This is a genomic window from Pseudoalteromonas piscicida (assembly GCF_002744175.1).
Taxonomy (GTDB): domain Bacteria; phylum Pseudomonadota; class Gammaproteobacteria; order Enterobacterales; family Alteromonadaceae; genus Pseudoalteromonas; species Pseudoalteromonas piscicida_B.
Genome location: NZ_NKHF01000007.1, coordinates 1 through 57,671, shown reverse-complemented (window position 1 = coordinate 57,671; position 57,671 = coordinate 1). Strand labels below are relative to the sequence as shown.

Below are 57,671 nucleotides of genomic sequence, written 5' to 3'. Positions count from 1 at the left end.
ATGAGTTTGCTCATTCCTTATCTAAACCTTAGGTTAGTTAGGCGAGTTTATCGAAGCTAACTTCAATATTGGCGTTACCATCTGGAGAAGTGAAAGGCATAATTAACTTTGGACCGTCACACTTATGGGTGATCGTATGACCAGAACCTGAGACAACTACAGGCGTTGCCATATCAAACTCATAGCCCTTTTCACCGAGTAAGTTCTTGGCACCGCCAGTGACCATATTGGTTATTTCACCAACCATATCTGTCACATCTTCGTTGATAGAATCTGGACGCTCACCCAGCATACGCTCCATGATGGTTAATGCTAGGTTCTCTTCGAATGTGATAGAAAACGAACCTTTAGTTTGTGGGCCTACCATACCAATTAGGCCTGAGACATCACCCTGTGCGACTTCATCCTTCTTCACCTTAGGTTTTCCTGGCGTCAATTCGGTTTGCGCCATAGTTGCTAATACATTGATTAGAGATGATAAAAAGGGGTTGATGAATTCTACATTCATATAGACTTTCCCTTACGCATATTTGGTTAATTCGTGTTGCTGTTTGTGTTAAGTGTAGTTTCGATTTCTCTCCACTGCACTTAATCTTTACATTTTTCGCAACGGCCGTGAGCTTCTATTGTTTGCTCAGTGACTACAAATCCGGTTTCTGCAGCTAGGTTGTTTAATTCGTGTGAAATCGCATTTGAATGTAACTCTTGAACGTTTCCACAGCTGTCACAGATCAGTAGTTGTACAGGATGCATATGATCGAAATGATGGCAAAGCATAAACGCATTGGTGCTTTCAATTTTATGGATAAAGCCCAATTCAGATAGAAAGTCTAGTGCACGATAAACGGTTGCAGGTTTCGCAGCTGACTCAGTCAGTTTTAGCTCTTCGAGTAAATCGTAAGCGCCTACGCCCCCTTGTTTAGAAGCAAGTAATCGAAATACTTTTTCTCTAATTGGGGTAAAGCGTGCACCGCGGTTATCACATACTTGCTTGGCTTTGCTAACTAGTAACTCTATATTCATGATTTTTAATCCTTACACTGCCCTGCAATACTAACATATTATTTTTATTAGTCTTGCCTTTACCTAGATTAATTATATCTGATAGTGGGGAGTTGTTTTCACAGTCTGGTTTTGTGTTTGGAAAAATAACTCAAACTGCTGTGCGGAAAGAGGTTTACTGATTAAGTATCCTTGACCGAAATCACACCCTAGCTGTCGTAGTATTTGCAGTTGCTCTTGTGTTTCGACTCCTTCAGCAACAACCTTCATTGAAAGGTTATGCGCCATGGCTATTATGGTTTTTACCAGCGCTCTAGACTCTTTAGAAGGCAACATGTCTGAAATAAAGCTTTGATCAATTTTCAGCACATCAAAAGGGTAGTGACGGAGGTAGTTGAGAGAGGAATAACCGGTCCCAAAGTCGTCTAAAGACAATTTAAACCCTAGGTCATGCAGTTTATTCAAGGTCTGCTTTACTTGAATTTGGGCCGAAATTAACACACCTTCGGTGATCTCAAGCTCTATATATTGATTACTATTAGGTATCCTTTCAGCCAGTGAGGCAATTTTTTTTAACAGTGCCGGATCTTTAAATTGTCTTGGTGAAAGGTTAATGGCTATTTTAAGGTCTGGTTGTAATGTACTGTGCCAGCTATGCGCTTGTTTTATTGCACTAGATAATACAAACAGCCCAATGTCTACGATTAATCCGCTTTGCTCTGCTATGGGAATAAATTCGGCTGGAGAAACCGCACCGAGCGTTTTGCTGTGCCAGCGTAGCAGGGCTTCAGCACCAAATACTTCGCCTGTATCTGTATAAAATTGTGGTTGATAAAATACTTCAAACTCGTTGTCAGCCACAGCGACTCGCAATGCTTCTTCGACTTCAATTCGACGAGCCAATTGCAGACTCATCTTTTGATTAAACAGGCAGTAGCTATTGCGGCCGTTGTTTTTAGCGTTATACATGGCTGTGTCTGCACAGCTCAGGAGTTCTGTGGGGGTATTAGCATCCACAGGAAAAACGGCAACACCAATACTGATTGAAACATTAAATTCTTTGTCGTCTACTTCTATGGGTTGATGGAACAGCTTAACCAGCATGTCGGCAACCGCGGTGATGTCTGATATTTGCGTGAAGCCGCCCATCAAGATAATAAATTCATCTCCGCCAAGCCGTGCAATGGTATCTTGTTCGCGTACAGACAATTTAAAACGCTCTCCAGCGGCCACCAGTACTTTGTCGCCAGCCTCATGCCCCAGAGTGTCATTGATCCGTTTAAAGTCGTCTAAATCAATAAAAAATACGACGCTTAGCTCGTCTTTTCGCTCTGCATCCAAGATTTGTTGTGCTAGCCGCTCCATCGCTAAAAATCGGTTCGGCAGGTCGGTTAAAGCGTCGTAAAATGCATGATGTAAAATCACTTCTTCTTGGCGTTTTTTCTCGGTGATATCCCGTACTGCAATGACCAATTGGTCTGTTTCGGGGATTGGCGACAGTCTTGCTTCAAAAAGTTTGGCTTGTCCTGCGATGGTGAGAGGATATTCTATCTGAGTGAGTTGGTGACCTTGATTTGCTGAGTTTATCGCGTGGCTAAACTGTTTTGCTGCATGAGGAGGTAACACGTCTGCCATTTTTTTATTAATAAACTGATCTGGTGAGATATAAAGGTCGTCAGCGTTACCTGTGTGACATTCTTGAATAGTACCGTCGGTGTTAATGATAAAAAATATGTCTGGTAAGGCTTTAAATACACTGTTTATTAAGGCGTGACGACGTTTCAACTCTGTATTACTTTCTAGCTGTTGTTGCCAGTTTTTTTCAAGTATTTGCGCCATCTTATTAAGCTGGTGGGCAAGTACACCAAACTCGCCATTTCCCACAATGCTTACTCTGCTGCTGAGTGATTTAGTCGAAGTTCGCTGCCAATTTGAATCAGTCTTTGTATGGGGTTGTGGATAAAGTAATGGGTGAAGCTGAGCAGGGCAACAACAATAACGGCTAGAGAGGCTGCAAGGATAGCAGCTTTAGTGAGTAAGTGTTGCCTCAGCGACAAAAATATACTACTCACGTCATACACCGCAACTATTCTAACAAGGTTGCCAGAGTTGCCAGCTGGCAGCGTTGAAGCGACAGGAATGACAGCTACAAAGGACTGTTTTTGGGGATAAAAGGTAATCATAAGATCAACAGCATTAAATGCGGCTGTTCTTTGCTTTGCCGTTACCATGTTGTTCAATATTTGCAAGCCGGCTTGAGCATACTGATTAGCGTACACAAGCTGCTCATCTTGAACGAGAAAGAGTGCCTTGTACTTAGTGTCAGAATAATAATCTTTCAGTGTAGGCTCAATTTGGTTACTTCGCTCAGTCATCAGATCGCTGGAGATATGCTTACTTAACCGAGTTAGGCTTTGTTCTAGCTTTTGTTCATAGGTGTCGAGTAACATATCTCGCTGACTGACATAGGTGAATGAGATCACCATAGAGGAAATCAACAGCCCGCAAAACACTGTTCCCCAACTTAGCGTTTGCTTTAAATTAATAGAAATCACCCGATTAGTCATAGATACCCAATGTAATAAAGTCCTTAATATCTTTTGGTGGATTACCGCGGTGGCTCAAAAGTGTTGAACGTCTCGGTATTAGGCTGCTGAAGTGACATAAGCATGCTTCCATACTAGTGTAGTTCAGCTGTTTATTTTTGTACTAAATTTCAACAAATTAATCTTATGAGCATATGGGTATTTTCCGTCAGAATATGCGTATACCCCTTAGGTCCAATCTTATTTTCTTTCCTATTGACCGCAAACGGATTGCGGACTGTTATGAGGCTTTTTATATTGATTAAAAAGCCAACAAAATAGGTAAGGTAATGAACAAGATCATTAAGTGCACTGTGGCTGGGCTGCTATGTGCGACGGCAAGTACAGCTGCTTTAGCTTACGATAGAATTACAGGCAAAGCTTTTGCGAGCCGCTCTGAGGTGATTGCAACACAGGGAATGGCTGCGACTTCTCAGCCTCTTGCAACCCAAGTTGCACTTGATGTGTTAAAACAAGGGGGAAGTGCGATAGATGCAGCTATTGCTGCTAATGCGATGTTAGGACTGGTTGAGCCAACCGGCTGTGGCATTGGTGGGGATTTATTTGCCATCGTTTGGGATGCTAAACAGCAAAAGTTATTTGGATTAAATGCATCTGGCCGTTCGCCACAAAGCCTTACCTTAGAAACCTTAAAACAACAAGGCGATAAAATTCCCAGTTATGGTCCGCTTCCCGTTTCAGTTCCTGGTGCCGTTGATGGCTGGTTTGAGCTTCACAGTAAATTTGGCAAATTGCCGATGAAACAATTGCTCCAGCCTAGTATTGAATACGCCAGAAATGGCTTTCCTGTATCTGAGTTGATTGCGTATTACATGCAGCGTTCGGTGTCTGCTCGTAAGCAGTACCCAGGATTTAAACAAGTATTCATGCCCGATGGCGAAATGCCTAAAAAGGGGGAGATATTTAAAAACCCAGCACTTGCTAACACTTATGAGTTACTCGCAGAACAAGGTCGCGACGCCTTTTATCAAGGTGACATTGCCAGAGAAATCGACCGCTATATGAAAGCCAATGGCGGATATTTAAGTTATCAAGACTTGGTTGAGCATCGTAGCGAGTGGGTTGAGCCTGTTAGTGCGGATTATCGGGGTTATACCTTATGGGAGTTACCACCGAATGGGCAGGGAATAGCTGCTCAGCAAATTCTCAATATTCTTGAAGGCTATGACATTAAAGCGATGGGTTTTGATAGCTCTGAGTATGTACATACTTTTGTGGAGGCGAAAAAGCTGGCCTTTGCTGACAGAGCAAAGTACTACGCGGATCCAGACTTTAATGAGATCCCTGTTGAAACACTGATTTCGCAAGAATATGCAGATAAAAGGCGTGCATTGATTGACCCAAACAAAGCGGCTAAGCGTGACCATGCAGGCCCTGTTGATGGCGATACTATCTATCTCACTACAGCTGATAAAAACGGCAATATGGTGTCGCTGATCCAAAGTAACTTTCGTGGAATGGGCTCGGGGATGACACCTGCCAAGCTCGGTTTTGTATTACAAAATAGAGGTGAGCTATTTGCGTTAGATAAAAACCACTATAACGGTTACGCACCGGGTAAAAGGCCATTTCATACTATTATTCCTGCTTTTGTCACCAAAGATGGGAAACCTTGGATGAGTTATGGAGTGATGGGAGGCGCCACTCAGCCACAAATGCATGCACAAATCCTAATTAATATGATCGATTTTGGTATGAACCTGCAAGAAGCGGGCGATGCCCCAAGAATTTTACACAGTGGTTCATCACAGCCAACAGGCGAAATAATGACTGACGGCGGTTATGTGAGTCTAGAGTCAGGTTTTGCTATGGAAACTCGCAGAGAGTTAATAAAAAAAGGTCATAAATTACAACAAGCCGTGGGTCCATATGGTGGCTATCAGGCAATTATGCGAGATAGTAAAACAGGGGTTTACTATGGCGCGTCTGAAACCAGAAAAGATGGCCAAGCCGCTGGATATTGAGTTGCTGCGTTAATGTGGCATTCACATGAATTGTAACAGTTAATATACTTCGATTTTTGTTAGTGTGATGTAATATGATTTTGAAGTTATATCTATGCTGAATTGGGCAAATGGAAATTCAAGGAACAATACCATGACAAAAACAATAACAAAGCGAAGTATCTTATCAATGCTGGTGGCTGGTGTATTATCAACTCAAAGCTGGGCGGTGTTGGCGGATACTATTACTAATAATGTCTATTCGGAGAAAGGCTTAGCGGGCACGCTTACCCAAGAGCAAATCGACGATCAAAATTACAAGGCTAAAATCGAGTTTGGTTGGAATAACCGTCGTATCTTGATTGACGAGACTCTCCAGCTAAATGATCAAGGTATGCCAATTAAACTCAGTCTTCAAGGTCGTTCAGCCTTTGGCTCAACAATTGACGAGTCGTTTAGTTATAACAAGGGGATCGCCCAGTGGAAAAGTGTGAATGAGTCAGGGATCAAGGCTGATGCGACTCTCGACTTTTACATCCCCGCTAATAATCATTTCGCGCTAGACAATGCAATAATGCGTTATGTTCTGAAAAACAACAAATACGAACTAGATGTTTACCCTCAAGGTAAAATGCTGATCGAAAAAATGAAGACCATTACGCTTGGCGAGCAAACGGTTCATCTATTGGTAACCAGTGGCCTGAGCCTTACTCCTAATTTTGCCTGGTATGACGATGATGGTAACTATTTTGCGCAGAGCTGGGGGCCTATGTATGTATTGCGTGACGGCTATACCAAAACCCAATTTGAACAGCTAGAAGCGATTCAAAAACAAGCTGAGCAACAGCATTTAGAAAACCTTGCGAAAAAGTTGACACACGATGTGCCAAATCTACTTATTGAACATGTTGCGGTGTTTGACGGTGAGCAGAAAAAGCTACTGAACAATCGCGATGTACTGATCCAAAATGGCAAAATTGTTGAGATAGCCAAACACATCAACCAGCAAAATGGTGTGGTGAGTATTAATGGTAAAGGAAAAACCTTGCTCCCAGGTCTTTGGGATATGCATGGTCACTTATCAAAAGAAAACGGTATTTTGAATATTGCTAATGGCGTGACAAGTGTAAGAGACATGGGGAACGAACATGACAATATTATGGAGATCGAAGCGCTTTTTAACGCCAACCAAGTTTTAGGTTCACGTGTATATCGTGCCGGCTTTATGGATAAGTACAGTGAAAACTCTGCAGGTCTAAGTGTTAAGTCACTGGAAGAGGCGCTTGATACTGTCGACTTCTTTGCAGATAACGGCTACGTTCAAGTAAAGCTGTATTCTTCAATCGATCCAAGCTGGGTAAAGCCTATCTCTGAACGTGCCCATAGTCGTGGATTGAGGCTAAGTGGTCACGTGCCTGCATTTATGACGGCAGAGCAAGCGATTGCAAATGGATATGATGAAATTCAGCACATAAATATGTTGTTTTTGAATTTTCTTGCCGGCGAAGAAGTGGATACACGAACCCAGAAGCGCTTTTCGCTAATGGGTGAGCAAGCTTCTGGCTTGTCACTCGATAGCCCTGAAATGAATGCTTTTGTTAAGCTACTGAGCGATAAAAAAATTGTTGTGGATCCCACAGTATCCACATTTAGAAGTTTGCTCATGTCTGAAGATCAAAAGGTTAACCCAGAATTTGCAGCGATTGCAGAGCATATGCCTATTGCGTTTACTCGAGGCTTAAAAGGTGCAGAAATGCATGTTGACGAGCAGTTTAAGCTCAGTTATCAAAAGTCTGGTGAAGCGATGCAGAAAATGCTGAAGAAGCTCTATGATGCGGGAGTACCTATGGTGCCCGGTACAGATAATATTGCTGGTTTTACACTGATCCGAGAGCTAGAGCTGTATGTAGATGCAGGTATTCCAGCGGCCGATGTGCTTAATATGGCAACTTTAGATAGTGCTAAATTGATGGGCGTAGCACATCAAACGGGTTCTATTACTAAGGGCAAAGTGGCTGACTTAGTGCTAGTTGACGGTAATCCACTTAACGACATCACGGCGCTACAAAAAATGTCGCTGGTTATAAAAGGTCAACAAGCTTTTAAGCCAGCTGAAATCTACCAAGCGATCGGCGTGAAGCCATTTACCACTTCTCCTGCGTTAAAGTAATAACTGCACCTAGGTAATACCATGAGACGGATGTAGGTAAAGCGAAACTTACACCGTCTCTCTATTGCGCTATCGCTATCCAAAACAGGTAAAAAGCCAATTAATATTCGTACTTGAACAGTTTGTGCGTTTTTTGGCTACTCAACTAATAAAAAATGGTTAAAATTTACCCATGTAATCTTGTGTAATAGATAAATTTACTTTTTTGTTAATAAATAAGTTTATTTATCGAATTCTTGTGCTAGCCTTTTTTGTACAGATCACTGGTAGTTGGTGTGAAACCACAGCTTTTGTGTTTGTTTTACCTGCTGTACCAAGATCTTAATTTTTAAACTCTATTTGATTCTCTGAAGTCGTCAGTCTTTTTTATTTTGTAGTAAAAAAGTTGCCATATTAGTGCGTTAAAGTGACAGTGAGTGATTACAGCAATGTTGTTGATATGCTGCAAGCAAATAGCAAAAGGTGCTGTTGATTAACTTGGCTCGCGGTTTTAGCGGTTAGTTAACCTTTTTAGATATACCCTACAAACGTTCGTCTACTTTAATGAGTGGGTGTCGTGTTTGTTGCGGTTAAGTAATTGATTGGTTTTTTACAACGTTACTGATGGTTAACTGTCGCAAGCCAAATTGATACTGCTCGCGCTGTTGCCAAAGGAATCCCAACCAAGTTATGGGGATGGCATGAATACAAATATTGTTACTATACTCGCGGGTTTAGCGCGTACTCGATCTCAAGATATTGCTTATCAGTACTTTTATGATGAAGCATTACCAAGCAAAACTATTTCCTACCAAGCGCTGCATCAACGGGCAGCAACAATCGCTGAAACACTCAGTGAATATTTTGAACCAGGTGATAGAGCCTTACTACTTTACAACTCTGGTTTTGAGTTTATTGAGGCATTTTTTGCTTGCTTGTATGCCGGGATCATTGCTGTACCGGTTTATCCACCTAAAAAGAATCAAAATGTTGATCGTCTGCGTGCCATCATCGAAGACGCAGGCGCAAAAGGTGCACTGACCAGTGAAAAAATCAATGAAATCGCAAAACCGCTGCTAGATTCTGAACCAAGTCTTGCTCAATTAGCGTTGTTTACCACCGATAACATCGCACTTAAATCGGTGACTCAACAGTGGCCTCGAGGGGACATTCACGGTGAACAACTGGCATTTTTACAGTATACCTCAGGCTCGACGGGCACACCCAAAGGGGTGATGGTAACCCACGATAATATTCTTGATAATCAGGCACTCATGAAAGAAGCCTTTGGGCACGATAGCAACTCTGCGATTGTGAGCTGGCTGCCTCATTTTCATGATATGGGACTCATTTTTGGCATTATGCATCCGATCTACATCGGTGCTACGGCGGCGTTGATGAACCCTGCCTATTTCCTACAAAAACCGCTGCGCTGGTTAAAGTTACTGTCACAAACCAAAGGGTTGACATCAAGCGCTCCAAACTTTGCCTATGACTTGTGTGTGGATACCGTTAAAGAAGAAGATCTCAAAGACTTAGATTTATCCCACTGGCGCTCGGCATTAAACGGCGCTGAGCCGGTACGGGCCAGCACGTTAGAGCGCTTTTATCAAAAGTTTAAAGTGTGTGGCTTGCAAAGAGAGAGCATCGCACCTTGTTACGGCATGGCAGAAACCACTTTATTTGCAACCGGTGGACGTCTTCTAGAAAAACCAACGATATTACGTATTGATGCGACCAAGCTACAGCAGGGTAAAGCCGAACGAGTCGTAGATGAAGATACAGTAGATGCGTTTTATGCGTTAGATGTGGCTGATGAACAGCAGCCTTATTACGCCGTATCTTCTGGCGTGAGTTGGGGCGAGCATAACATTGCGATTGTTAACCCAGAGTCTTTTGAAGCCTGCAATGATGGTGAAACCGGAGAAATTTGGGTAACTGGCCCAAGTGTAGCAAAGGGATATTGGAATAACCAAGCGGCAACCGAGGCGACGTTTCATGCCAGAATTAAAGGTGCTGACGAGCGGGCTTATCTGCGTACTGGCGATTTAGGCTTTATCCAGCGTGGAGAGTTATTCGTTACCGGACGGGCCAAAGACGTACTGATTTTCCGCGGTAAAAACTACTACCCGCAAGATATAGAGCTAACCGTTACAGAAGCAAGCGATAGCTTAGAACAAAATGGCGGCGCAGCGTTTTCGGTCGCTGCTAATGGCGATGAAGAACGTTTGGTGATAGTACAACAAGTAAAGCGTACTGCACTAAGAAAGTTAAATGCCGAGCAGGTATTGCAGCAGATCACCGCTTCGATCGTTGAGCACCACGGCATTACGCCTTATGACATCGTATTGATAAAGCCTGGTCGCATTCATAAAACCTCGAGCGGTAAAATTCAGCGCCAAGAGAATAAGCGCAGTTATTTAGCCGATAATTTTGAAGTAATAGCGCGTGTGCGAGAAGCTACTGTGCCACAGCAAGCTGAGGCGCCATCATCCTCATCGTTACTGCAGCAAATTCAACGGTTATTACAAGATTTAGTCGCACAAGAAATAGATAAGCCCGCGCGTAGCTTGGATATCGATGCCCCATTTTTGGCATTAGGTGTGGATTCGATGAAAGCGGTGCGGATCTCAGGGGAATTAATGGAAGTACACGAGCTAGATCTTGAGCCTACGGTACTTTATGAATATCCCTCAATTCGCGAACTAGCCCAGTATTTAAGTCAGTTTAGTACGCTTACTCAAGCCCTAGGACAGACAGAGCTTAACGAGTCGAAAGGCGCCACTGAGCAAGCGAATAAGGCGCAAGCCTCTCGCCGAACTGCACATATTGCAGATACAGATGTTGCCGTGATTGGCATGGCCTGTCGTTATCCTTCAGCAAATGGACTCGATGCATTCTGGCAGCTGTTATGTCAGCAGGGGGATGGGATCACCACGCCAGATCCTAAGCGCCAGCAGCTTTGCCCGAATCTTGAAGCCGACCGACTCGGTGGCTATTTAGAGAAGGTCGATGAGTTTGACGCTGCATTATTCGGCATCTCACCACTTGAGGCCAAGCATATCGACCCGCAACATAGATTACTGCTCCAAACGACTTATCACGCCATACAACATGCCGGTTACCAACCCGCCACGCTCGCAGGTAGCGATATTGGTGTGTATGTTGGTATATCGCAAAATGACTACTTTTTGTTGTCGCAACAACAGCAAAAAAGTACCGCGTATTTAGGCACGGGCACGGCGCTGAGTATCGCAGCAAACCGCATTTCTTATAGCTTTAACTTTACCGGCCCGAGTGTGGCGATTGATACGGCATGCTCGTCATCGCTGGTGGCGCTTCATCATGCAATTCAAGCACTAAGAAATGGAGAAACGCATGCGGCGTTGGTGGCGGGCGTTAACCTTATTCTGAGCGATGATGTGACTAAGGCCTGTGAAAATGCACAGATGTTAGCAGCAGATGGTCATTGCAAAACCTTTTCACAGGCAGCGGATGGCTATGTGCGAAGTGAAGGCGTTGGAGTGGTGATGCTAAAGCCGCTACAACAAGCCATGGCAGACAACGACCCGATTGTTGGTGTACTCAAAGGCAGTGCAATTAATCAAGACGGCCGCAGCAATGGCATTACTGCGCCAAATAGTGCCGCCCAGCAGGCTGTGATCAATGCCGCACTTGGTAATGCCAAGATGCACGCGGGAGATATCCACTATGTGGAAACTCACGGCACGGGTACGGAGCTTGGCGATCCTATCGAGATCACCGGGTTAAACCGCACGTATGGAGAACACCATAGTCGTCATGATCCGGTTATTCTCGGTGCGGTAAAAGCGAATATTGGTCACCTTGAATCTGGTGCGGGTATTGCTGGGCTTATCAAAACGCTGCTGTGTTTACAGCATGGGCAAATTCCTGCACAGCGTTATAGTGAGGTGTTAAACCCGCATATTCCATGGCAAAAACTCCCATTTATGGTGCCGCAAAGTATGCAGGCATGGCCCGTACAACAGGGGGGAATAAGAGCCGCTGGATTAAGCTCTTTTGGTTTTGGTGGTACAAATGCACATGTGATCTGCGCACAAGCGCCAGCACTCGAACCCAGCACACAAGCTGAAGTAACACCGCCTTCGCTTTATCTATTGCCTCTCGCTGCTAAATCGAAAGCTGCATTGCAACAACTTGCTGGTCACTATAGTGAACGATTATCGAGTCTGACTCCTCAAGCATTTGATCACTTCTGCGCACAAAATGCCGAGCAAGTGGCGCTTAAAGGTGTGCATAAAACGTTTAGCGGTGTAAGTAGAGAAGCACTTATTTCGCAACTTAATATTCCGATTATTGCTGAACAGTCCTCGGCAAATGCTACTCCAGAAGTTGCGTTTTTGTTCACTGGACAAGGTTCGCAATACCCCTTGATGGCTCACTCTTTATATCAACACCATGCCGTGTTTCGCAGTCACTTAGATGACATTGACAGTCTGGTTGGCGAGCGCTTTGGAGCACGCTTATTGGATGTGTTATTCGACGAAAAGCACAGTGAACTACTCGCACAAACGCGTTGGACGCAAGTGAGCTTGTTTGCCGTTGAATACAGCTTGGCAAACTTATTGATGCATTATGGGGTAAAGCCATCTCAGCTGCTCAGTCATAGCGTTGGTGAGTATGCAGCGGCTTGTATTGCGGGTGTGTTTTCGCTTCGTGATGGCGTTGAGTTGATTGCTGCGCGTGGTCAGCTAATGCATGAATTACCGATAAAAGGCAGCATGATCGCCGCAAGGTGTGATGAAATAACCGCACAGAATTGCTTGAGCGAGTATCAAGGGCAAGTGGTGATCTCAGCCTTCCATGGTGAGGCAGGGGTGGTATTCTCCGGTGCTGATGAAGCAATCTCTGCCCTCAGTGACGTACTTGCAGCACAGCAAATTAAAGTAAAAGCGCTGTATACGGCAAACGCTTTCCACTCTCCACTGATGAACCCCATGCTAGACGCCTTTAGGAAAGTCGCTGAACAGGTTAGATTCCAACAGCCTCGACTGCCTTTTGTTTCATCCATGACGGGGCAAGTGGAGACTACACGCATTGCAACAGCTGAGTATTGGGTTGAGCAAATTATGGCGCCGGTTCGCTTTGTTGACTGTGTAACCGCGCTTGAATCACTTGAGCATGGCTTAGCGATTGAGCTTGGTCCCAAACCTATTTTGAGTGGCTTACTACAAGAAAACAGCAATAACAAAGCGCTTAATTATGCCCATGTATTGCACCCCAAAGGCGATGACAGCAAGAGGTTCGCCGAGTGTTTGGGCACATACCTCGATTTAGGCGGGCCGCTCGAATGGCAACAGGTGTATGGCAATCGCCCGAGCGTTAGAGCGAGTTTGCCGCAATATCCATTTGATTGCAGCTCATACTGGATTTTTGGGACTGAACAATTACAGCCCGAAGCACAGGCAGTGGTAGATGTAAGTGACCGTGATGCACAAATTCGCAGCTTTGTGTTGAATACCCTAGCGGGGCTATTGTCGATGCCCGCTGATGCCATCCAAACCAACCTCCCGTTGTTAGAAATGGGGGTTGATTCGTTGATGATCATGCAGGCCGTTAGAGTGTACGAGCGGGAATTCGGTTTAGAGTTTAGTGTTCGTCAATTTTATCAAGAACTCAGTGATGTCGATAAGTTAGTGGCCTATATTCAAAGCCATAGTGACTATCTCAAAGCGCCGCAAGGTTCACAACAAGCTGGCAGTTTGCCATCACCTGTATCGGTAACGACTGATACGCCAAAAGGTAGTGCAGTAGAGGCTGACAACCACACGCTTGTCGCTATCTATCAGGCGCAACTACAGGCGGCAAGTGGGGTGACCAACGCTGAAGCAAGAGCTGCGTTAGAAGCGGTGGTGGGTCAGCAGTTACGACACATACAGGGCGAGAAAGTTGCAAACAGCACTACCTCTGTTATAGCTAAAAAAGATGTATCAATGTCTCATCCGAGCAGAGCTCAAGCAGTATTACCGGGCGCACAGCAAAAGCAAGTGCAGCGTGCCAATAGCAGCCCAGCCATGCGTCAACACCTTGCCGCATTGAGTGATGCTTACATTGCGAAAACGCATAGTTCAAAAGCGCTGGTGAGCGAATATCGTGCATGCCTTGCGGATTGCCGAGCATCGGCGGGTTTTAGACTATCGAGCAAAGAGCTACTTTATCCGGTGTTTTCTAAGCGTTGTGAGGGCGCATATATCTGGGATATCGATGATAATCGCTATATTGATATCACCATGGATTTTGGTACTAACTTATTTGGTCACAACCCTGACTTTATCAAAGCTGCGCTGGCACAACAGCTTGAGGCGGGTATGCAACTGGGGCTTGCAAGTCCTGATGCGCCCGAGGTCGCCGCACTTATCTGTGAGCTGACTGGACTTGAGAGAGCATCGTTTTGCAACTCAGGTACAGAGGCGGTAATGACGGCGCTCCGCTTGGCAAGAACGGTGACCAAGCGCGATAAAATTGTTCAGTTCTCAGGTGCGTACCATGGTCACTATGATGGTACTTTAGCAACTGAGTCGCCAGAGCAAGGCGTAGAGGCTATGTGTGCTGGAGTGCGTTATGGCGCAATCGCCGATAATCTTGTTTTACCTTATGGTGATGATGAAGCTCTAGAGGTTATTACCCGAGAGGCGCAACATATTGCCGCGGTGATTGTTGAGCCGGTGCAAAGCCGTCACCCTGAAAATCAGCCTTGGGCGTTTTTACGTAAACTACGTACGCTCACTGAAGCACATGGTATAGCCCTTATTTTTGACGAAATGATCACTGGCTTTAGAGCACATCCAGGTGGCGTTCAAGGATTACTCGGCGTTAAGGCCGATATGGCAACCTATGGCAAAATTGTCGGTGGTGGCATGCCTATCGGTGTTGTCGCGGGGGCCGCTACCTACCTCGATGCCATTGACGGCGGCAATTGGCAATACGGAGATGACTCCTACCCTCTGACCGATACCACCTTCTTTGCCGGGACTTTCTGCAAACACCCTATGACCATGGCAAGTGCCAAAGCGGTGTTGCAAGCTATTAAGTCGCAAGGTCCGGCGTTACAACAGGGGATCAACGACAAAACCGCGGCATTTAAAGCACATCTCAATGCGTTTTTTGAAACCCATGACGTGCCTATTCGAATAGAAGCGTTTGCCTCATTATTCCGCTTTCGCTTTTCGCAAAATCTTGATGTATTTTTTTATGAGATGCTAGATCGCGGTGTGTTTATCTGGGAAGGACGAAACTGCTTTTTCAGCGCCGCCCATACAGATGAAGACATTGCAGCGGTGATAAATGCAGTTGAAGCCAGTGTACTTAGCTTAAAACGTGCGGGTTATTTTGGTGAAACCAATCAACGCGATGACGATGTCGCTTTCCCTCTTAGTCATAGCCAGCAGCAGCTGTTAGCGATGGCGTTGACCTCTAGCGAAGGGGCGAGTGCATATCAATTACAAGCGATATTAAAGCTCTCAGGTAAGCTCGATTTAACGCGGCTGAAACAAGCCGTTAGCGCGGTTTTCCGTGACTTCCCAATCTTGCGTTTTGGTGTCGATAGTGACCGCTTAATGCAATATTGCCGAGTGGAAAAAGCCGAGTTGCATGTTGAGCCATGGAGTGAGGACGACCAAGTAACATTGCAAACGCGGTTATCCGCGCTGCGTTATCAACCATTTGACTTTGCGAAGGATGCGCTTTGTAGAGTGACGTTATTGAGTGATGGCAAAGCACAGCACTATCTAAGTGTTGTGGCTCATCATGTGATCTGCGATGGACTTTCACTACAAATGGTATTGGCTGCAATCGCTGAGCGCTATAATCAAGATGCAAAACAAAATGAAGTGGCAAGCCGAGCTGTTTCCTTTAGTCACTACATTGATAGTTTGCAGGCATATTCGCAGTCACCAGAAGCAGAAAGAAATCATGCTTTTTGGCATCAAAGTTTAACCAATTCGACATCGCTTGAGCTACCAAAGTCGACTACTGTGAGCGCTGCTTCATACCAAGTCAATCAGCTCACACTGCCTATATCATCGAACGCCATCCGAAATAGCGAAACCCTCGCTCAATCTTTGCGGTGTGGGCAATTTGCAACCATGCTTGCTATCTATTGCTTGTGGCTACACAAGTTAAGCGGCCAAACGGTGATAAGTGTCGGTGTGCCGGTATCAGATAGACAACGACTAGCGGCGCAGTTTGAGCCTGAGTTACTCGACCAAGCGTTACTGGGCTATTGCACCAATATCTTGCCCATTGTGGTGGATATGACTGGCCTTAGCACTATCGGTGAGCTGGTACAGCGAGTGCAAAACATAATACTTGACGCTTTTGAGCATCAAACCCACCCATACTCAAGCCTTGCCGATGACCAACTTATTCTACCTAGCACTTTGTTTAATCTAGATAAAGTAACCACTTTACCGAACTTTAATGGGCTAGAAGTCGAAGTGCAGCCAAGTGTAGCGAAATTTGGTCAATTTGAACTCACGACGAACATGACTTGTGTTGAGGGTCAGTGGTCTTTGTTGTTGGAGTATCAAACTGCGCAATTTGATAGTGAGTTGATGACCCAGTACGTGACTAAGTTTGTGCACTTGCTATCGCAGGTTCAGAGTAATACACCGATAGGGGCTCAAAATGAGCTGGTGCAAACCAATGATGATGTCCACCGGTTAGTTGAGTTACCACTAAAACAAGAGCAATCGGTCAAGGTAACAGCGAGTTTTATTGAAACTTGGCAACACAATGTGTCGCGCTGCAGCGGGCATGTGGCGCTGGTAGCCGACGACGTGAGCCTCAGTTATGAGACGCTAGATGCGCGTGTTAACCAGCTCGCTCACTACTTGATGAAGCAGCAGGTAACGCCCAATAGCATCGTGGCGGTGGCATTACCACGCCGAGCTGAGCTGCTGATTGCACTCATGGCAGTGATGAAAGTGGGGGCGGCATTTTTACCGCTTGATTTAACGTTCCCCGATGAGCGCATCGCGCATATCTTGGAGGATGCCAAAGTAAGAGTTGTGCTGTGTGATGCTACCAGTACGGAGTCTGCGTTATTCAATCATGGTGGTTTAAAGCGAGTCTGTATGGATAGCGATGCAGAAGAAATTGCCAAAAGTTCGACTCGCAGCCCAAGCTTACTAATTCAAGCTCAGCAGCGTGCTTACGTGATTTATACCTCTGGCTCAACGGGCCAACCCAAAGGCGTTGAAGTCAGTCATGGGGCATTTGCTAATCTGCTTGCATCTATGTGTCGTGAACCAGGGCTGGTGGCAGATGACCGTTTACTGGCCATCACCACAGTAGCGTTTGATATTGCCTTGCTAGAGTTGTTTGGGCCATTGCTGGTTGGCGGAACTGTGGTGCTGGCAAGCGATGAAAGTGTTAGCGATCCTGCCGTGCTTGGCGCGCTTATTGAGCAGCAACAGATCACCGTGATGCAGGCAACACCAACGCTGTGGCAACTCGTGTTAAATGCAGCGCCAACATGTACCTCTGGCGTAAAAGTATGGAGTGGCGGGGAGCCTTTACCTCAGGCACTGGCCGAGCAGCTACTCAGCAACAGCAAAGCGCTTTATAACTTATATGGACCAACCGAAACCACGATTTGGTCGGCGGTGGCGCATATCGACAATGCCGCAGAGGTCACCATTGGTAAAGGGATACAAAATACCAGCTTATTTGTGCTCCCAACCGAATGCCGTGGAGAAGGATTGCCTTTACCCGATGGCGTATGGGGCGAGTTATACATTGGTGGCAGTGGTGTTGCTATGGGATATTTACATCAAGCTGAGCTAACCCAGCAGCGCTTTATTAATCATCAATTTACAGCTTCCATTAGCCGCCGTTTATACAAAACGGGGGACAAAGCGAGGCGTTTAGCCGATGGCCGCTTTGAAGTAAAAGGACGCTTAGATAATCAAATTAAGCTCCATGGTCACCGTATAGAACTTGGCGATATTAGTTATCACTTGGGGCGCATACTCAACAGTAGTGAGGTCGATGTATGCGTCCAAACACTAGAAACCGGTCGGTGTCTGTGTGGTTATGTGGTTGATGACGGCGACTTATCTGCTGAGTGGTCCTCACCTCGTCTGCGTCAAGCGCTCGGAGAATGGTTACCAAGTTACATGGTGCCAGAGCATTTTGTCTGGTTGAGTCAATGGCCGATGACGCCAAATGGTAAGCGCGACCGAAAAGCACTACCAAAGCCTGCTACTGAGCAAGTATCCGAAATATGCACATTGGCTCCCCGCACTGAAACTGAAAAGCAGCTGCATCAACATTATCTAGCGCTACTCCCTGTTGAGCAGCTGGGCGTCACAGCACGCTTTGTGGATAGTGGTGGCAACTCTGTGATTGGTATGCAACTGGTATCGAGACTCAACCGAGCTTTCAATATTAGATTGACCATTGGCGACATTTTTGAACATGCCAGTATTGCAGAGCTTGCCGAGTGTATTGAAGCGCTAAAACAAGCCCATGATGCCATCGCGGTGGAGACACAAACTCCAGCTGTAGAGAAAGTCAGTGACATTGTGAGCGATCGAGATTTGAGTGCTGCTCTAAGTGATAAATCTATGACGGAGATGGACTTATAATGATGGATAACTTAGCGATTAAACAGTGGTTAGATGAGCTTGACCGTCAACAGATTTATGTTTATTTACAGCAGGATAAGTTAAAACTTAGAACACCGCTTGGACAGGTGCCTGAGGATATTCTTAACAAGATAAAGGCGCATAAAGCTGCGCTTATCTCCTATCTTCAGGGACAGCAAAAGCAATCTGGTGCGCTTTCGGCTGCGCAGCAAAGAATGTGGTTTATTGATAAGTACGAAGGGGGCACTGCGGCCTACAATATGGCTGGGCTAGTTAAATTATCGCAGCCATTTTCTGTCTCAGCGATTGAGCAAGCGTTGAGCCGTTTGGTAGCAAGGCACGACATTTTAAGAACACGATTTATTACGGTTTCAGGGAAGGTAGTTCAGCAGGTTGAACAAGCTGAGGCGATAAAAGTAGCCGTGATGACAGTGGCTGAAGACACCTTACCTAATCAGCTTCCTGAGTCGATTAAGCAAGCTGCGCAGTACCAATTTGATCTAGCCAATGAGTCGCTACTGCAAGTAACGGCTTTGGTAAACAACTCTCATACTGCTTGCCGTTGGTTACTCGTTAACATGCATCATATTATCAGTGATGGTTGGAGCGTGACTGTGTTTATCAACGCGCTGCTGTACGAGCTAACGGAGGAGTGTCTTGACACCCCAGCATTACAGTATATGGACTATGTGCACTGGGAGCAGCAATTAAGACAATCCCCTGCTTATCAACAACAATTGGATTATTGGACTGAGCAGTTAGCGGCATTTACACCGTTTGAGCTGCCCACCAGCTATCCAAGAAAAAAAGAAAAACAGTATCAGGGTGGCACAGTTCGTTGTGCGTTTAATACGGAGCAAATACAACAATTAGATGAAGCCTGCCAGCGCGACGGCGTAACACATTTTACCGCCTTGCTTGGTGTGTTTTACATCTTGCTTTATCGCTACAGTGAGCAAGCCGATATTACTTTAGGGGTGCCGGTTGCTAATCGTCAGCAAAGCGAGTTTGAAGCTATGCTTGGCTGCTTTATTAATACCTTGCCACTGCGTATTCAATTAAACGGTCATCACTCCATGAGTGAGGCGATTAAGGCACTACAATACAAGGTATTACAAGGGCTTGGTAATCAAAATGCTGCGGTGGAAGACATCATTGAAGCGCTGGAACTACCCAAATCCGCTGCGCATTCCGCCTTATTTCAAGTGTTATTTAACTACAATGGTGTAGCAAGTAATAAGGTGTCGGTAAATAACCAATTAGCAGCCGAGTTAATTGCTCTAGATAATGGCACTGCGAAATTTGACTTAACGCTATCTGTTGATGATACAGATGAATACCTTGTGTGTGACTTTGTTTACGCCACAGGGCTTTATGACCGTATGCTCATTCAGCAATTTGCCGATGATTATCTGGCACTCGTGGGGTGTTACTGTGCCAAAGAGACGCTGCCAATTGATGACTTGGTGCTTAAATCAACGAACGTACCGGCAAAGGCGGCGGATATCAATGACAACATCAGCCAGCCGATGCTGGTCCCGCAAGCAATCAGAGAGATAGCGCAAACCCAAGGCGAGGCGATAGCCGTGGTGGTGCCAAGCACCAATGTTGAAGCATCACGCACCCTAACTTATCAGCAGCTGTATGCCCAAAGCGTGCAAATTGCCAACAACTTACACGCAGCCACGTCAATTATTGCGCTGATAACAACAGGTAATGTGAGTGATATTGTCACTATGCTTGGCGTAATGCAAAGTGGTCGCGCGTATTTACCTATTGATGGCAACATGCCTGCGGCCAGAGCGCTACAAATGCTAGCGCAAGCTGAGTGTAATACAGTGGTGGTAAGTGTAGAAACGCCACTTTGCCAAACGTTACGAGAAGCTGACATTCAGGTGCTTGACTACACTGAGCTGAGCCAAAATAACGGCGCGCCGCAGCAAGTGTTTTCATCAAGTGATGATGAGCGTGCGTATGTGATGTTTACTTCAGGGTCAACTGGTACGCCCAAAGGGGTCGAAATCAGCCATGGCGCACTGAGCCATTATTGCAGCAGCATCGCAGCACGATTGAGTTATAACCAAAGTACGCGAGCGGGCGTGGTCACAGGGCTTGCCACGGACTTATGCTTAACGGCTGTCTATCCGGTGCTTATTCATGGTGGCACTGTGGTACTCACCCTTGCAGATCAAGCGCCAGAACCGGCTGAAATCGCAGCCAAGTTAGTGGCTGAGCAAGTTAACTTGATTAAATTAACCCCTTCTTTTGCCGCGGTGCTTTTGCCTCAGTTTACTGAGCAAAAGCCCGCTATTTCGCAGTGGGTGTTAGGTGGAGAAGCATTGGGTGAGCAGCTTGTTGATAGCATTCGCACGCTAACGCCCTCGGCGCGTATTTTCAACCATTATGGTCCGACGGAGGCCTGTGTTGGAGTGGTTTGTCATGAAGTCACAGACAGCAAGCTAACCGGCCACAGTTACCCAATCGGTACGCCTTTGGCACATGTTATCACCTGCGTACTCAACAAACAGGGGAAGCCGACCCCTGCGGGCATGCCTGGTGAGCTTTATATTGGTGGGGCAAGCCTTGCCAAAGGATATATAAATGCGCCTTCAGAGACCGCTGCTCAGTTTATAAGTGTCTTGCAAAATAGCGGTCAACGCACGCGTTTTTACCGCAGTGGTGATAGCGTTAGGCTGAATGCGAGCGGTCAGCTTGAATTTCTTGGTCGAATTGACAAACAAGCGAAAATTCGCGGTTTTCGTGTTGACCTCAATGAAATAGAAGCTGCACTGTTAGCGCTTGATGAGGTATCGCAAGCTGCGGTAGTCGTGCGTAAGCTCGGCAAACAAGACGCTTTGGTTGCTTTTGTGGTAAGTGTTGATAACAACCTCTGCGCTGCAACCAATTTGCGCGAGGTGATCCGTCAAGGCTTGAAGCGGCGCTTGCCCGAGCCGATGATCCCAAGCTGGATAGAGCTTTGCCAGCACTTACCCACCCTGAGTAATGGCAAGATAGACCGCCAACAATTACAGTCTTTGGCATTAACTTCTCAAAGCCAAAGTAGTGAGGTGGCGAGTGCGTTGCAGCGACAGTTAATCACACTCTATCAAACCTTAACGGGCGCACCAGAAGTGGGGCTGCACGATAGCTTTTTCAGCATCGGTGGTCACTCTTTATTGGCCATGCAATTACTCAATGAATTAAGAGCTCTGCTCTCGGTGGAAGTGAGCTTAAAGCAGCTGTTTGCCAATCCTAGCGTATTTGAACTAAGCGAGATGTTGGCTAACGCTCAGTCTCAATCTTCATTACCAAGTCTACAACCTGCGCCATCACAGCCTAGTTATCCTTTGTCATTTGCACAGCGGCGCTTGTGGTTTGTTGATCAACTGCAAGGGCACAGCAACCAGTATAACCTACAGGGTATATTCCAATTGCAAGGCAAGCTGAATACTGAAGCCTTAGAACAAGCCTTTATTGCTGTGATTAAGCAGCATCCAGTCTTGGCGTTTAATTACCATCAAAATGAGCAAGGAGAACCGCTCCAAAGCATTAACCTTGATGCTCGATTTAACCTGATTAAGCACGACTGGACAGATAAATCCGCTGAGCAACAAGCACATGCGTTAGAGCAGACTATCGCAGAAGATTACGCAACCAGCTTCGATTTAAGCCGTGATTTAATGCTGCGCGCCAGTCTTTATCAACAAGAGGCGATGCAGGCTACTCTTGTGATCACCTTACATCATATCGCTGCCGATGGTTGGTCTATTGCGTGTTTGAGTGACGCGTTAGGACAGGCTTACAAAGCTGCTCTCAGCGGCGAAACCTTACCGCTACAAGAGGTGCATTATGTTGATTACGTGATGTGGCAACAGCAGCTGGAACAGGGGGCGTTATGGCAACAGGAACTCGACTATTGGCGTATGCAATTACAAGGTCTGCCCAAGGTTCATGAATTACCGCTGGATTACCACAGAGAAGCGAAAACCTCTTTGCGTGGCGCCTTAGTGATTGAGCCCATACCAGCAGCGCTGGTCAGTGCGCTTCGAGCGTATCAAACTCGCTCAGGGCAAACCTTATTTGTATTACTGCAAACGCTGTTTTCATTATGGCTAAGCCGCTTTTCTCAACAGCGCGACGTGGTTGTTGGTACACCGGTATCAGGGCGTCACCTCAAAGCATTTGAAAATATGATTGGTAACTTTATCAATACCTTAGTGCTTAGAAGCAAATGGAGTGAAAACACCAGCTTTACCCAAGCGCTACAGCAAACCCAGGGCTTACTCAATGATGCGTTGCAACATCAACATATTCCCTTCGATGTGCTAGTGGATGAGCTAGACATTGAACGCTCAAGCGCCCAGCACCCGCTGCATCAAATCGTGTTCCGGGTAAATAATCAGGTAAATGAGAACCTTACGCTAGCGCAACTGGAAGTGACGGCTTGCCAAAGTAAAGTACGCGGTGCCAAATTAGATTTGGAAGTCGCAGTGATAGACGAGGGGGATGTACTCACCGTTGAATGGCTTTATGACAGCAATTTGTGGCAAGAAGCGAGTGTGGTTAGTTTCCATCAGCAGTTTTGCTGTGTGTTATCGCAGTGTCTTGCAGAGCCAAATACCCCGTTATCAGCATTGTCATTGTGGCCCGAGGAGCAGCAGTTAGCACTATTAAAACAACAGCAAAGTGTTGCGGTAGAAGTGACAGAGCAACAGCCATGGGTGACTCAGTTTAGTCAGGTGGCTCTTCAGACCCCACTACAGACTGCGGTGCGCATGGGGGAGTTCACTTGTAGTTATCTCACCTTAGAAAAGTGCGCGAATCAACTCGCTAATAGCTTATTAGAAATGGCATTTCCCGAGCAAAGTCGCATTGCTATTTTACTGCCGTCTTCAAGTTACATGGTGGCTGCGGTACTGGCAATATTAAAAGCGCGCCATACTTATGTGCCAATTCATCATGACACGCCAACCGATACCTTAGCCTATATCATGAATGATGCAGACATCGTATTGACGCTGGCGCTAAGTGAAGATGCCGAGCGTTTGATTGAAGCCGGGAGTGACTTTTTGTTGCTTGATGATTTGTTCGAAGCCGAAGGGAACTTTGCATTTTACGATACTAGTTTGTTGCTAGATGAAGACGCAGCAGCATTTAACGAGGCCGAGCTTGCTTATGTTATTTATACCTCAGGTTCAACGGGGCAGCCAAAAGGGGTGCCCATTAGTCATGGCAACCTCAATAATTATCTGCGCTTTGCGTGTCAGCGCTACCTGCCACAATCCGGAGGCATAACCAAGGCCGTGCTCAGTACACCGCTGGCATTTGATGCGACGGTGACCGCCTTAGTGCCTATCTTAATGCGAGGCGGTGAACTTGAGTTGGTCCCCACAGACGCCGAATTGTTGCCTGCCTTACAAGCGCAGATTTTTGCAGCTAACGAAGCCAAGTTATTCAAGTTAACACCGGCTCATCTACGCGCGGTATTTGCATTAAGTGACGCACAAACTCGCAGTGATATTGCCCACCGATTTGTGGTTGGCGGTGAAGGGCTGAGCGCAGCTTTGGTTGATAAGCTGATGGATAAGCTCCCTAACGCCCTGTGGATAAACGAATATGGCCCAACAGAGGCAACGGTCGGCTGTAGTATCTATGCTGTAAGCCGTGAGTCGCGCCACCTGTTAGCGGGCCACGAAGAAGTGCCTATTGGTCATGCTATCGATAATATGACACTTGCGGTGGTTGACGAGTTTGGCGAACTGGCTTTACCTAATATGCCCGGAGAGCTTTGGCTAGCGGGAGATGGGGTGTGTGAAGGCTATATTAATCTCGCGAGTGTGACGCAAACACGTTTTGTTGAGCAGGCAATGCCTGCGTCTGGTACTTTAAGCATGCGTTGGTATCGCAGTGGCGACAAGGCAAAGTGGCAGGCGAACGCGCGCGGAGAGGCTGACTACCTTTGTTATTTGGGGCGGTTAGACGAGCAAGTAAAACTGCGAGGCTACCGTATTTCTCTTGTGGCAATCGCCCATCAAATCGACGCGTTGGCGCAGGTAAAGAGCTGCGCTGTCAGTGTTGATGAAGCACAAGAAAGCCTAGTGGCTCATGTGGTTTTAAATGGTGAGGCTAAGCTCACACTCGTGCAGTTGCGCCAAGCTTTATCGCAGTCGCTGCCCAGTTACATGTTACCTGCCGCGCTGGATATCGTTGCTGATATTCCACTGACTGCAAACGGAAAAGTAGACAAGCAAGCATTACAGCTTGCCTATCAGGCACAGGCGAAAAGCCATGAGGTCGCCGAGGTAATTGATGGATCTAAGCTCACAGATATACAGCGTTATTTACTTGAGTTATATCGTGAGCTATTACCGAGCCAAGTACAGAGTATTAACGACAGTTTCTTTGACTTAGGCGGGCATTCGCTGCTCGCCATAAAAGTGATCAGCCGAGTGCGCAGTGAGCAACGGCGAAATATCACCTTGCCACAACTCTTTGATGCGCCAAGTATTGCAGCGTTTGCTGAAGTGATAACTGCAAGTTCGATGATTGCGCACAGCAATACCATTGAGCCAGTATCAAGAGCTCAAGCGTTACCTCTGTCTTTTGCCCAGCAGCGTTTGTGGTTAATTGACCAGTTACATGAGCAGAGTGTGCAATATCATATGCCAGCGAGCTATTGGTGTGAGGGAGCCTTAGATATTGACGCTTTAACACAAGCGTTAAGCGCGATTGTTGCACGTCATGAAGTACTCCGTACGGTCATCGTTCCTGCAAATGGTGAGCACGGTGCAGTGCAACAGGTTCGTGATCAAGTAGCCTGTCCTGTGGAATTAGTAGATTTGTCTGGGCTGAATAACGCAGAGCAACAGCAGCGTTGGCAAACATTGCAGCAACAATCGCTCAGCAAGCCTTTTGATTTATGCCAAGACACTATGCTGCGCGTTATCTGTGTACAGTTTAGCCACAACCAATTTGGACTCTTGTTTAACATGCATCACATTGCCAGCGATGGTTGGTCAATGGCGCTACTTGCCAAAGAATTTGTGGCGTTTTATCGGCACTTTAGCGAAGCGCCAGCGTATCCGTTGCCAGAGCAATACGCTAAACCGCTAGCGGTGCAGTATGCAGACTTTGCCTACTGGCAGCAGCAACAGCAAGATAGCTATCAGGCAGATCTTTCCTATTGGCAAACTCAGTTGCAGCAGTGTCCTGTTGTTCATGAACTACCGCTGGACTTTGAGCGACCACACGTTCAGTCCCTTGATGGTGAGTGTATCCGTCATACTCTTACGACGTCGCAAGTTGAGGCGATAAAAGCGCATTGCCAAGCACAAGGGGTGACCTTATATATGTGGCTGCAAAGTGCCTTTTCGCTGTTGATGCTTCGTCTTAGTCAAACGCAAGATATTGTCATTGGTTCGCCCATTGCAGGACGTGAGGTAAAAGAGTTAGAAGGATTATTGGGCTGCTTTGTAAACACTTTGGCTATTCGTGCTCGCAAAGTGGGGTCGCCTTCATTTAACGACTGGCTAAGTGAACAAAAACAGGTGATCTTGGCGGCTTTTGCCCATCAGAATCTACCCTTTGAGCAGCTTGTCGATGCCATTAATCCATCGCGCAGCTTAGCGCATTCGCCTGTATTACAAATACTCTTTGCACTACAAAATAACGAACAAAGTGACTTCGAACTACCTCATCTAAAAATCGAGCAACAGCTTGATCTTAAGCCTGCAATGAAGTTCGACTTAGAAGTCAATGCACAAGAATCTGGCAGTGAGATCGCGGTGCAGTGGAATTATGCCAAAGCTTTGTTTAAACACACCAGCGTGCAGGCGATGGTTGATGCTTTTGAAACCTTAATTGATGCTGCGCTCACAAGCCCTGAGCAAAGCGTGAATATCTTACCATTAGTTGAGACTAAAGCACTCAGCGAGCTAGCGCCTGTCACACAGACGCCGCCGCAATCGCCTTGGTTTATCAGCGATAAAATACAACATTTTGCACAGCACCAGGCGAACCATAATGCAGTGCGAGATATGGCTGGAAAACGATTAAGTTTTGGCGAATTGGAGTCCCAAAGTAATCAACTAGCGCGTTACTTGGTTGAGCAAGGCGTGACTGCAAAGTCGCAGGTCGCAATAAGCTTAGCGCCAAGCTGTGAGCAAGTTGTGGCACTGTTGGCAGTCTTAAAGGTCGGGGCCGTGTATGTGCCGCTTGACCCCAATGCACCGAGTCAGCGTCAGCAATATATAGTGCGTGACAGTAAAGCGACTTGCATTATCACCACCTCAGCACTACTTCCCAACAGCGCAGAGTTCAGCTGCCGTTTGGTGCTAATAGATACCGAACAGAGTTGGCAAAAGAGTCCTATAGAAGCGCTTGCGCCGTTAAGTGATATTGATGCGCCAGCTTATATGATCTATACCTCAGGCACTACAGGACAACCCAAAGGCGTGGTGGTCAGCCATCGTAATCTGCACCTTTACCTTGAGCACGTCAGCCACAGTTATCTCCAAGGCGATATACACGAGAGCGTTGTCAGCACTCCTTTAGCGTTTGATGCGACTGTAACGAGCTTATGGGGATCGCTGGTTAATGGTCTTAGTGTAGTACTGCTAAGCGATGGTGAGCAATTAATCACAGAGCTTAGTGCGTGTTTAGCGTGTGATGAGGCGCTGCTGTTTAAGCTGACTCCAGCCCACTTGCAAGGCGTGCTGGCGCGATTACAACCGAGCAATGCTGCGCACCAAATTGTGGTGGGGGGAGAAGCTTTATCTAGCAGCGTGGTTGCTCAAGTTGGGGCACTGTTGCCACAGGCTTATTTTTATAACGAATATGGCCCAACAGAAGCAACAGTCGGTTGTTGTGTGTATCGCTGTAACGGCCAAGATGCGGTTTCCCTTGCACAGCAATCGCAGCGCTTTGTGCCAATCGGCAGCGCCATTCAAGGCACTCATTTGGTGGTACTGGATCAGCATCAACAGCCTGTGCCTATGGGCATGCCCGGTGAGCTATACATCGCAGGCGATAATGTGGCTCAGGCGTATTTTGGGTTGCCTGAGCTCAGCGCCAGTAAATTTGTGTCATTGTCTTTGAACAATGACTCTCAGCGTTATTATCAGACGGGCGATCAAGTGCGCTGGCTGCTAGATGAACAGGGCAACCCTAGTGTGCTTCAGTTTATTGGTCGTCGAGACAACCAAGTTAAACTGCGTGGTTATCGCATCGAACTTGAAGAAATTGCGGCTCAGCTTGAGCAACTAGATGCAGTGCAACAAGCACATGTGTTACTCAACGATAGTAAAGATAACTTACTGGGCTGTGTGGTGCTAACTACACCATCGCACAGTGATGCCATTTATGAGCTTGAGCAGACGTTACACACTCAGATATTAGCCTCGTTAGCAGAGGTCCTACCAAGTTATATGTTGCCTTACAAGCTGTATGCACTGTCTACTATGCCACTCACCAATAATGGCAAAGTAGATGCAGGAGCACTTGCACAACTGGTGCAATCGCAACAGGCGCAAGTGCTTACGGCACCTTTAGCTCCTATGACTGAACTACAAACGCTGCTGGCAGAAATTTTTACTCAAGTGCTCAATACTCAAGTCCGAGATATTAACAGTAACTTCTTTGAATTAGGGGGGCACTCTTTATCAGCAAGCCAAGCGGTTGCCTTAATTGAACAGGCGCTTGAGGTGCCCATTACCTTAAAAGTGTTGTTCGAGCGGCCAAGTGTAAGCGCACTTGCAACTTGGTGTGAGATCCACCGAGCAGCCAAAGCGGCAGACGAAAACGGTCAGTCTGAGGAGATGTTTTTGTGATGAATGAACAACAAAGACAGATAGAGGCTTTGATCGCAGAAGCATTAGCAGCTGGCGTGACCTTGTATGAAAAAAACGGTGGCTTGGCATTTAAGCAAACCGCTGGGTTTCCTCCACAGTTAAAACAGCAGGTGGTTGAATATAAATCAGAGATCATTGCTTACTTTCAGCAGCAAAGCCGTGATGTGGCAAAATCTTCACCGCACATTATCGCGCAGCCAAGTGTGGGGAAGGACTTACCGCTGAGTTTTGCACAGGAAGGACTGTGGTTTATTGAGCAACTGCAAGGTAGCAAGCAGTATTATATGCCCGCGGAGTTTTTGTTACGCGGCAAGCTTAATATTCAAGCAATGCGCAGCGCTGTACAAGATGTGGTGCAGCGCCACGAAATACTGCGCGCTAGGTTTGTAAAAAATGAACAAGATGGCCAACCCCAGCTGCAAATAACGGATGATATTAGTGCGCCGTTCGAGTGGCTTGATGCCAGTGTAGCACCTGAGGAAACACGGCAAGCCTATATTACTTCACTCCTTGAGGCCCATCAGAATAAGCCTTTTGATTTGGCTCATGATTGTTTGCTTCGCGTGCTGGTGGTAAGTAATGGCGATGAGCATCACCTTGCTTTTAATATGCACCATATTGTCTCTGACGGGGCGTCAATGGCGCTACTTGCACAAGAGATAGAGGTTGGCTATTGCAAACACATAGGCGCATCTTATACACCGCTTGCAACGATGCAGGTGCAATATAGTGATTTTAGTCAGTGGCAGCGAGCACAGCTAACGCCAGAGCGCATCGAGGCACCATTGGCGCAACTAAAACAGCAATTTGGCGAATTAGCGCCGTTGCAGTCATTGCCTTGTGATTTTGTCCGTCCTGCGGTGCAGTCGTTAACGGGGAAGGTATATCGCCAAGCGCTTGATGCGTCGTTATTTGCGGCGATCTCGACACAGGCGAAGTCGCTCCAGCTGACACCCTTTATGTGGCTGCTCAATACCTTTATGTTGTTTATCGCAAGGCTTACGCAATCGCAGCAGGTGGTTGTAGGAACGCCAGAACTTGGCCGTCATCACCCCGAATTAACGCCATTAATCGGCTTGTTTGTTAATACCTTAGTGATGCATGCAAAGCTCGACAGTGATATGCCATTTAGCCAATGGTTGCAGCAACAAAAAGCCCTCAACCTAGCGGCGTTTGAATATCGCGATATTCCTTTTGATAAAGTGGTTGAAGCGGTTGGCGCTCCACGAGATTTAAGCCACCACCCGCTAGTACAAATATTATTTACACTGGAAAACCGTGATGGACGCGCTTTTACGCTTCCGGGATTATCGGTTCAAGAGGTGCAAAAACAACAGGCAGATAGCATAGCAGTAAAATGCGACTTAGAACTCAATGCCGTAGTTGATGAGCAGGCACTTTATTTACATTGGAAGTTTGATAGTAACCTTTACACAGCAGAGACCATCAAGCATTGGGCGGATTGTTTCCATACGCTGCTTCAAGCTTGTGTTACAGCCCCTCATACCGCCGTTGGTGAACTTGCGCTACTGAGTCAAAAACAGCAACAAGCATTAATAACGGGCGCTCAATGCCAAGCGGCAACTTGGCCTAAGCAAGACACCATCACCAGTTTATTCACGCGCTACGCCGAGCACTTTGCCACACGTACTGCCGTGCAAGATAGCACGACTATGCTGAATTATCGTGAGCTTAACGATCGAGTCAATGCGCTGGCGGTAATGCTGTTACAACAAGGGGTCACGCCACGAACCATGCTGGTGGTGAGTGTATCACGCAGCATTGAGATGATAGTGACCTTGCTAGCAGTGCTTAGAGTGGGTGCTGCCTATGTGCCGGTAGATCCTGACTACCCGCAAGAGCGCATTGAGTATATTTTGGGAGATGTGCAAAGCCCATGGCTACTTTGTGATAACGCTACCCAGGGACAGTTTAGCCGGCTTTCATACCAGCTAATTAATGTGTCACAGGCAGAGCCTCAGGCCAGCCGCGAAGCCCTCAAGCTGCTTGATGCTATTCAGGTTGAGCCGCAAGATTTGGCTTATATGATCTATACCTCGGGCACCACAGGGCGACCAAAAGGCGTACAAATTGAGCATCGTCATGTGGTGCGCTTACTTCATGTAGAGCCCAACTTATTCGATTTTAATGAGCTAGATGTTTGGACCTTGTTTCATTCCTTCTGCTTTGATTTCTCAGTGTGGGAAATGTATGGCGCGTTACTCTTTGGTGGTCGCCTTGTGGTTGTGGATAAAGCGACTGCGCAAGACACTCAAGCTTTTGCTCAGTTGTTGGTTGATGCCCAAGTTACGGTCTTAAATCAAACACCAAGTGCGTTTTACGCGCTACAAGCCACGTTACTCAATGACAGTCAGTTGGCGAGCCGATGTGCAGTAAGGTACGTGATTTTTGGTGGTGAAGCGTTGCAGCCAAGTAAGCTACAGCCTTGGGCACAGCACTTACCAAATTGCCAGTTAATCAATATGTATGGCATTACCGAAACCACAGTACATGTTACGTTTAAGGCGCTGAAGCCTGCGGATCTGACGCTTGGCACCAGTAATATAGGTCGTGCTATTCCGACCACCAGCTGCTATGTACTTGATGACAAGCAAAGGCTCTTGCCGCAAGGTGCCGTGGGCGAGTTGTACGTAGGTGGCGAGGGGGTTTGTCGGGGGTATTGGCAACGTGACGAATTAAACGCGACCCGCTTTATTCAAAACCCATTTAGTGAAGCACCTGATCAGCGGCTATATCGCTCGGGAGATCTCGTGCGGCTAATGGCCAGCGGAGAGCTGAGCTATGTTGGCCGAATTGACGACCAAGTAAAAGTTCGAGGTTATCGCATTGAATTAGGCGAAATTGAAAACCAGTTGCGCCACCATCCCGAAGTGGCTGAGGTCACTGTGCTGTTAAATCGGCAAGACCCAGAAAATGTCTGGATCTGCGCCTTTGTGGTGTTACACAAACAGGTCGAGTTCGACGACATCACGTTGGTCATGCAGCAGTTTTTAAAACAAAATTTACCCGACCATATGTTGCCGGCCAAAGTGCAAGCGGTTTCAGCTATGCCACTGACCAGCAATGGTAAAGTAGATAAAAAAGCACTATTGCAGCAACTTGATACAAGCGTTAACGAAAACACTTATGAAGCACCGATTGGCGAGCTTGAAACCCAACTTGCAAGCTATTTTGCCGAGATACTGCAGCGCGAGTTGGTTGGTCGCTATGACGACTTTTTTAGACTCGGCGGGCACTCGCTACTTGCTGCAAAACTGGCAAACCATATTCGCAAGACGCTGCACATTGAGTTACCGCTGCAAGCGATTTTTACGCACCCTACAGTACAAGGTTTAGCGGCTGCACTTGAAAAGCAAGACGCGCAGCTAAGTACAATTGCTGTGGTAGATAAAACCAATGGCGTGGTGTTGTCTTTTGCTCAGCAGCGTTTATGGACATTAGATCAAATGCAACAGGGCAGCCAGCAATATCAAATTCAAGCGTTATTGGCGTTTTCAGGGGAGCTTGAACTGAGCGCATTCGAGCAAAGTTGGCAAAAGGTGCTGTCACGGCATCAGGTGTTGCATTCGGCTATCACCAACACTAATGATGGGCCTAAACAGCACCTTGTGGCTTTGCCTGAGCATTTTGTTACGCTCATTGACGTCTCCACACAATCACCGCTTTGGCAAAATGTGGTTTGGCAGCGCGCGGTACGAGACGACCAAGCACAGTGTTTTGATCTTAGTAAAGATCTAATGATCCGCGCAACTCTGGTTCGCTTTTCATCAGGTTATCATCGTCTTATCGTCAATATGCACCATATTGCTAGTGATGCTCAGTCTATTGAAGTATTAATGCGAGAGCTCACACAGTTTTATGCCTATTACACCCAAGACTGTGAACTTGCCCATGACTTAATTGCGCCACCTGAGGTGCAATACGCGGATTATGCCCATTGGCATCGATCACAGTGCCAAGGCGCGCAGCAAAGTGCAGACATGGCATTTTGGTCTGCGCACCTTGGCGATGCCCCGCCACTACATCAATTACCGCTCGATACGCCTCGTGGGCAGGCCGTGAACAATAGCGCGCAAGCATTTACTGAGCAGCTAAGCGCTGAAACATGGCAACGGTTACAACAGCATTGTCGGTGCTTGGGAGTAACCCCGTTTATTTGGTTGCATAGCGCGTATGCGGTGATGCTCGCTAAGTTTAGCCAAGTGGATGATATTGTGATTGGTGCGCCATTTTCAGGGCGGCATCACCCACAAGTGGAACAGTTGATTGGCTTTTTCGTCAATGCCTTGCCTATTCGCGTGAAGCTAGATTGGCAGCGGAGTTTCAACCAGCTCATTGATATACAAAGGGAGCAGATTGAGCAAGTACATCAACATCAATCTTTGCCCTTTGAGCAGCTCATTGACCATCTTGGTGTTAGTCGTGAGCTAAGTCACCAAAGTGTATTTCAATTGAGTTTTGCATTTAATCCCGAGCCACAGCAAACGCCGGAGTTTGTAGGCCTTAGCACGGAAGTTTTAACATCGGAAAACGCGCGTGCCAAGTTTGACCTAGAGCTCAGCGCAACAGTAAATGGGCAAGGGTTGAGATTGCACTGGCTATACAACAGTGGATTATTTGAAAGAGAAACCGTAGCGAGCATTGCAGAGTGTTTTAATGTTGTGATCGCGCAGTTACTCACGCAACCTGAGTGCCCGCTTGCGGATATAAAACTTTGCAAGGAGCAGCCGCTAGCGGATTATGCGATTTCAGGTAAATCAGCACCGGAACACTTTGAGCAGTCAGTGCTTGAGCAAATTGAGCGAAATCTGGCTGTGCCCACGCAGGCCAAACAGATAGCGGTAATTGATACCGGCTCGAAGCAAACTTTAAGTTATGGTGAGCTCAATGAGAGAGCTACGGCATTGGCGGCGCTGTTATTGAGCGAAGGACTGCAACCAGAGCAGCCTGTGCTTGTTGCGATGACGGGTAGCGCAGAGCTCATTGTGGCGATGTTGGCTGTATTAAAAGCGGGTGGGTGCTATGTACCAGTGGACCCTCATTATCCTCAAGCTCGGGTCAACTATATTGCCAAAGACAGCAGCGCTACCTTGGTTTTAACAAAGTGTGCGTTTGCCGCTTGCTTTGAGGTAGCAAAGTTAGATGATAATCACCTTGAGGCTGAATATCGCTCCCCACATGTCATTTGTATTGATGACGCTAAAGTGCAAGCACGCCTTGCGACAATACCATTACCTCAGCAGTTTCCAGAAGGTAAAGCGGAGCAGCTGGCCTATGTTATTTATACCTCAGGCACAACAGGTAACCCCAAAGGCGTGATGATAACCCACCAAGGGTTGGCGAATTTATGTGGATGGCACCGACGCGCTTTTGCGGTGGATAATCATAGTGTTGCGAGTCAAACAGCCAACCCCGCCTTTGACGCGGCGACCTGGGAGATTTGGCCTTATTTATGTGCCGGTGCAAGCTTGGTGTGTGTGACAAAAGCGATGTTACAGTCACCGGCTGAATTGACCGCTTGTTTCAATACACACCAAGTCACGCATAGTTTTATGGCAACGCCAATCGCTCAAGCGTTGCTCAGCGAACCTTTGTTTAATCCACAAAGCTTGCGCTATTTGTTGGTAGGCGGCGATAAACTCGGTGCGCTACAAGCAAAAGAATACGGATTTACCCTAGTCAATAACTATGGACCCACCGAAGCCTCGGTGGTCGCGACCTCTGGCGTGGTTGCGTTTGACGGAAAGGTGCCTGATATCGGCTTGCCTGTCGACAACAGCCAGCTATTTATTTTAGATCCACAACTGCAGGCTGTGCCACAGGGGATGATCGGTGAGTTATATGTGACAGGGGCGGGACTAGCTAGAGGGTATTTACATCAACCACAGCTTAGTGCTGAGCGTTTTATTGAGCTACAAGTCTCTCCCTCGCAAACGGTGCGAGCCTATAAAACGGGAGATTTGGTTCGCCTGCTTAGCTGCGGCCGTATCGCCTATATGGGTCGTAACGATGGACAAGTAAAACTGCGAGGCTATCGTATTGAGCTGGCCGAAATTGAACTGCAAATTGGGCTACTACCAAGCGTACAAGAATGTGCAGTTCAGATAACCACAAGCGCGTCAGGGCAGCCACAGTTGCAGGCATTTGTGGTGGCAACAACTGAACCGCAAGTGCTTCAAGCCCAGCTAAAGGCAAGGTTACCGAGTTATATGGTGCCAGAGCATTTTGTTATACTTGCAAAGCTACCTTTGACACCACATGGCAAAGTTGACCATCGTGCCTTAGCAACGCTTGGTAAAGCTCAACGGCATTCCACAGTAATTGAGCAGAGCGCGGTTACCTCACAGGCTAACAGCGTCGTAGCTCAGTTACTGGCGATTTATCGTCAGGTATTAAACACGCCATCGATGACCGCAGAAGACGACTATTTTGCTTTAGGCGGCGACTCTATTTTGAGTATTCAAATCGCAAGTAAAGCCAAAGCACTCAAGTTACCTGTTAGTGCTGCCGACGTGTTTACCTATCCCAGTGTTTCGGCGCTTGCGGCAAGGCTTGCCGAGCAAGATATTCATGTGCCGATGGGTAAAGAAAGGCAGAAATTGGTAGGTCAACTCGATAAATTACCAATTCAGCATTGGTTTTTTGCCCAACAATTTGCCAACCCCAGTCATTGGGATCAGAGCGTGCTGGTGAGTATAGATAAATCCGTCACACCAGCGCAGCTTATGGAGGTTGTAAAATATCTGCTCACCCAGCACGACGCGCTACGCTTGGTGGTGGCGGATGAAAATACCTTATTTGTACGTGATAGCATTGATATTAATGAGGTATTTACGGCGCATATGCTTGAGCGTGACGCATGGCAAGCTGAGCTGCGTGAGTTCAGTGAGCAGGTACAGCAAGGTTTTGCGTTTACTGGCTCGCCACTGTTTAAAGCGGTGTTATATGTTACGTCTGACAGTGAGGCCAATAATCGCTTGTTGTTTAGCGCCCACCACTTGCTTGTAGATGGTGTCTCTTGGCGTGTGTTACTTGAAGATGTGAGCCAGCTATTACAGCAACAAGCAAACAATGTACCGCTGGAGCTTCCAGCCGCAAGTGCAAACTTGGCAGAACTTGCAGACTTTTATCGTGAACTTGCTACCAATGAGCGCTATCTTCCCAAGTGGCAGAAAGTGGCAGCGCGGGTTGAAACCTCACACTTGCTGAGTCTTAAGGAGGCAAGTGCGAGTCCAATCATAACCAAAGTTCGCAGCACGTTGTCAGTAACGCATACCCGTGCGTTATTGGCATCTGCTAACACCTGTTATGGTACAACGGCGCAAGCTTTGCTACTCAGTGCACTTGCTTGGTGTGCGCAAAAGCGCGGTGCAGACCGTGAAGTGATCATGCTAGAAGGGCACGGTCGTGAGTTACTGACGAAAGCACTGGACAGCAGCCGGACCATTGGCTGGTTAACGGCGCTCTATCCAATGCAGTTATTTAGCAATGGCAGCCGCTTACATGATGTTATTTGCAGTATTAAGGCGGAGCTTGAAAGCGGCAGTCAAACTGCAAGTAGCTATGGCGCTGTGCGGTACTTACACCCAGATCTAAACGTTCGCTCATCGCTTGAGATTGATACCCGCAGCTTACTATTTTTTAACTATTTGGGTCAGCTGGACACCGTCATTGAGCAGCAAGGTTTGCTGGGCGAGGCCCGTGAGTCGACAGGCGCTTTGGTTGCAGAGTCAAACCTCACTTACTTTGGAGCACAACTAACGGCGGCGGTCGTCGATGGTCAATTGGCGTTAACGTTAGAGTTTGACAGCCAACGCTTAGCACCTGAAGCAGCAGAGCGATTAAGTAAAGAGATACTCGAAAGTCTAATTCAGGTCATCGAACACTGCCAATCCCAACCTCAGCGTCATTATACTGTCAGCGACTTCACGCTTCTCAGCGGTATTTCCGAACGGCAGTTGCAAGGCATACTCGGGCAATTTGACGGGGGCGTTGAGGATATTTACCCCCTTACAGGCTTACAGCAAGGCATGTGGTTTCACAGTCAAACGGTACATGAGGCGCACGCTCAAAATACGCAACCTTATGTCGAGCAAACCAGCTTATTGTTGCAAGGAAGTATAGATATTGAAGCGCTGAGTTATGCTTGGCAGCAATTGATTAAGCAGCACAGCATATTACGCTCGGCATTTATAGACGTTGCTGGCGAGCCGCTACAGGTGGTTTGTACTCAGGCCGAACTACCACTGACTCTGGTGCAGAGTGACGCTATTGCAGATGCGCAATCGCAGGTGGTGAAATCACAGGCTGAAGTGGAGCTTGCCGAGCCGCTTAGGCTCTCACAAGCGCCTGCTATGCGATTGAGGTTAATTGCTTTTGAAGATGGCAATGTCGGGGTGATTTGGACCTACCATCATCTCATTATGGATGGCTGGTCGCTCCCGGTATTATTTGCTGAATTATTGGCATTTTATCAAGCTCGTTGTCAAGGTGAGCTACGCCCCATTGTGGAGGATAATTTCCGCGATCATATTGAGTACTTACATACGCATGCTGAAGGTGATGAAGCGTTTTGGCGAGAGTATTTGGGAGCAGTCACTGCGCCCACATTACTCAGCGAAAAGGTACTACACACTGAAAATCAAGCGGCTGGAGTTAAAGAGCTTAGTGTGACTTTACCGCAATCGTTGCAAGATGCCGTGACTCGCTTTACAGGCGAACATGGACTCACCGTCAATCAGTTTATCCAAGGGCTTTGGGCTTACTGGATGGCAAGCTGCTGCAACGAAACGTATGCCTTATTTGGTCAAACCATTGCTGGCAGACCTACAGAGCTCAGTCGAATGGCGCAGCGTGTTGGCTTGTATATCAATACGCAAGCGGTCCATGTCGCGGTAGATCAAAATGTGCGTGTGAGAGACTATCTACAAGCGGTGAAATCGCAGCTTACGGCATTGGCACAGCATCCGCATACGCCACTGACGCAAGCTCATCAGTGGTCGGGTATTGACAACGATAGTCCATTGTTTGATTGCTTGTATGTATTTGAAAACTATCCGCAAGATCCATTGCAAAACAGCGCAGCACTGCCATTTATGGCAACAACCTTAAGTGAAGTTGACGAAACACACTACCCATTGACCTTTGTGGTAGGCGTAGGGGCGGGTTTATCGCTCACGCTAAGTTATCAGCAGCAATGCTTTGATGAGGTGTTTATCGAGCAAAGCCTAGCGGCGATGCAGCAGCTGATGTTGGCTGCGGCACAACAGCCTGAGCAAACGCTCGGAAAATTGTCTTGGCAGCCTCAACTCGCGCCGTACAGCAAGGCACTGCCTCTGCCTACTTTTTCACTGACGCAAGCACTGCAATATCAAAACCCAAATTTACCTATTCAGCAATTATTTGCTCAAGTTGCCGCTGAGTTTCCTGAGCATATTGCTATTCGTGAATATAGTACCGCCTCAGGGAAGGCTTGCTATTATCGCTATTCACAGCTGGAAGAAGACGCTAATCAGCTTGCCCACTACCTTGCATCACACACTAAACACGAGGGTAAAACGGGTATTATCGCACTGTGTTTAGAGGCGAATTACCAGCTTATTGTAGCTATGCTTGCGGTGCTTAAACTGGGGGCGGCTTATCTACCAATTGCGCCAACACTACCTGAACCTCGACGTCGTTTACTGTTGCAAAATGCCAATGCAGCCATGCTGGTTACCAAAGCAAAACATTGGCAAGACAGCTCGGAGCAAGTGGCGCTTCAAGTTGATTTAGACAGTATTCAGGACGTCTTGGCTGAGCAGCCTCGTTATTGCTTTAATACACCATGTGAGGTCGATGACCTTTGTTATGTGATTTACACCTCGGGCACCACAGGTATACCAAAAGGGGTGATGGTGGAGCATGCCAGTGTCGGCAATTATGTGCAGGCATTAGCCGCGCAATATGCTATTACGCCCAGCGATAATTATCTGCAATTTGCCAGCATGAGCTTTGATGTGTTTGCCGAAGAAGTTTTTTGTACCTTACTTCGTGGCGCAACGCTGGTAATGGCACCGACAGACGACATGTTGGACCCCAACAAGTTGGCGCAATTAAGCCAAGATGCCGAGTTAACACTGATGAGTTTGCCAACGGCGTATTGGCATCAACTTGCAGCAACTTCAGTCACCTTGCCAGACTCGCTGCGGATCATCACCATAGGTGGCGAGCAAATGCAGATAGCCGCGCTCACCGATTGGCAGCAGCGCTATGGCAGCCGTATTCGAATTATTAATGCCTATGGCCCGACCGAAGCGACCATTTCGGCAACCCTTAATGATGTCACACACTTCAGCGGTGCACGCGTGCCAATCGGTCAGCCTGTCGCTGGTTTGTCTTTATATTTACTTGATAAACAGCTCCGAGCGGTGCCCTCGGGTGTGGAAGGCGATTTGTACATTGCAGGTATAGGCCTTGCCAGAGGCTATCTCAATGACAAAGAAAAGACACAGCAGGCCTTTATTATTGAGCCTAACAGCGGTCAGCGACTTTATAAAACCGGCGATCGTGCTTGTTGCTTGGCCTCAAATGAGCTGTTGTATTTAGGTCGCTGTGATGACCAAGTTAAAGTGCGCGGTTACCGCATTGAATTGGGCGAGATTGAACGGCAACTTCAGCTGATAGACGAAGTTGCAGCTTGTGCTGTGGTGGTACGCGAAGATGGTAGTAGTAATGCGCAATTGGTCGCGTGCGTACAGCCTATGCAGCATACTGAAATAAGCGTGGCCTCTGTGCGAGCACAGTTACGCACAGTACTGCCTGACTACATGGTTCCCGAATTGTTTCAATCTGTGAATCAGCTACCACTGACCGTCAACGGTAAGGTTGATCGCAAACAGTTGTTAGAGTTGGTTTTGTCATATACTCCGCTTCAATCTCAGCGGCAAGAAGCTGAGCAGGAAAGGCTCACCCCTCTACAAACGCAATTAGCACAGCAGTTTGCTCGCCGTTTGCAGGTGGATGGCGTTTGCCTTGACGACAACTTCTTTAATTTAGGTGGTCATTCGCTCTTAGCGATGCGCTTAGTGGGTGACATTAATCATCACCTACAGCTCAATTTACCACTGTCGGCACTTTTTGAGCATCCGACTGTACGTGGGCTCAGCCAGTATATTCAAGCATTGAGAGATGGTCTTGGCGAACGCGATGGCAAACCTCAATCGCTTGAAACTTTAGTGTGTTTGCAAGAAGGGGAACTTGGTTTTACACCTGTGGTGTTGATTGCGGGAGCGGGAGGTTGGCTTATGGCGTTTCACGCTTTGGTGAGTGGACTGGATAACCGCATACCCGTTTATGGCTTGCAACCAGAAGCACTGGCAGAGGAGTCCACCACGCTTACCTCGGCCTCAAGCACAGCCGAGTATTACTTGAGTGCATTAATAGACGCCGGGTTGGATGATCGTGTGCATATAGTCGGGCACTCTTTTGGCAGTTTTATTGCCTATCACCTCGCGCTTTTACTGGAGCAACAGGGGCATATTGGTAATTCAGTCACCGTGATTGATACACCGGTGCCGACGCACGGTGCACTTAACCTAAATGAAGCGCAAATTGCGCAAATGATGCTGGATAATTTGGTGGCGTTTTTCCGCCTCACGGTTTCTGATGCAGATATTGACGCCTATAAACAAGCAGGATCCTCTGCACGCATAGCCTACCTCAATAGTTGGATACACCAAGCTGGCTTTCATTTTAGTGAGGATCATTTACGTCACTTTCAGCAAATTTTTAGTGCTCAACTACGAGCAAATATTGAGATGCCGTCTATGCTTAGCGACACCGCATTGAGTGTTGTTAAAACTCAGCACACACAAGAATTTGAAGGTCGCCCCGTGAATAAAGACATGGGGTGGCAGCCATTTAGTCACACACTCTCTTGTTATGAAGTCAACGGAGATCACTTGTCTTGCTTACAAGCCGAACAGGTAGGGCAGTTGGTTAACATAATTGAGCGCAACTATGTGTTGCTCTAGCAAAAGTACTTACTTTTAAGGATGGGAAAACAATGGATCACGCACTTTCTTTGGAATTGGATCCGACAAATATTGCAATAGACCCTCGGGTACATGACTTATCAGACATAAGGCAAAGTGGCATGGCTTGGGTGAAGAGCCATGTTCAAGAGGTCAATGATTGGGTAGAACGGGATGGGTTTGCACTGCTTCGAGGATTAAATATCGTCAGTACAAATCAGTTTAGCACCATATTAGAGACCTTATTTGGGGAGCGCTTGAGCCAATATATTTATCGTTCTTCGCCTCGCACAGCGCTGAAAAACAATATTTACACCACTACGGAATATCATGCTGATCAAGTGATCCTGCAACACAACGAGAACGCCTATTCCAATGTGTGGCCAATGCGGATGGGCTTTTTTTGCGTGATCCCTGCAACCACTGGTGGGTGTACGCCACTGGCAGATAGTCGTGAAGTTTACCGTCATATTCCCACTGAACTAAGAGACAAGTTTGAGCGCTTAGGCGTGCAATATGTACGTAACTACGGCGATATTGACCTACCTTGGCAAGAAGTGTTTCAAACCGAGAGCAAGGCGGAAGTTGAGCAATATTGCCTGCAAAACGAAATTGAATTTACTTGGCTTGATGGTGAACGTTTGCAGACTAAACAGTGGCGTCCAGCCGTGATGCGCCATCCAAAGAGCGGAGAAAAGGTGTGGTTCAATCAAGCCCATTTATTTCACTGCTCAAGCTTAGACAATCAGCTCAGTGCGCAAATGCGTGACAGTATCGGCAGCGAGTTTTTACCACGCAATGCATTTTTTGGCGATGGTAGTGAGATAAGCGACCAAGATATCGCAATAATTAATCAAGTTTATCGGGAGCTTACTTTTGCTTATCCATGGCAGAGGAACGATATTTTGCTGTTGGATAATATGCTCTTTACCCATGGTAGAGAGGCCTATACCGGTACTCGAAAAGTGCTAGTTGGCATGGCGAACATAGCCTCGGCTTAACTGGTTAATATTAATCTGCTCTAGTGAAAACTGGGCAACAACACTTGTTAGTGGTTACGTGGTTGGCAATGTAAGGAATTTGAACAATGAAATGGCTAATACAACTACGGCTTAGAATGATGATGCTATTTTGCATTACGTTAGCGCTTGCATCTTGTTTGCAGAAAAAAAGTATTGCAGATAATCACACGATTATGCCAAACCAGCTGGAAATGATAGAGGCTGTGGTGAAGGAGTATTGTGATGCGAATGTTTTCTTTGGCACGATTTATATCACTTCAGTAGATAAGGTGGTGTATCAGTCCAACTGCGGGCCACAGAATATGCAGTATGATGTTGATAACAGCGTAAAGTCTAAATATCGCATAGGTTCAAACACTAAGGCATTTTCGGCGGCTATTTTGATGAAGATGCTTGCAGGAAGAGATCTTAGACAAGAAACGATTGGTGATCATTTACCTTGGTATCCCGATAACCAGTGTGCGGATGTGTCGCTACATCATTTACTTACCATGTCGTCGGGGATCAATAATTACAGTGACAACGAAGCCGTATATGACAACTACGGTTGGCGCCCCTATCTATATAACTCAAGTCTAGATCTAAACGGCCCCGAAGACTTTAGTAATCGCTTTTGTACCTGCGGTGCTGAGGCAGGGCAGAGCGGTGCACCGTCATTTACTCCTGGTAGCAAGTATGAATATAGCAACTGTAACTACTATCTTATAGGTAATATCATTGAGCAATTAGCGGCCGGAAAACAAGGAAATATTGGCCGAGAATATTGGTTTGCCAATATTGTTCAAGAGCAAATTCTAAACCCCCTTAACATGACGGACAGTGGCTCGTATAGCGCGATAGGTGTGTATTCCAATATGACCACAGGTTACATCTACAACCAAAACCAGTATTTATCCCTTGCTAATGGTCGTCCACCAGCAACTGGCGGGCCTGCACCCTATGAAGATATTTTGGTCAACCCTTACAGTAACCCGCTGGTGCTTTACTCAGCCGGAGATTTGTATTCGACCGTAGAAGATATGCACAAATGGGATCAGGGCTTGTATGGCACTCAGATTTTAAATGATGCACAAAAGCTTGCGGCCTTTGCACCATATTCCAATACCGGCAGTAGCACAGAATGTGAATATTATGGCTATGGCTGGTTTGTGACTTATGTTGACCCGAACCAGTACGGTAAGGTTGCCAACTGCCCCGAAACCCCAGCGGATACTAACCTTAGAATGTATGAAAAGTTTTTACAGTATTCAGGAAGTTATCCTTATTCATGGGTTACCAGCTTCACTCGATTGCTCGAGCGCGACCAAAGCATCATGGTATTTAGTAATTATGTGAAAGAAGGGATTGAGTCTGATTGCATCGCGAAGGAGATCCGAAACATTATCTTCTATAGTGATAAACACCGTACCGAACAATGTCAGCAAGACTTAAATCAGGCATAAGTCGGTAAGGATGATATTGAGCTGATATTTCAGCTTGGTTTAACAAAATTTATGGAACGCCAGCAGTAGGTGGCAACGTTTCGCTCAGCTGTATTTGTGACACTGTGCAAATCCTTGGTTGTTCTCAGGTTTACGGCTTCATTTTTGATGAAGCTAGTAAAGCCGTGGATTAGGCAAGTTCGATTGGTCTAATTGATGGTAAATAGGGCAAGTGCCGTATTGGCACTTGATGGGTTCGACAACTGTTTAAATAAATCATAGAGGATGAATTATGGCAGTGACAAAAACAGCGAAGGATGACAAGGCGAGCGAAGCTCCAGAACAACAGGAATCACAACTTGTTGCTGATGAAGATAGAGCAGCCGTTGCTCAGCTGATTGTCGACAAATACACCAAATGGTCGTTTGGTTCTGGCTTTATTCCAGTACCTGCGGTTGATTTAGTGGCGTTGACAGGGATCCAAATGAAGATGATAGGCGAGATAGCTAAAGTCTATGGTCAATCATATGGAGACAACAAGCTGCGTGGCACAGTAAGCGCATTAATCGGTGGCTCTTTTCCACAAACCTTAGGGGGCGCGGGACTAAGCAGCTTTTTGAAGGCGGTTCCTGTCATTGGTACGCTAAGCGCAATCGCATTTATGCCTGTAGTGTCTGCGGCATCAACACACGCAGTAGGCTCTACTTTTGTTCGACACTTTGAAAATGGCGGCACGCTGATAAACCTGAATCTAGCAAGTATGAAAGGGGATATCGCAGAAATCGCAGCTAAGTATCGTGCAAATAAGGGAAATGCAGACGCGTCAGCTACAGCGGATAAAGCCACAGTATAACCGATACTGACTGATATAAACCGGCAGGCAACTGCTGGTTTATTCTTCGCACCGAATTTATCAACAACTTGGAGCAAACCATGCTTATCGCTTTGTATTTAGTGCTATGTATCTTAACAGGGTATTGGGGGCGTAATACCTTTGCCGGACCTGTTGGGTTCTTTTTAATCTCGTTAATGTTTACACCGATTGTTGGCTTGATCATTTTACTAGTTGGACAACGGCGTAAGCCTACAGAGGTGAATGACGAAGAGTAACCCCTTTAACTGCTGGTAAAGCTGGCAGATTTATAAGTATAACCTAATGTTTTAATGAAATATTTATTGGCTTTGAACAGGCGGTTTATGTTTTTAGGGACTATGCTAAGTAGCATGCGCGGGCGGCAGCCCAATAACAATAAAAGATAATAACAATGGTATTATACGAATTAATTCGCCGACATATTCAGATAAAAAAACGGACCTTTATTGCACTAGGGTGTATTTCTGGTTTGGCTAATGCGCTGGTGCTTGCGCTTATCAACAACGTAGCGGCCAACATTTCTGATATAAACAAAGAAAATCACATACTCTATTATTTGGTGCTGTTTTCACTCACCATTGCGATATATGGTTTCACCCAACAGCGTTTAATGACTAAGGCTGCTCAGATGGTAGAGCGCGCCATCGACAAACTCAGAGTGGAATTGTTTGAAAGCATTCGCCACACCGAGTTATCAACACTGGAAAAAATTGGTAAAGAGCGGATCTTTAATACCATCAGTAAAGAGCTACAAACTATCTCTCAGTCGGCACAGCTGTTTGTGATCATAGGTCAGTCCATTAGCTTAGTGTTTTTCACGTCGTTATATATTGCTTGGCATTCATTTGTGGCCTTTATGGTTATCTCAACATTGATTATGGTTGGTGCCAGTATTCATCGCTTACGAGCGAATGAAATACAGCGCAACATGCGGATTTCTTTTGACAGTGAAAACCAGCTGATCCAGCGCTTATCTGACTTGCTAGACGGCTTTAAAGAGGTCAAGCTGAGTGAGCCGAGAGCTGAAGATCTAGAACATGAGTACCGCCGTGATTCGAATCGTGCAAGGCGGGCGAAAACCAAAACCCAGACGCTCTTTGCGACAGACTTTATTTTGTCGCAAATTACGTTTTTTACCGCAACCGGTGCAATGGTTTTTATTGTTCCTATGCTGTCCGATGTTTATACCGATGTGGTGATAAAAGTCACCACGGCATCGTTATTTTTGATCGGTCCAATTACCAGTATTGTTGGTGGGATCCCAGTTTTCACCACCGCAACTGAGGCGGCCCAAAACGTCTTAGCGCTAGAGCGAGACCTTAAGAATGTCGAAGATGAGCAAGAAGTGGTTAGGCCAAAAACCACTGAAAGCTTAACTTCTTTTAACGCGATTACTTTGCAAGGTGCCTTTTATCAGCACCAGAAAAAATCCAGCGATCGCCCTTTTGCTGTAGGCCCTGTTGATGTCACTTTTGAGCAAGGGAAAACCACTTTTATTACCGGGGGAAACGGCAGTGGAAAAACCACCTTTATTCGTATGCTGACCGGCTTGTATGAATTGCAAGGCGGACAAATTTTATTGAATGGTCAACCGATAACAGAAGATAACCGCTTAGCATACCGAAGCTTATTTACCGCTGTTTTTGCTGACTTTCATTTATTTCAGCAACTTTATGGGATCCGCGATTTAAGCGCAGATGAAATTGACGAGTGGTTAGATTTTCTTGAAATGCGCGCCAAAGTCAGTATTCAACAAGGGGCGTTTAGTACTATTGATTTGTCATCTGGACAACGAAAGCGTTTGGCACTGCTGAGTACCATTTTAGAAAATAGACCTATTTACATCTTCGATGAGTGGGCGGCGGATCAAGACCCGATCTTTAGACGAAAATTTTACGAACAAGTGTTACCGCGATTAAAAGCCCGTGGTAATACCATTATCGCCATCACCCACGATGATGCTTACTTCCATTTGGCCGATGTACATCTAAAAATGGAAGAAGGTCAGTTGTTAGCTCACCAAGACAGTGAACGTAATGGAGTACCATCATGAACATTAATATTTCAGGGGATTTTGCCTTACTGGTTATAGGTGGCCTGTTACTGGCGATCATTATATCTAACCTGCTTATGCGGGTGTTAAAACGCTATAAGCCGAAGTGGCACAAACGCATACTGTCTTGGCGATTCCGTGCAGGGATCACTTTGCTTATCTTACTGTTTATTGTAGTCGCCTTAGTTAAAATCATTTTTATCAAGGTAGATTCAGGCGAGGTGGGCGTATTATGGAAGCGAGTTGGCGTGGTACGTTTGTGGAGCACCCTTTTTATGAAGGAACGGTATTGGTTTACCCTTGGGATACGCTAACTATCTACTCTAGCCGTTTCCAAACAGCAACAACACAAGTACATGCTATTACTTCCGAGGGACTTAGGATCCAACTAGATATTACTGTGCGTTATCGCCCTGTGGTGGAGCATATTCCTTATTTGCATAAACTGGTGGGAGCGAACTATCTGGAAGAAATGGTGATCCCTGAGGTTGCGTCAGCTGTGCGGATGATTGTCTCTGACTACACCGCAGAGCAGGTATATGGTCATCAACGCCTAGAAGTACAAGCGCGATTGCTCAATACGGTATTAAAGGAGCTGCAAATCCAAGAAAAAACCATCCTAGAGCAGGAAGAAAACAACATGCAAGGACATAACTTAGTGAATTTGGATGATATGCTGATCCGCCAAGTTGATGTGCCAGACAAAGTGCATAATGCGATTATTGCTAAAGTGAATCAGATGTATCTGAATCAAGAGTATGAAATGCGCTTAGAGGTGGCAAAGAAAGAGGCGGCTAGAAAGAAAACCGAAGCACAAGGGATTGCAGACTTTCAAGAAACGGTCAGTGGCGGGATCTCAGAAACCTATCTTAGATGGCGTGGTATAGAGGCAACCATAGAATTGGCTAAATCTAATAACGCCAAGGTGGTGGTGATAGGCAGTGGTAAAGACGGGCTGCCACTGATTTTAAATACCGAAGGCGGGGCTTCGGCGTTACCTGCGTCGGTTAAAACAGCTGTAACCGACCCGTTAAGCCAAGAGCCGCAAACACCCGAGGCTAGCAAAAAGCCGCAGTAACAAAGACCCCTGTGCTTACTGCTAACCTCATGTGCTATTGTCAGTAAGCTGCCAAGTATGATGACGATGCCAGGCGGCTTACTGAGTGTTATTTCGATAAAGCTCAACTAATCCCTCGTTGAGCATCGTCTTATGGCGGTGATGCAAGCAACGGTAATAGCCATTTATCGAATCATTTGTAACTTTGGATAAAGTCAATTTAGCCGCTCCAAGACAAAGCCCAGCTAGTGACTCCACCTCGATATCAATATATTTATCATCGTGTTGCTGATGTGTAATGCTAAACTCAGAACGTGCAATGGATGTGATTGAGCGAAGCAAATAGCTTTCAAGTTCTGCATGACCATCTTCGCGGATATAAAGGTTAACCAAATAATCATTGGTTACCGCTAGATTTTCATTTTTAGTATAACCAACCCAGTTTCCGGCAAACTCGGATTGACTGATTAGGGGCTGTCGTTTACGTATGTTTTTGATATAGGTATCGAGTATCGCGAGGTTTTCTACTCGGTGGAGTTCATAAGCCTGAACTGTAGGTGTGTCACTGTAGCCGTCAGGGTCTAATTCAGTGACTTTTATCGTATTCCATACCGGATCCAAAAAGGTCCTGAGACTTATCGAATTGTTCTTATCGTCTACCATATTGATATGACAAAAGTACTTGTCACAGTCTATGTCTTTATCGGTGAACTTATAGCTAACAACATTGCTTAGTGTAGATAAAATTGATGCGTGGATAAAACCATGAGGCCCTTGTTTACTGATCCTAAGCGCGGTAACTTCTTTATTTATATGGTTACTTAAGCCAACCCAAATACCGGTTGGCAACTTTGTAGGTTCTCTGTCCTTTACGGTATTAGCCTGTGCTGTAGTGGCATAAGTTACTATATAAAATAAGATTAAAAGTAAACGAGTATGGCGCATATCTTTGTATGATTATGGGTACTTTAATGTAAAGCAGAATATAAAAATATCAGAATTAATGCCACTACTAAAATAATAAACCTAGGCTAAGGCTGCGAAAGTCCTTCTACCATATTGATAATATGACTGAGTTGAGCACCGCTACGGGTCTGATAATCTGCGCCAGTATAGCCCCACCAGTCCCAGCATCCATAAGGGTTGAGGGGAGATAAACTATTTTTTGTTTGTGGGTAGAGGATGACCAAGCGATTATTATCGGCCCATGAGTTGTAGCCAGTGTTTTCTACATATTGTTTATCTAGCGCTTCTTCGTTTTGTTTACAGCCGTGTAGCGCAATATGGACTCGACATGATTCGCCTTGGGCACAACTTTTTGGCACGTATAGATAACCTGTGTCGGCTAAGGTGTTTTCTTGCCCTTCGTTAATAAATTGATTTTGGTCGATCGGATGAATTTTACCTTGAGCTACGACCTTGGGCTTGAGTTCACCGTAGAGGTGAGTTAGCAATTCGCCAGCAGCGTCGTACTGGCAATGGTTAATGTGTGGTTCGGCTGTGGTATTGCAGGTTACGCCGGTGGACTCCGTCGGGAAGCCGTGGCCAGAGTCAATACTATCTATGTAGGTGGGCGTTGCGCCTAAAGCTTGATAAAGATCCGCAGAGGCTTTGGTGATCCACTCTCCCACTCTTGTATCACTTTTACCATGGTAAACCCAGACTGGTTGCGATTTGAGGTTCTCAAGGCTCGCAATCGTACCTTGTTGCTCGGCTTGTTTTGCAATTTGTACAAAGGGGCTAATGTTCAGCTCGCTTTGTGCTGTCATGCACTCAGCTAATGCGATATCGAGGTCGCCTTTGGCGCACCCGTATGGGCCGCCTGCGAGTAGAGCGGCACCAGTTATTTTATCCGAATAAGCAATATGCAGCTGGTGGGCCATATATGCCCCCGAAGATAAACCCGATACAGTAGTTTGAGATAAGTCTAGATTTAGGGTTAACTCAGCTGTAGGAGGCTTTTCAGTACAGCCACTGAGTGCAACGAACAGCGTCCCAAGTCCAATGAGTTTATTTTTATTTTTCACGTTATCACTCCAAATAGGTATTACTATTGAGCCAAAAACTCAGCCAACACATCAGCTTTAGCCTGAACGCCGTAAACGCCATCTAAATGCCCCCAGCTTCCGGGAATTTCGTCATATTGACTGTTTTTTCCCATTTTTTTCAGGAGTTGATGAGGCAGCTTTGCCATGTAGGGCATGAGCAATACATCGTTGCTGGCAGGTAAGAATAGTGTTTTAGCAGTGATTTTTTTCAAGCCATTTTCTAGTTTACCGTCAAAGCCTGCTACAAACAGTTGGCAAGCGCGAACTAAGTACAAGATATGATTTGCGTCTACCATTTTTGCACGGCTAGTTGCTGCTTCTTTTAGCCAATTAACAGCAGAAAAGTCCGCGGTAATATCGTGCATTGGCGCTTCCTCTAGCGGGGAATATTGGCTATTTAATTGATTAAAAATTTTAGGATGCATGGCTTGCTGGGTGATTAACATTAAGCTGTTTCTAATTCCGACGAGGGGAGCTTTAGCATCGTAATAATTACCCTGCGCCCAATTGGGGTCGGCCTTAATAGGAAGTGACCATTGTTCAAGCGCTGCCGTGGTCCATGCATCTGCTTGTGCCATGCCAATAACACTGACCATGCGCTCTACTTTATCAGGGTAGGCGGCAGCCCATTCTATGGCTTGAATTGAGCCCATTGATGGTCCAATAACGGCATAGAGTTTGTCGATCCCAAGACTTTCTAGTAATGCTTTTTGTACATTCACAAAGTCACGCACAGTAACCACTGGAAAATCTAGCCCGTAGGGTTTGTTGGTGTCTGGATTGATGGTGGCAGGGCCGGTGGTGATCACATTGGGCATATGTACACCAGCATTCACCAAAGTATCTGAACTAATAACAAAAAACTTATTTGTATCAATGGCTTTTCCAGGGCCTATGATTTTATCCCAATAACCTGCCTGAGCATCATCGGGTGCGTATTTACCAGCCGCATGAGAGTTTCCAGAAAAGTAGTGAGTAATCAAAATGACATTTGATTTATCCTCGTTGAGTGTGCCGTAACTTTCCCAGCCAACCCTCACTTTTTTGATTGTCTCACCATTAAAAGTGGCAAAATTGTCGGTCTCAAACACCTGCTTTTTTACCAGCATTGTGTTTTCAGGCGTCGCTGCAAAAACGCTACTTGCCAATAAGCTAGCCGCAGCGATAACCCCAAGTATAGAATGAGAGATGCATTTCATTTCGTCAGTTCCTTTAATTACATAACACTGAATAAGCCGATAGCAAGGGCTACACCGGCAAGCGGGATCACGACGGTCAGCGCCGCAACAGCCCAGTAAGCTCGGGCATGTGTTTCCTTACAAATGGCACGAATGGTTGTCACCACGTAGCCATTATGAGGTAAGGAATCTAGCGCACCGGATGAAATAGCAACTACCCTATGTAATTGATCGGGTTGCACACCTTGGTCTAAATAATGTGGTGCCAGTAATGGTAAAGCGATGGCTTGCCCACCAGAGGCAGACCCAGTTAGACCCGCAATCACACTGACCGCAACGGCTGCACCAATTAGCTCGTTGCCAGGTAATTGTGTCATTACCTCGACTGCTACTTGAAATGCTTCGGTTGATTTTGCTACGGCCCCAAAGCCTACCACCGCGGCGGTATTACCAATGGCAATTAAGGCACCCGTTGTGCCATCGCTGACTGCTTTATTAAGATTGTGAAAATAGCGAAAGTTGATCACCGCAATGGTAAGTACACCGGCCAGTAACGCAACGATCAGCGCAGATTGCTGCAAGGCTTCGTGTAAAAAGAACGAACATCCCAGTACTACCAAAAGCGGAATAACACCGGTAATTGGGTTTGGATAGTCTCGCTCAGGTACTTCTGGATCGTCCTCTCGGTGTTCAAAGCGTTCGCCATTGGCAACGGCTTTGCCGATCATTTTCTTTAACCACCAAAAACCAAACGTTGCCATCAATACGGCTACTATCAAGCTGACTTCCCAGCCTGCGTAAGGGGAGGTGCCCAAGTATTTTATTGGGATCCAGTTTTGGATCTCTGGAGAACCGGCAGAAGTCATAGTGAAGGTTACTGAGCCAAACGCCAGTGCAGCGGGAATAAATCGGCGTGGCAGGTCGGCATCTTTAAATAAACTCAGCGCCATAGGATAGACAGAAAAAGCCACAACAAATACGCTCACTCCACCGTAGGTTAGAATGGCACAGGCCAGTACCACCGCCGCTACAGCGTGCTTCATACCCAGCCTATCAACAACCCAGCGAGCCACACTGTCTGCCGCACCGGTGTCTTCCATAAACTTGCCAAACAGCGAGCCCAATAAAAACATAAAAAACCAAGCGGTAATAAAACTAGAAAAGCCTTGCATATAAGCATTTAGAAAGTTGACGTCGGCACTGACAGGGAAGACGGCGATGCCGCTACTAAGGGCGACGCCAAGCGCACAAAGTGGGGCGGTGATAAACAAGCTCCAACCTCTAATGGTGAGATAGATGAGCAGTGCTAAGCCAATTAACAGTCCAAAAAAACTGAGCATAGCTTCTCCTTTATTTTAATAATTGGTGTCGAAACAGTACAGATTCTGAGCCATGGAAGGCAAGTATAGAAATAGTACTATAGTACTATAGTACTATAGTACTGTATGAAAATTTTCCTACCCTAACTAGAGTGTTTAAGGAGTCACGAGCTCACATCAACGGGGACACGAGGAATTAACAATGAACAATAATACCCTGCGTTATAACAAGTCACTGATAACTGCTGCTGTTTCTGCGGCGATTCTCGGGATTAGCACGCCTACACTGGCTGAGGAACAAAGCAGCAACGCTAAGGTGGAAGGCTTAGAGCGAATAGAAGTCACCGCTCGTAAAACGACAGAAAGCTTGCAAGAAGTGCCTGTTACCTTAACGTCGATAGGCGCGCTGGAGTTGGCAGAAAAAGGGATTGAGGTGATCACCGAAATCCAGCAATTTTCACCCAATACCACCTTGCAGACCAGTCGAGCAACGAACTCTACCTTGACTGCTTTTATTCGTGGGGTAGGTCAACAGGATCCATTGTGGGGCTATGAGCCTGGAGTTGGGATCTATATTGATGATGTGTATTTAGCGCGTCCTCAGGGGGCTGTTTTAGACCTATTAGATGTTGAGCGGATCGAGGTGCTACGGGGTCCTCAAGGGACACTTTATGGCAAAAACACCGTAGGTGGTGCGGTAAAATACGTGACTAAGCCGATGTCGGGCGATACACGGGTGACGGCACAAGCAACGGTTGGTAGCTACAATCAAAGAGATTTAAAACTCACCGGTCAAATTCCGTTAGTTGAAGATAAGTTATATCTTGGTTTTGGTTACGCCAATTTAAACCGCGATGGCTTTGGTGAGTTTTTATCGGTGCCTGAAGGTCAAGATAAAGAGAACTACAACAAAGATCTTACCGCTGCTCGTTTAACCTTAGAGTACCGACCGCGCGATGATTTATTTATGCGACTGGCATGGGACAAAACCACTGATGATTCTAACTCTCGTGGTGGCGTGCGCTTGATCGACAGCGATATAGCACCAAGACCAGACAGCATTTATGACTCTTACTCTAGCTTGCCGACTTGGACCAAAGTTGAGCTGTCTGGGCTAAGCTTTACCTTGAACTGGGATGTTAATGACAACTTTTCACTGAAATATGTTGGTTCGACTCGAGACGGTGACTCACCAATCAACATTGATTTTGATAATACTCCAGCAGTTGGTTTTGATGTTCCGGCGTTTTATGACGATGAGTTTAGTAGCCATGAGATCCAAGCTACGTACAGCGGCGATGGTTATACGGTCGTTGGTGGGGTATACGATTATGATTCTACCTCTTGTGGTCGCTTTGATGCATTGCTGTTTGGTGGCGCTGCAACGTTCGAAAATGACGGCTGCAACAACAGTGAAAGCACGGCAGTCTACGTACAAAGCTCCATTGATTTATCCGAAAAATGGTCAATGACAGTTGGTGCCAGATACACGTCAGAGACAAAAACAGCGCTAAACCATAATGGTGTGGTCCTTAGTGCAGAATATCCATCAACTGGCTGGGTGCCAGGTTATACACGCCCTGAAACAGATTCAATTACAGGTTCAGTTGTGCCGCTAGTAATGGGCTCAGATACCAATGGTGATGGGATTTTGGATGCTGGAAAAAGTGCTGATTTTAGTAAGTTCTCGCCTCGTTTAGGGGTGGAGTATCAATACGATGCTGACACTATGCTGTTTGCCAGCTACTCGCAAGGGTTTAAATCCGGCATGTTTAACCCCAGAGCGGCCAAAAACGAGGAAGCCGTTGATCCAGAAGTTGTAGATTCGTTTGAGATTGGGGTTAAAAAGGATTGGGGCAATTCGTTACGAACTAACGTTACTTTATTTGATTTAGACCACAAAGACAGACAGTACATTGTGGTGCTACCAGCAACTGAGGATGCACCTTTAGATCAGCGTTTAGCAAATGCTGCAAGTTCGAGTATTAAAGGGATTGAAGCCGAGCTTAGCTATGTGGCGACCGATAACCTTACGTTAGACCTAGCGCTGGGTTGGTTGGACTCTAGCATTGAGCAAGACCCAAACATTGGCACGCCATTGGTTGGTATTTCTAATACACCTGATTACACCTTAAACCTCGCGGCGAGCTATGTGATGCAAAGCAGCGTTGGTGATTTTGTTTTCAATGCAAATTATTACTACCGTGACGACTATTTGTTATTTGAAGAAGATGACGACCTGCAACAAGAAGGGTACGGCATGGTTAACCTGAGTGTTGCGTGGGAGAGTCCAGAAGGTAATTGGTTTGCCAGCTTACATGCGAAAAACCTAACCGACGAAGAGTACCTCACCGGCGGTTATGACTTTGTTAATTATAACGAGGCCACTGGGTCTTATGAGTCGAATATACCGAACCTAACAGGCGATACTATTCTTGCTGGTTACTACGGCGACCCGACGACTTATCACCTAACCGTGGGTTATCGTTTCTAGTTTCCCCACCATGTAAGTCAACTGGCACTGCGTTTGGGTTGGGTGCCAGCTGACTTCATCTATTGGTTGGTCGCAAGACCAAAGTTTCAATACCTATGGATAGCTCCATTATGAATATTGCCAGTTTACTTGTCCGCTCAGGGAGCTGCTATGCAAATCTAGCTGCAGTCGCCAAAGGCAGTGATACTTTACTTGATTATGCCTCGTTAGCAGCACGCGCTGCGGTGATGGCGAATAACTTGATTAATAAACATGGCTTACGCCAAGGTGACAAAGTTGCGATCATTGCAGCGAATTGTCCTGAGTATGTGGAGTTGTATTTTGCAATCTGGCATGCCGGCCTCGTTGTGGTGCCAGTGAATGCCAAACTCCATCAATCTGAATTCGAATATGTCTTGCAGAACAGTGAGGCTAAGCTTTGTTTTTGTAGTGACAAACTAGCTCCTACTTTGCGCGCTATTCACGGAAATGTTGAGGGCTTACAGCAGATTATTACAATTGCCAGTGACGCTTATTTGTCGCTCTATCAGGGTGAAGGCATGGCAATGATTGATACTGCCAGTGACCAACCCGCTTGGCTGTTTTATACCAGTGGGACAACGGGGCGGCCAAAAGGCGCAATGCAAAGCCATCGTAATTTATTAACCATGACACAATGTTACTTTTCTGATGTTGACGATATTTTCCCCGGCGACTGTGTGTTACACGCCGCACCTATGTCTCATGGCGGTGGCTATTACATCTTACCTCATATTGCCAAAGGGGGAGTGAATGTTGTGCCACAAAGCGGCGGGTTTAATGAGCCTGAAATGCTAGCGCTGATTGCAACACATCAGGGCGTCTCATTTTTTGCCGCTCCAACTATGGTTAAGCGCTTAGTTGAATATGGCGAAGGGCAAGCGCAGCGAGGGGAGCCTGCTGATTTTAGCAAATTAAAAACCATCATTTACGGTGGTGGACCTATGTATCAAGCTGATTTGCATAAAGCACAGCAGCTATTGGGCGACAAGTTAGTCCAGATCTATGGTCAAGGTGAGTGTCCAATGACCATTACCTCACTCAATCGTTATGCTCATGGTGATACCTGTCATCCAGATTATCACGCTAGATTAGCGTCTGTTGGCACTGCCATGACAGGAATTGAAATTAAAATAGTGGATAGTAATGGTCAAGCTGTGCCTTGTAATGAGTCGGGGGAGATTTGGGTGCGTGGCGATGCTGTGATGCTTGGCTATTACAACAATCCCACCGCGACCGCTGAGACCATTGTAGATGGATGGCTCAGGACTGGTGATATGGCTAAGCAAGGTGAAGACGGGTTTATTACGCTAGTCGACCGCTCTAAAGATGTGATCATCAGTGGTGGCACCAATATTTATCCTCGGGAAATTGAAGAAGTGCTGAATCGCCACCCACATATTGTAGAGTCCTCTGTGATTGGCTGCAAAGATCCGCAGTGGGGGGAAGTGGTAGTCGCGGTTGTGGTAAAGCAATCTGGCCACGCTCTCGATGTAGCGTCGCTAGATACATATTGTTTGGAGAACATGGCTAGATTTAAACGGCCAAAGCATTATTACTTTGTCGACCAACTTCCTAAAAATAACACCGGCAAAATTTTAAAAACGCAGTTAAGGCAGCAATTCGGTGACGCGTTAGTCACTGCTCAAAGAGAACCGTTATGTTAGAGCAAAATAAAACAGCCGCAATCATTGGCTGGGGTCATACCCAGTTTGGTAAACACCATGATAAAGATCTCGAATCTTTACTGATCGAAGTAATCACCGAAGCGCTAACACATGCTCAAGTCAGCGGAAGTGAAATTGATGAAGTGGTTTTAGCGCACTTTAACGCCGGATTTAGTGAGCAAGACTTTACCTCTTCTTTAGTGCTGCAACATCCACAGCTACCACGTTTTACACCTGTTACTCGAGTAGAGAATGCGTGTGCTACAGGAACCGCTGCGGTGCATCAAGGAGCCAGAGCGATTGAGTCGGGCCAGGCTAAAACCGTGCTGGTAGTTGGAGTTGAAAAGATGACGCACTTAGCCAATGCGGAAGTAGGGCGGATTTTAGGTCGTGCCAGCTATGTAAAAGAAGAGCAAGATTATGGCAGTTTTGTAGGTGTATTTGCTGAAATCGCGCGTCAATATCAGGCCAAATATGGCGATTGTAGCGAAGCGTTAGCAAAGGTAGCGGTAAAAAATCATCATAACGGCTTGAGCAATCCTCATGCTCACCTGCGCAAAGCGGTTGAGTTACCATTTTGTCAGCATAGCTCACCGGCTAACCCTGTGATTGTTGCCCCATTAAAGCGTTCAGATTGCTCTCCTGTGTCTGATGGAGCCGCAGCCATTGTCCTCAAAGCAGCAGAAGAGTGTACCTCAGCACCAAGAAAGATCCGGTTAATTGCCAGATCTCAAGTGAATGATTATATGCCCATGAGCCGCCGTGATATGTCGCAATTAAGTGGCTGTAAAGAAGCGTGGAAACAAGCGCTAGAAAAGGCGCAACTGAGTATTTGGGATTTAGATCTCATCGAAACCCATGACTGTTTCACCATTGCTGAATTGATGCAATATGAAGCGATGGGACTTGCAGCACCGGGAAAGGGGAAAGAGGCTCTTGATCAAGGCACGGTATACGCTACCGGCAAGTTACCGGTGAATCTGTCTGGCGGTCTTAAATCTAAAGGGCACCCTATTGGGGCGACAGGTGTTTCGATGCATGTAATGGCTGCAAAACAATTAGCCAATGAGGCAGGCGAAATGCAAAAGCCCAACAGCAAACGCGCTGGAGTTTTTAATATGGGCGGCACAGGGGTTGCCAACTACGTCACTATTTTAGAACAAGCATAATCAACGGGATTTAAGGGTTATACAATGACTACAGCAAAACAACTCAGCGGCAAAACGGCGCTGATCACCGGTTCTACCAGTGGGATCGGACTTGCCACAGCACATGTCCTTGCACAGCACGGTGCAAATATAGTTTTACACGGTTTAGTAGCAGATGAAGAAGGCCAAGCAATGGCCAAAGAGTTTGAGTCCAGTTATGGTATTCAAGCTATGTTCAATGGTGCCAATTTAGCACAACCTGAAGCTATATCAGCATTAATGGATAGTGCCATTCGCACCGTGGGAGCGGTCGATATTTTGGTAAATAACGCCGGTATTCAGCACACCGAAACGTTAGAGGCATTCCCAGAAGAAAAGTGGCAGGCGATCATCGCAATAAACTTGTCTGCGGTATTTTTTACCATGCAAAAAGCCATTCCCACCATGAAACAAAAAGGTTGGGGGCGGATCATTAATGTGGCCTCTGTGCATGGCTTAGTCGCTTCATTGAAAAAATCTGCTTACTGCGCAGCAAAACACGGTGTGGTAGGAGTGACAAAAGTAGCAGCTTTAGAGAATGCAGAGTACGGCATCACCGCAAATTCAATTTGCCCCGGCTGGGTTGATACACCGCTAATTTCAGCACAGATTCAAGATTTTGCCGACAAGCAGGGTATTGAATATGCGCAGGCCAAACGCGATTTAGTCACTACTAAGCAAGCCATTCCTGACATGGCGCAACCAAATCAGATCGGTGAATTGATCCTCTTTTTATGCACAGACGCCGCCCGCAATATCTCTGGAGCATCGTTACCTATTGATGGTGCTTGGACCGCACAATGATAAATAAGCCAAGCAATTAAATGGCTTGGCTTACCTTACCTTTTGAGAATATGAACTCATTACTAACTGGCCTATCCGAAAGAGAAAAGTCAGAATTAGATGGTTGCCTCTTTGTAGCGATGGAGCTTATATTCAGGTCATATCTTGCACGCCACTTCAAAGCTTTATAAAGAAATTTGCATGGGGCAAGGCATACTGGTGTAAAACATATTAATCTTGCTGGAAGTATTAACTGTGAAGGATTTGCAAGGAAAAAATGGTGGCCCCACCTGGACTCGAACCAGGGACCTAACGATTATGAGTCGTGCGCTCTAA

At 46.4% G+C, this 57,671-nt stretch carries 24 protein-coding genes; 16 read left to right on the top strand and 8 right to left on the bottom strand.

The window, feature by feature from the left end; genetic code table 11:
• Positions 1–37: 37 nt before the first annotated feature.
• The 4 genes from CEX98_RS01545 to CEX98_RS23170 form a co-directional block, all read right to left on the bottom strand.
• On the bottom strand, positions 38–508 hold the full coding sequence (locus CEX98_RS01545; RefSeq protein ID WP_099640385.1) for a chemotaxis protein CheX: 471 nt from the start codon (positions 506–508) through the stop codon (positions 38–40).
• 80 nt (positions 509–588) lie between these two features.
• On the bottom strand, positions 589–1,023 hold the full coding sequence (locus CEX98_RS01540; protein ID WP_099640384.1) for a transcriptional repressor: 435 nt from the start codon (positions 1,021–1,023) through the stop codon (positions 589–591).
• A 72-nt stretch (positions 1,024–1,095) separates the two neighbouring features.
• Positions 1,096–2,886 (bottom strand): putative bifunctional diguanylate cyclase/phosphodiesterase, encoded by a 1,791-nt coding sequence (locus CEX98_RS01535; RefSeq protein ID WP_242441593.1) that lies wholly within the window; start codon positions 2,884–2,886, stop codon positions 1,096–1,098.
• Positions 2,887–2,891: 5 nt separating this feature from the next.
• A complete protein-coding gene (locus CEX98_RS23170) occupies positions 2,892–3,569 on the bottom strand; it encodes a hypothetical protein (protein WP_242441592.1) in 678 nt (225 codons plus the stop codon).
• A gap of 308 nt (positions 3,570–3,877) precedes the next feature.
• Here CEX98_RS23170 and ggt point away from each other — a divergent pair, with 308 nt between their 5' ends.
• From ggt to CEX98_RS01485, 12 genes are all read left to right on the top strand, one after another.
• Positions 3,878–5,572, top strand: a complete 1,695-nt coding sequence (gene ggt, locus CEX98_RS01530) for a gamma-glutamyltransferase (RefSeq protein WP_099640383.1) — start codon at positions 3,878–3,880, stop codon at positions 5,570–5,572.
• A 133-nt stretch (positions 5,573–5,705) separates the two neighbouring features.
• A complete protein-coding gene (locus CEX98_RS01525; RefSeq protein WP_099640382.1) occupies positions 5,706–7,721 on the top strand; it encodes an amidohydrolase family protein in 2,016 nt (671 codons plus the stop codon).
• A 680-nt stretch (positions 7,722–8,401) separates the two neighbouring features.
• Complete coding sequence (locus CEX98_RS01520) at positions 8,402–18,331, top strand: hybrid non-ribosomal peptide synthetase/type I polyketide synthase (RefSeq protein ID WP_099640381.1); 9,930 nt, start codon at positions 8,402–8,404, stop codon at positions 18,329–18,331.
• Positions 18,331–28,158, top strand: coding sequence for a non-ribosomal peptide synthetase (locus CEX98_RS01515; RefSeq protein WP_099640380.1), 9,828 nt, complete (start codon positions 18,331–18,333; stop codon positions 28,156–28,158). The genes CEX98_RS01520 and CEX98_RS01515 overlap by 1 nt, the downstream gene beginning before the upstream one ends.
• Positions 28,158–40,214 (top strand): non-ribosomal peptide synthetase, encoded by a 12,057-nt coding sequence (locus tag CEX98_RS01510; protein WP_099640379.1) that lies wholly within the window; start codon positions 28,158–28,160, stop codon positions 40,212–40,214. Before CEX98_RS01515 ends, CEX98_RS01510 begins: the two co-directional genes overlap by 1 nt.
• 32 nt (positions 40,215–40,246) lie before the next feature.
• Positions 40,247–41,215, top strand: a complete 969-nt coding sequence (locus tag CEX98_RS01505) for a TauD/TfdA family dioxygenase (protein ID WP_099640378.1) — start codon at positions 40,247–40,249, stop codon at positions 41,213–41,215.
• Between the two features lie 86 nt (positions 41,216–41,301).
• A complete protein-coding gene (locus tag CEX98_RS01500) occupies positions 41,302–42,678 on the top strand; it encodes a serine hydrolase domain-containing protein (protein WP_099640377.1) in 1,377 nt (458 codons plus the stop codon).
• A gap of 271 nt (positions 42,679–42,949) precedes the next feature.
• Positions 42,950–43,510, top strand: coding sequence for a YcjF family protein (locus tag CEX98_RS01495; RefSeq protein ID WP_099640376.1), 561 nt, complete (start codon positions 42,950–42,952; stop codon positions 43,508–43,510).
• Positions 43,511–43,590: 80 nt separating this feature from the next.
• Positions 43,591–43,767: a hypothetical protein gene (locus tag CEX98_RS22815; protein ID WP_172439704.1), complete on the top strand. Its 177-nt coding sequence runs from the start codon at positions 43,591–43,593 to the stop codon at positions 43,765–43,767.
• Between the two features lie 155 nt (positions 43,768–43,922).
• A complete protein-coding gene (locus CEX98_RS01490; RefSeq protein ID WP_099640375.1) occupies positions 43,923–45,584 on the top strand; it encodes a cyclic peptide export ABC transporter in 1,662 nt (553 codons plus the stop codon).
• Positions 45,581–45,898, top strand: coding sequence for a hypothetical protein (locus CEX98_RS23165; protein WP_242441591.1), 318 nt, complete (start codon positions 45,581–45,583; stop codon positions 45,896–45,898). Before CEX98_RS01490 ends, CEX98_RS23165 begins: the two co-directional genes overlap by 4 nt.
• Complete coding sequence (locus CEX98_RS01485) at positions 45,817–46,662, top strand: prohibitin family protein (protein WP_242441590.1); 846 nt, start codon at positions 45,817–45,819, stop codon at positions 46,660–46,662. Before CEX98_RS23165 ends, CEX98_RS01485 begins: the two co-directional genes overlap by 82 nt.
• 78 nt (positions 46,663–46,740) lie before the next feature.
• Here CEX98_RS01485 and CEX98_RS01480 read toward each other — a convergent pair whose 3' ends face one another.
• From CEX98_RS01480 to CEX98_RS01465, 4 genes are all read right to left on the bottom strand, one after another.
• A complete protein-coding gene (locus tag CEX98_RS01480; RefSeq protein ID WP_099640374.1) occupies positions 46,741–47,586 on the bottom strand; it encodes a hypothetical protein in 846 nt (281 codons plus the stop codon).
• Positions 47,587–47,672: 86 nt separating this feature from the next.
• Entirely contained in the window at positions 47,673–48,668 is a 996-nt protein-coding gene (locus CEX98_RS01475; RefSeq protein ID WP_242441589.1) for an extracellular catalytic domain type 2 short-chain-length polyhydroxyalkanoate depolymerase, read from the bottom strand.
• Between the two features lie 23 nt (positions 48,669–48,691).
• Positions 48,692–49,888, bottom strand: coding sequence for an E22 family MetX-like putative esterase (locus CEX98_RS01470; RefSeq protein WP_099640373.1), 1,197 nt, complete (start codon positions 49,886–49,888; stop codon positions 48,692–48,694).
• 17 nt (positions 49,889–49,905) lie between these two features.
• Positions 49,906–51,207, bottom strand: coding sequence for a GntP family permease (locus CEX98_RS01465; protein WP_099640372.1), 1,302 nt, complete (start codon positions 51,205–51,207; stop codon positions 49,906–49,908).
• Positions 51,208–51,388: 181 nt separating this feature from the next.
• On the opposite strand from CEX98_RS01465, the gene CEX98_RS01460 reads away from it, so the two are divergent.
• The 4 genes from CEX98_RS01460 to CEX98_RS01445 all read left to right on the top strand — a co-directional run bounded on the left by CEX98_RS01460 (position 51,389) and on the right by CEX98_RS01445 (position 57,356).
• Positions 51,389–53,680, top strand: coding sequence for a TonB-dependent receptor (locus CEX98_RS01460; RefSeq protein ID WP_099640371.1), 2,292 nt, complete (start codon positions 51,389–51,391; stop codon positions 53,678–53,680).
• 110 nt (positions 53,681–53,790) lie between these two features.
• Complete coding sequence (locus CEX98_RS01455) at positions 53,791–55,365, top strand: class I adenylate-forming enzyme family protein (protein ID WP_099640370.1); 1,575 nt, start codon at positions 53,791–53,793, stop codon at positions 55,363–55,365.
• Positions 55,359–56,534, top strand: a complete 1,176-nt coding sequence (locus CEX98_RS01450) for an acetyl-CoA acetyltransferase (protein WP_099640369.1) — start codon at positions 55,359–55,361, stop codon at positions 56,532–56,534. The genes CEX98_RS01455 and CEX98_RS01450 overlap by 7 nt, the downstream gene beginning before the upstream one ends.
• A 24-nt stretch (positions 56,535–56,558) precedes the next feature.
• Positions 56,559–57,356: a 3-hydroxybutyrate dehydrogenase gene (locus tag CEX98_RS01445; RefSeq protein WP_099640368.1), complete on the top strand. Its 798-nt coding sequence runs from the start codon at positions 56,559–56,561 to the stop codon at positions 57,354–57,356.
• Positions 57,357–57,671: the final 315 nt, after the last annotated feature.

Coding starts and splice junctions, on each gene's coding strand:
- CEX98_RS23165 (WP_242441591.1), top strand. CDS start 45,581: ATGAACATTAATATTTCAGGGGATTTTGCCTTACTGGTTATAGGTGGC.
- CEX98_RS01485 (WP_242441590.1), top strand. CDS start 45,817: ATGGAAGCGAGTTGGCGTGGTACGTTTGTGGAGCACCCTTTTTATGAA.
- CEX98_RS01515 (WP_099640380.1), top strand. CDS start 18,331: ATGATGGATAACTTAGCGATTAAACAGTGGTTAGATGAGCTTGACCGT.
- ggt (WP_099640383.1), top strand. CDS start 3,878: ATGAACAAGATCATTAAGTGCACTGTGGCTGGGCTGCTATGTGCGACG.
- CEX98_RS23170 (WP_242441592.1), bottom strand. CDS start 3,569: ATGACTAATCGGGTGATTTCTATTAATTTAAAGCAAACGCTAAGTTGG.
- CEX98_RS22815 (WP_172439704.1), top strand. CDS start 43,591: ATGCTTATCGCTTTGTATTTAGTGCTATGTATCTTAACAGGGTATTGG.
- CEX98_RS01520 (WP_099640381.1), top strand. CDS start 8,402: ATGAATACAAATATTGTTACTATACTCGCGGGTTTAGCGCGTACTCGA.
- CEX98_RS01460 (WP_099640371.1), top strand. CDS start 51,389: ATGAACAATAATACCCTGCGTTATAACAAGTCACTGATAACTGCTGCT.
- CEX98_RS01455 (WP_099640370.1), top strand. CDS start 53,791: ATGAATATTGCCAGTTTACTTGTCCGCTCAGGGAGCTGCTATGCAAAT.
- CEX98_RS01490 (WP_099640375.1), top strand. CDS start 43,923: ATGGTATTATACGAATTAATTCGCCGACATATTCAGATAAAAAAACGG.
- CEX98_RS01465 (WP_099640372.1), bottom strand. CDS start 51,207: ATGCTCAGTTTTTTTGGACTGTTAATTGGCTTAGCACTGCTCATCTAT.
- CEX98_RS01495 (WP_099640376.1), top strand. CDS start 42,950: ATGGCAGTGACAAAAACAGCGAAGGATGACAAGGCGAGCGAAGCTCCA.
- CEX98_RS01540 (WP_099640384.1), bottom strand. CDS start 1,023: ATGAATATAGAGTTACTAGTTAGCAAAGCCAAGCAAGTATGTGATAAC.
- CEX98_RS01480 (WP_099640374.1), bottom strand. CDS start 47,586: ATGCGCCATACTCGTTTACTTTTAATCTTATTTTATATAGTAACTTAT.
- CEX98_RS01510 (WP_099640379.1), top strand. CDS start 28,158: ATGAATGAACAACAAAGACAGATAGAGGCTTTGATCGCAGAAGCATTA.
- CEX98_RS01445 (WP_099640368.1), top strand. CDS start 56,559: ATGACTACAGCAAAACAACTCAGCGGCAAAACGGCGCTGATCACCGGT.
- CEX98_RS01470 (WP_099640373.1), bottom strand. CDS start 49,888: ATGAAATGCATCTCTCATTCTATACTTGGGGTTATCGCTGCGGCTAGC.
- CEX98_RS01545 (WP_099640385.1), bottom strand. CDS start 508: ATGAATGTAGAATTCATCAACCCCTTTTTATCATCTCTAATCAATGTA.
- CEX98_RS01500 (WP_099640377.1), top strand. CDS start 41,302: ATGAAATGGCTAATACAACTACGGCTTAGAATGATGATGCTATTTTGC.
- CEX98_RS01450 (WP_099640369.1), top strand. CDS start 55,359: ATGTTAGAGCAAAATAAAACAGCCGCAATCATTGGCTGGGGTCATACC.
- CEX98_RS01525 (WP_099640382.1), top strand. CDS start 5,706: ATGACAAAAACAATAACAAAGCGAAGTATCTTATCAATGCTGGTGGCT.
- CEX98_RS01505 (WP_099640378.1), top strand. CDS start 40,247: ATGGATCACGCACTTTCTTTGGAATTGGATCCGACAAATATTGCAATA.